Origin of the sequence: Pantoea septica (assembly GCF_002095575.1) — a bacterium.
Taxonomy (GTDB): Bacteria; Pseudomonadota; Gammaproteobacteria; order Enterobacterales; family Enterobacteriaceae; genus Pantoea; species Pantoea septica.
On the sequence record NZ_MLJJ01000028.1, the window covers coordinates 1 to 50,834 of the forward strand.

The 50,834-nt window shown below is 56.4% G+C and carries 40 protein-coding genes, 1 other RNA gene and 5 pseudogenes; 27 read left to right on the forward strand and 19 right to left on the reverse strand.

Annotated features, from left to right (window positions below; genetic code table 11):
* Window positions 1–171: 171 nt before the first annotated feature.
* Window positions 172–555: an autonomous glycyl radical cofactor GrcA gene (gene grcA / locus HA46_RS14900; protein ID WP_033791887.1), complete on the reverse strand. Its 384-nt coding sequence runs from the start codon at window positions 553–555 to the stop codon at window positions 172–174.
* Window positions 556–814: 259 nt separating this feature from the next.
* Here grcA and ung point away from each other — a divergent pair, with 259 nt between their 5' ends.
* A complete protein-coding gene (ung, locus tag HA46_RS14905) occupies window positions 815–1,498 on the forward strand; it encodes a uracil-DNA glycosylase (protein ID WP_084885139.1) in 684 nt (227 codons plus the stop codon).
* Between the two features lie 55 nt (window positions 1,499–1,553).
* On the opposite strand, the gene grpE is transcribed toward ung, so the two are convergent.
* Window positions 1,554–2,135: a nucleotide exchange factor GrpE gene (gene grpE, locus HA46_RS14910; protein ID WP_084885202.1), complete on the reverse strand. Its 582-nt coding sequence runs from the start codon at window positions 2,133–2,135 to the stop codon at window positions 1,554–1,556.
* Between the two features lie 123 nt (window positions 2,136–2,258).
* Between grpE and nadK the strand changes: the two genes are divergently transcribed.
* The 3 genes from nadK (at window position 2,259) to bamE (HA46_RS14925) (ending at window position 5,426) form a co-directional block, all read left to right on the forward strand.
* Window positions 2,259–3,137 carry an NAD(+) kinase gene (gene nadK, locus HA46_RS14915; RefSeq protein ID WP_033754042.1) on the forward strand — a complete coding sequence of 293 codons (879 nt, stop codon included), beginning with the start codon at window positions 2,259–2,261 and terminating at the stop codon, window positions 3,135–3,137.
* An 83-nt stretch (window positions 3,138–3,220) separates the two neighbouring features.
* Window positions 3,221–4,882 carry a DNA repair protein RecN gene (gene recN / locus HA46_RS14920; RefSeq protein ID WP_084885140.1) on the forward strand — a complete coding sequence of 554 codons (1,662 nt, stop codon included), beginning with the start codon at window positions 3,221–3,223 and terminating at the stop codon, window positions 4,880–4,882.
* A 196-nt stretch (window positions 4,883–5,078) separates the two neighbouring features.
* Window positions 5,079–5,426, forward strand: a complete 348-nt coding sequence (gene bamE / locus HA46_RS14925) for an outer membrane protein assembly factor BamE (RefSeq protein WP_033791890.1) — start codon at window positions 5,079–5,081, stop codon at window positions 5,424–5,426.
* A gap of 68 nt (window positions 5,427–5,494) precedes the next feature.
* Here bamE (HA46_RS14925) and HA46_RS14930 read toward each other — a convergent pair whose 3' ends face one another.
* Both HA46_RS14930 and HA46_RS14935 read right to left on the reverse strand, forming a co-directional pair.
* Window positions 5,495–5,788, reverse strand: a complete 294-nt coding sequence (locus HA46_RS14930; protein WP_033791891.1) for an RnfH family protein — start codon at window positions 5,786–5,788, stop codon at window positions 5,495–5,497.
* The gene (locus HA46_RS14935; protein WP_033754055.1) at window positions 5,781–6,215 is read right to left on the reverse strand and encodes a type II toxin-antitoxin system RatA family toxin; all 435 of its coding nucleotides are present in this window, start codon (window positions 6,213–6,215) and stop codon (window positions 5,781–5,783) included. The genes HA46_RS14930 and HA46_RS14935 overlap by 8 nt, the downstream gene beginning before the upstream one ends.
* A 159-nt stretch (window positions 6,216–6,374) precedes the next feature.
* Here HA46_RS14935 and smpB point away from each other — a divergent pair, with 159 nt between their 5' ends.
* The 8 genes and pseudogenes from smpB to HA46_RS14975 all read left to right on the forward strand — a co-directional run bounded on the left by smpB (window position 6,375) and on the right by HA46_RS14975 (window position 11,826).
* Window positions 6,375–6,857 (forward strand): SsrA-binding protein SmpB, encoded by a 483-nt coding sequence (smpB, locus tag HA46_RS14940; RefSeq protein ID WP_033754058.1) that lies wholly within the window; start codon window positions 6,375–6,377, stop codon window positions 6,855–6,857.
* Between the two features lie 44 nt (window positions 6,858–6,901).
* Window positions 6,902–7,265, forward strand: a transfer-messenger RNA (tmRNA) gene (gene ssrA, locus HA46_RS14945).
* 390 nt (window positions 7,266–7,655) lie between these two features.
* Window positions 7,656–8,504, forward strand: a complete 849-nt coding sequence (locus HA46_RS14950) for a YPO3983 family protein (protein ID WP_084885143.1) — start codon at window positions 7,656–7,658, stop codon at window positions 8,502–8,504.
* Window positions 8,488–8,955 carry a DUF943 family protein gene (locus HA46_RS14955; protein WP_084885145.1) on the forward strand — a complete coding sequence of 156 codons (468 nt, stop codon included), beginning with the start codon at window positions 8,488–8,490 and terminating at the stop codon, window positions 8,953–8,955. Before HA46_RS14950 ends, HA46_RS14955 begins: the two co-directional genes overlap by 17 nt.
* Window positions 8,956–9,426: 471 nt before the next feature.
* Window positions 9,427–9,600, forward strand: coding sequence for a hypothetical protein (locus HA46_RS21060; protein WP_158086844.1), 174 nt, complete (start codon window positions 9,427–9,429; stop codon window positions 9,598–9,600).
* A 134-nt stretch (window positions 9,601–9,734) separates the two neighbouring features.
* A pseudogene (locus tag HA46_RS14960) lies at window positions 9,735–10,582 on the forward strand (YPO3983 family protein).
* Entirely contained in the window at window positions 10,566–11,042 is a 477-nt protein-coding gene (locus HA46_RS14965; RefSeq protein WP_084885148.1) for a DUF943 family protein, read from the forward strand. The pseudogene HA46_RS14960 and the gene HA46_RS14965 overlap by 17 nt, the downstream one beginning before the upstream one ends.
* A gap of 526 nt (window positions 11,043–11,568) precedes the next feature.
* Window positions 11,569–11,826 (forward strand): DUF943 family protein, encoded by a 258-nt coding sequence (locus HA46_RS14975; RefSeq protein WP_280174260.1) that lies wholly within the window; start codon window positions 11,569–11,571, stop codon window positions 11,824–11,826.
* Between the two features lie 839 nt (window positions 11,827–12,665).
* On the opposite strand, the gene HA46_RS14980 is transcribed toward HA46_RS14975, so the two are convergent.
* From HA46_RS14980 to HA46_RS15000, 5 genes are all read right to left on the reverse strand, one after another.
* On the reverse strand, window positions 12,666–13,985 hold the full coding sequence (locus HA46_RS14980) for an amidase (RefSeq protein ID WP_084885204.1): 1,320 nt from the start codon (window positions 13,983–13,985) through the stop codon (window positions 12,666–12,668).
* A gap of 53 nt (window positions 13,986–14,038) precedes the next feature.
* Window positions 14,039–15,334, reverse strand: a complete 1,296-nt coding sequence (gene hisD / locus HA46_RS14985) for a histidinol dehydrogenase (protein WP_084885155.1) — start codon at window positions 15,332–15,334, stop codon at window positions 14,039–14,041.
* Entirely contained in the window at window positions 15,335–16,477 is a 1,143-nt protein-coding gene (locus HA46_RS14990) for a nuclear transport factor 2 family protein (protein ID WP_084885157.1), read from the reverse strand.
* 110 nt (window positions 16,478–16,587) lie between these two features.
* Window positions 16,588–17,559, reverse strand: a complete 972-nt coding sequence (locus tag HA46_RS14995; RefSeq protein ID WP_084885159.1) for a nuclear transport factor 2 family protein — start codon at window positions 17,557–17,559, stop codon at window positions 16,588–16,590.
* The gene (locus HA46_RS15000; RefSeq protein WP_084885161.1) at window positions 17,556–18,623 is read right to left on the reverse strand and encodes a LacI family DNA-binding transcriptional regulator; all 1,068 of its coding nucleotides are present in this window, start codon (window positions 18,621–18,623) and stop codon (window positions 17,556–17,558) included. The genes HA46_RS14995 and HA46_RS15000 overlap by 4 nt, the downstream gene beginning before the upstream one ends.
* 309 nt (window positions 18,624–18,932) lie before the next feature.
* Between HA46_RS15000 and HA46_RS15005 the strand changes: the two genes are divergently transcribed.
* The 6 genes from HA46_RS15005 to HA46_RS15030 all read left to right on the forward strand — a co-directional run bounded on the left by HA46_RS15005 (window position 18,933) and on the right by HA46_RS15030 (window position 25,048).
* Window positions 18,933–20,171 (forward strand): MFS transporter, encoded by a 1,239-nt coding sequence (locus HA46_RS15005; protein WP_084885163.1) that lies wholly within the window; start codon window positions 18,933–18,935, stop codon window positions 20,169–20,171.
* Between the two features lie 74 nt (window positions 20,172–20,245).
* Window positions 20,246–21,568, forward strand: coding sequence for a histidinol dehydrogenase (gene hisD / locus HA46_RS15010; RefSeq protein ID WP_084885165.1), 1,323 nt, complete (start codon window positions 20,246–20,248; stop codon window positions 21,566–21,568).
* 3 nt (window positions 21,569–21,571) lie between these two features.
* On the forward strand, window positions 21,572–22,336 hold the full coding sequence (locus tag HA46_RS15015; protein ID WP_084885167.1) for an SDR family NAD(P)-dependent oxidoreductase: 765 nt from the start codon (window positions 21,572–21,574) through the stop codon (window positions 22,334–22,336).
* An 8-nt stretch (window positions 22,337–22,344) separates the two neighbouring features.
* Entirely contained in the window at window positions 22,345–23,088 is a 744-nt protein-coding gene (locus tag HA46_RS15020) for an alpha/beta fold hydrolase (RefSeq protein WP_084885170.1), read from the forward strand.
* A complete protein-coding gene (locus HA46_RS15025) occupies window positions 23,070–23,861 on the forward strand; it encodes an HpcH/HpaI aldolase family protein (protein ID WP_084885172.1) in 792 nt (263 codons plus the stop codon). Before HA46_RS15020 ends, HA46_RS15025 begins: the two co-directional genes overlap by 19 nt.
* A gap of 11 nt (window positions 23,862–23,872) precedes the next feature.
* Window positions 23,873–25,048 (forward strand): cupin domain-containing protein, encoded by a 1,176-nt coding sequence (locus HA46_RS15030; RefSeq protein WP_084885174.1) that lies wholly within the window; start codon window positions 23,873–23,875, stop codon window positions 25,046–25,048.
* Between the two features lie 21 nt (window positions 25,049–25,069).
* On the opposite strand, the gene HA46_RS15035 is transcribed toward HA46_RS15030, so the two are convergent.
* Window positions 25,070–25,273, reverse strand: a complete 204-nt coding sequence (locus HA46_RS15035) for a hypothetical protein (protein ID WP_084885177.1) — start codon at window positions 25,271–25,273, stop codon at window positions 25,070–25,072.
* Window positions 25,274–25,858: 585 nt separating this feature from the next.
* Window positions 25,859–26,014, reverse strand: a pseudogene (locus HA46_RS21355) (IS4 family transposase); the annotation flags it as partial.
* 3 nt (window positions 26,015–26,017) lie between these two features.
* Between HA46_RS21355 and HA46_RS20900 the strand changes: the two are divergent.
* From HA46_RS20900 to HA46_RS15060, 5 genes and pseudogenes are all read left to right on the forward strand, one after another.
* Complete coding sequence (locus HA46_RS20900; protein ID WP_143807643.1) at window positions 26,018–26,257, forward strand: hypothetical protein; 240 nt, start codon at window positions 26,018–26,020, stop codon at window positions 26,255–26,257.
* Window positions 26,258–26,400: 143 nt separating this feature from the next.
* Window positions 26,401–27,246: pseudogene (locus tag HA46_RS15045) on the forward strand (YPO3983 family protein).
* Window positions 27,236–27,700 carry a DUF943 family protein gene (locus HA46_RS15050; RefSeq protein ID WP_084885179.1) on the forward strand — a complete coding sequence of 155 codons (465 nt, stop codon included), beginning with the start codon at window positions 27,236–27,238 and terminating at the stop codon, window positions 27,698–27,700. The pseudogene HA46_RS15045 and the gene HA46_RS15050 overlap by 11 nt, the downstream one beginning before the upstream one ends.
* Before the next feature lie 154 nt (window positions 27,701–27,854).
* Complete coding sequence (locus tag HA46_RS15055) at window positions 27,855–28,316, forward strand: DUF943 family protein (RefSeq protein WP_084885181.1); 462 nt, start codon at window positions 27,855–27,857, stop codon at window positions 28,314–28,316.
* Window positions 28,317–29,150: 834 nt separating this feature from the next.
* Entirely contained in the window at window positions 29,151–29,753 is a 603-nt protein-coding gene (locus HA46_RS15060) for a serine acetyltransferase (protein WP_084885183.1), read from the forward strand.
* 116 nt (window positions 29,754–29,869) lie between these two features.
* Here the strand turns inward: HA46_RS15060 and HA46_RS15065 are convergent.
* The 8 genes and pseudogenes from HA46_RS15065 to mgtA form a co-directional block, all read right to left on the reverse strand.
* Window positions 29,870–30,187, reverse strand: a pseudogene (locus HA46_RS15065) (VENN motif pre-toxin domain-containing protein); the annotation flags it as partial.
* A 188-nt stretch (window positions 30,188–30,375) separates the two neighbouring features.
* Window positions 30,376–30,606: pseudogene (bamE, locus tag HA46_RS15070) on the reverse strand (outer membrane protein assembly factor BamE domain-containing protein); the annotation flags it as partial.
* A 119-nt stretch (window positions 30,607–30,725) separates the two neighbouring features.
* Window positions 30,726–31,211 (reverse strand): hypothetical protein, encoded by a 486-nt coding sequence (locus HA46_RS20905; RefSeq protein ID WP_143807644.1) that lies wholly within the window; start codon window positions 31,209–31,211, stop codon window positions 30,726–30,728.
* 443 nt (window positions 31,212–31,654) lie between these two features.
* A complete protein-coding gene (locus HA46_RS15075) occupies window positions 31,655–41,233 on the reverse strand; it encodes a two-partner secretion domain-containing protein (protein WP_084885186.1) in 9,579 nt (3,192 codons plus the stop codon).
* Window positions 41,234–41,245: 12 nt separating this feature from the next.
* Complete coding sequence (locus HA46_RS15080) at window positions 41,246–41,773, reverse strand: toxin-activating lysine-acyltransferase (RefSeq protein ID WP_084885188.1); 528 nt, start codon at window positions 41,771–41,773, stop codon at window positions 41,246–41,248.
* A gap of 2 nt (window positions 41,774–41,775) precedes the next feature.
* Window positions 41,776–43,470, reverse strand: coding sequence for a ShlB/FhaC/HecB family hemolysin secretion/activation protein (locus HA46_RS15085; RefSeq protein WP_084885191.1), 1,695 nt, complete (start codon window positions 43,468–43,470; stop codon window positions 41,776–41,778).
* Between the two features lie 271 nt (window positions 43,471–43,741).
* Entirely contained in the window at window positions 43,742–43,828 is an 87-nt protein-coding gene (mgtU, locus tag HA46_RS21580) for a magnesium transporter protection protein MgtU (RefSeq protein ID WP_376746410.1), read from the reverse strand.
* A 10-nt stretch (window positions 43,829–43,838) separates the two neighbouring features.
* The gene (mgtA, locus tag HA46_RS15090) at window positions 43,839–46,535 is read right to left on the reverse strand and encodes a magnesium-translocating P-type ATPase (RefSeq protein ID WP_084885195.1); all 2,697 of its coding nucleotides are present in this window, start codon (window positions 46,533–46,535) and stop codon (window positions 43,839–43,841) included.
* 599 nt (window positions 46,536–47,134) lie between these two features.
* Here mgtA and HA46_RS15095 point away from each other — a divergent pair.
* From HA46_RS15095 to HA46_RS15110, 4 genes are all read left to right on the forward strand, one after another.
* Window positions 47,135–48,703 (forward strand): ABC transporter substrate-binding protein, encoded by a 1,569-nt coding sequence (locus HA46_RS15095; protein WP_033791899.1) that lies wholly within the window; start codon window positions 47,135–47,137, stop codon window positions 48,701–48,703.
* Entirely contained in the window at window positions 48,703–49,755 is a 1,053-nt protein-coding gene (locus tag HA46_RS15100) for an ABC transporter permease (RefSeq protein WP_084885197.1), read from the forward strand. Before HA46_RS15095 ends, HA46_RS15100 begins: the two co-directional genes overlap by 1 nt.
* The gene (locus HA46_RS15105) at window positions 49,752–50,609 is read left to right on the forward strand and encodes an ABC transporter permease (RefSeq protein WP_084885200.1); all 858 of its coding nucleotides are present in this window, start codon (window positions 49,752–49,754) and stop codon (window positions 50,607–50,609) included. Before HA46_RS15100 ends, HA46_RS15105 begins: the two co-directional genes overlap by 4 nt.
* Window positions 50,599–50,834: ATP-binding cassette domain-containing protein (locus HA46_RS15110; RefSeq protein WP_143807645.1), on the forward strand; the 236-nt coding region annotated here is incomplete at its 3' end. The genes HA46_RS15105 and HA46_RS15110, both read left to right, overlap by 11 nt.

Genomic DNA, 50,834 nt, shown 5'->3' on the forward strand with positions numbered 1-50,834 from the left:
GTTAAGCGGGTAAAAACGGCGCTTACCCCGTTCAGATATAGGTTAACAGCCAAAGCGCCGGGTTTGTTACTGCGCGGCCAGCGCCGGGAAAGTTAAATATTACCTATTTTCAATAACCTGCCATTAACAATACGATGGGTACTTTTTCTGCACGCGCCCAAAGTTGCCAGATTACAGGCTTTCGGTAAACGTACGGGTAATCACGTCACGCTGCTGTTCCGGCGTAAGCGCATTGAAGCGCACCGCATAGCCTGAAACGCGAATGGTCAGCTGCGGATATTTCTCCGGATGTTTAACCGCATCTTCCAGCGTTTCACGGCGCAGCACGTTAACATTCAGGTGCTGACCGCCTTCAATGCGTACCTGCGGTTTCATTTCCAGCGGCACTTCGCGCCAGGCGAATTCGCCCAGTTCGCTCACGGCGACAACCTGATCTTCTTCATAACCCGCTTTCGCGCACAGGCAGCGCGCTTCCGCTTTTTCGTCGTCGATCAGCCAGAAAGAGTTCATTAAATCAGGGTTGTTGGTTTGAGTAATTTGAATGCCAGTGATCATAACTAGTTCTCCAGAACATGGCGCTATCCTGCTCGGCGCGGTGAGTAAATCAAATTATCGCCCTGATATAACACTCGCTTCTTGCAGAGGTTTTGACCTCGGTCAATTTACACAGCCACGCTTTTCACTGCTAATTTCAATTAATTGATTCAGATAAATTTTTCCCTAAAAAATATTTTGTAAATTTCAAATATTTTTTATCTTCAACCTGATGCGGCGAACCGTTAAGCTACGGCATCGATCTATAAGGGAGCAGACCATGACGGACAAACTGACCTGGCACGACGTGCTGGCCGAAGAGAAAGAGAAGCCCTACTTTACCGAAACGCTGAAACTGGTGGCGAACGAACGGGCGGCTGGCGTGACGGTTTATCCGCCGCAGAAAGATGTCTTCAATGCGTTTCGCCTTACCGAGCTGGGCGACGTCAAGGTGGTGATTCTCGGTCAGGATCCCTATCACGGCCCGAATCAGGCGCACGGCCTGGCCTTCTCGGTGCTGCCCGGCGTGCCGGTGCCGCCCTCTTTACAGAATATGTATAAAGAGCTGGAGCAGGAATTTCCCGACTTTAAGCGCCCACAGCACGGCTTCCTCGAAAGCTGGGCGAAACAGGGCGTGATGCTGCTGAATACGGTGTTGACCGTGGAAGCGGGCAAAGCGCATTCCCATGCGCGCTTCGGCTGGGAAACCTTTACCGATAACGTTATTGCCGCGATTAACGAACATCGCGAAGGCGTGGTGTTTTTACTCTGGGGATCGCACGCGCAGAAGAAAGGCAGCATTATCAACCGGCAGCGCCACCATGTGTTACAGGCGCCCCATCCGTCGCCGCTTTCCGCCCATCGCGGCTACTTTGGCTGCGGCCATTTCGCGCAGGCCAACGACCTGCTGACGCAGGCGGGCGAGCAGCCCATCGACTGGATGCCGCAGCTGCCCGTCAGCTGAGCCGCAAATAAAAACGGCCGCATCACCGTGCGGCCGTCTGACGTGCGTTGACTGCTTAGCTTTTCGCTTTCGCGACCGCAACCATCGCCGGACGCAGCAGGCGACCGTTCAGGGTATAGCCGCGCTGCATCACCATCATCACATGGTTAGGCGCTACGTCGTCTGACTCCATCATTGACATCGCCTGATGGATTTCCGGGTTGAACGGCACGTTGGTGTCGCCGACCACTTCAACGCCGAATTTGCGCACGGCGCCCAGCAGCGATTTCAGGGTCAGTTCGATCCCTTCAATCATCGATGCCAGCCCCGGGTTCTCTTTGTCTGCGACTTCCAGCGCGCGCTCCAGGCTGTCGATAACCGGCAGCAGCTCGTTGGCGAATTTTTCCAGCGCGAATTTGTGCGCTTTCTCAACGTCAATTTCGGTGCGACGGCGGATATTTTCCACTTCCGCCTGCGCGCGCAGCTGAGCGTCGCGTACGCCGGTCTGCAACTGCGCCAGTTCAGCTTCCAGCTGCGCAATACGCTCATCACGCGGATCCACCTCTACTGCCGTCTCCGCTTCCTGAGGTTGCTGCTGATCCTGTTGAATTTCGTCTGAGACTTGCTCGTTTGGGGTGTTCTGTTCTTTACTACTCATGAATTTCTCCGCGTTTTGCACATTCATCTCGCCAGTCCGCTTATTATGGGGATCGGTTTGACGGTTTCAAGGGAACCCATCACATTGCCTTGCCGTTTTGGCTTATGAGGAAAGACCCACCAAATGAACAAACACTTTAACTGCATTGGTATTGTAGGCCATCCGCGTCACCCTACCGCTCTCACCACGCATGAGATGCTGTGGCGCTGGCTGACGTCCAAAGGTTATCAAGTGATTATTGAGAAGCAGATCGCGCAGGAGCTCAACCTTCAGGATGCCCAGACCGGCACGCTGGCGGAGATTGGACAGCAGGCGGACCTCGCCGTGGTGGTCGGCGGCGACGGCAATATGCTCGGCGCGGCGCGCGTGCTGGCGCGCTACGATATCAAAGTGATCGGCATTAACCGCGGCAACCTCGGGTTTCTCACCGACCTCGATCCCGATAACGCGCAGCAGCAGCTGGACGAGGTGCTGCAGGGGAATTATTTCGTCGAAAGCCGCTTTCTGCTTGAAGCGCGCGTCTGCAAAGATGAGTGCTCGCCGCGGCTCGGCCTGGCGATCAACGAGGTGGTGCTGCATCCTGGCAAAGTGGCGCATATGATCGAGTTCGAGGTCTATATCGACGAGGTGTTCGCCTTCTCGCAGCGTTCTGACGGCCTGATCATCTCTACGCCGACCGGCTCGACCGCCTACTCGCTATCGGCGGGCGGCCCGATTCTCACCCCTTCGCTCGACGCCATCGCGCTGGTGCCGATGTTCCCGCATACCCTCTCGGCGCGGCCGCTGGTGATCAACAGCAGCAGCACCATCCGGCTGCGCTTTTCGTCGCGTCGCAGCGATCTCGAAATCAGCTGCGACAGCCAGATCGCCTTGCCGATTCAGGAAGGAGAAGATGTGCTGATCCGCCGCAGCGAGAACCACCTGAACCTGATCCACCCTAAAAACTACAGCTATTTCAATACGCTAAGCTCAAAACTAGGCTGGTCGAAAAAATTGTTCTAATTTCAGCCCGCCCTCTTTACTGGATAAAAAACCAGTTTATACTGTACGAAAAACCATATCTGTTTTTCCATACAGGTGATTCTATGCTGGCACAGCTGACCATCAGTAATTTCGCTATCGTTCGTGAGCTCGACATTGATTTCCAACGCGGTATGACGGCGATTACCGGTGAAACCGGCGCGGGTAAGTCTATTGCCATCGACGCCCTCGGTCTGTGCCTTGGCGGTCGCGCTGAAGCGGACATGGTGCGTCAGGGCGCCGCGCGCGCCGACCTCTGCGCCCGCTTTAACCTTAAGTCCTCGCCCTCTGCGCAGCGCTGGCTGGAAGAAAATCAGCTGGATGACGGCAACGAGTGTCTGCTGCGCCGCGTCATCAGCGCCGACGGCCGCTCACGCGGCTTTATCAACGGTACCGCAGTGCCGCTGTCGCAGCTGCGCGATTTGGGCCAGCTGCTGATTCAGATCCACGGCCAGCATGCTCACCAGCTGCTGCTTAAAGCCGACCATCAGAAACACCTGCTTGACGCCTACGCCGGTCATGACGATCTGTTGCGCCAGATGCGCAGCGACTATCAGGCCTGGCATCAGAGCTGCCGCAATCTGGCGCAGCATCAGCAGCTGTCGCAGGAGCGCGAGGCGCGCCGTGAACTGCTGCAGTATCAGCTGAAAGAACTCAACGATTTCGCGCCGCAGGCGAACGAGTACGAGCAAATTGATGAGGAGTACAAGCGCCTCGCCAACAGCGGTCAGCTGCTCTCGACCAGCCAGCAGGCGCTGCAGCTGCTCGCCGACGGCGACGACAGCAACCTCAACAGCCTGCTCTACACCGCGCGTCAGATGGTGACCGAGGTCGTGACGCTGGACGACAAGCTGAGCGGCGTGCTCAATATGCTGGAAGAAGCGGCGATTCAGCTCAGCGAGGCAAGCGACGAGCTGCGCCACTACGTTGACCGGCTCGATCTCGATCCCAACCGTCTGTATGAGCTGGAACAGCGCATCTCGCGCTATATCGCGCTGGCGCGTAAGCACCATGTCGCGCCGGAAGGTCTGGCGGAGCTGCATCAGCAGCTGCTCACGGAAGCTGAGCTGCTTTCGCAGCAGGAGAGCGATCAGGAGAGCCTGCAAGAGTTAGTAAGCGAACACTATCAGGCCGCACTGCGCAGCGCTGAGCATCTGCATCAGCAGCGTCAGCAGTATGGCACCGAACTTGAGCAGCTGATTACGCAAAGTATGCACCAGCTCTCTATGCCGCACGGCCGTTTTACTATTGCGCTGGCGTTCAATCCCGACCACCTCACGGCGGATGGCGCAACGCGTATCGACTTCCAGGTGGCCACCAACCCCGGCCAGCCTCTGCAGCCGCTGGGTAAAGTAGCGTCCGGCGGCGAACTGTCGCGTATTGCGCTGGCAATCCAGGTGATTACCGCGAAGAAGATGGAAACCCCGGCGATGATCTTCGACGAAGTGGACGTCGGCATCAGCGGCCCGACCGCGGCCGTCGTCGGACGCCTGCTGCGCCAGCTGGGCGAATCGACCCAGGTCATGTGCGTTACCCACCTGCCGCAGGTGGCGGGCTGCGGCCATCAGCACTTCTTTGTCAGCAAAGAGACCGACGGCGCGATGACCGAGACCCATATGCAGGCGCTCGACAAGCGCGCGCGCCTGCAGGAGCTGGCGCGTCTGCTGGGCGGCAGTGAGGTTACACGTAATACTCTCGCTAACGCGAAAGAACTTTTAGCGGCGTAACGGCCGCACTTTCTTCCCGCTGCGTGGTCATATGCTTGCTCTGTCGATGTAGAGGTTCCCAATAGCGAAAAGGTTTATTATCATCGGCTACTTATGTCGCCTGAATAATAAAGCCTGCCGCAGGCAGAGTTCAGAATTTGATGGCAAAAAAACAGCCTGAGAAAAAGGCGTTTGGCCCCAGAAAAGGAATGTAGAGATGCGCTGTAAAACGCTGACTGCCGCGGCAGTGGTAATGTTGATGATGACCGCCGGATGCTCCACCCTTGAGCGCGTGGTTTACCGCCCAGATATCAACCAGGGCAACTACCTGGTCGCCAACGATGTGGCGAAAATCCACAACGGCATGACCCAGCAGCAGGTCGCCTATACGCTCGGTACGCCGATGATGCGCGATCCATTTGGCAGCAACGTCTGGTATTACGTGTTCCGTCAGGAGCCAGGCCATGAAAAGGTGAAGCAGCAGACGCTGACCCTGACCTTCGACAGCAACGGCATATTGACCAATATCGACAACAAGCCGAATCTGACTGCCTCGAAGGATTGATCGAACACGCAACAAAAAAGGCGCCGCTGGCGCCTTTCGCTTTTCTGGCTGGCCAGTGCTGACCGATATTACTTTTTCCCGCCGGCTGAACGCTCAGCACGTTGACGCCGCAGCTCTTTGGGATCGGCGATTAGCGGCCGATAGATCTCCACCCTGTCGCCTTCTTGCAGCGTATCGCCCAGCTTAACCGGGCGGCTAAAGACGCCCACTTTGTTTTGGCTGAGGTCGATATCGCGGCGCAGCTCCAGCAGGCCGGATGCGACGATCGCCTGCTCGACGGTGCTTCCCTCTTCCAGCGTGACGACGCGCTGATACTGTTTCTCCGGCAGCGCGTAAACCACCTCAACGGAGATATCAGGCACTGTAGACCTCTTTGGCGCGCTGAGTGAAGGCCTGCACCATGCTGTTGGCCAGCTCTTTAAAGATGCGGCCGAACGCCATTTCCACCAGCATATTGGTGAACTCAAAATCGAGGCTAAGCTCAACCTTGCAGGCGTCGTCGCCCAGCGAGATAAACTGCCACCCGCCGGTCAGCTTTCGGAACGGCCCGTCGACCAGCTGCATATGGATGCGCTGATTGTCGGTAAGCGTGTTGCGCGTAGTGAATGTCTTACTGATGCCCGCTTTTGAGACGTCTACCGAGGCCGTCATCTGATTTTCAGAGGATTCCAGCACGCGACTGCCGGTACAGCCCGGCAAAAACTGTGGATAGGCATCCACGTCGTTGACCAGTTGGTACATTTGCTCAGCGCTGAAGGGCACCAGCGCTGAACGACTAATCTGAGCCATAATGGTTCCTGTTCATCACAAAACCGCTGAATTGTAGCATTTCCAGCGATCAAACAAAAATTCCCCGCATTGAGAGGTGTGCTAGAATATCCCGTTTCCCGGTGCCCCGCTGGACAAGGGGTGCGATGGCCGCCTAAGTGATGTAAAATACGCCGCACTATGACAAAGAAAAAAGTACATAAACCCGGTTCTGCCACTATTGCCCTTAACAAACGCGCCCGTCATGAATACTTCATTGAAGAGGAATTCGAAGCGGGATTGTCGCTACAAGGATGGGAAGTCAAATCGCTCCGTGCGGGTAAAGCCAACATCAGCGACAGCTACATTCTGCTGCGCGATGGCGAAGCTTATCTGTTCGGCTCAACCTTCCAGCCGCTGGCCGTCGCTTCAACGCACGTTGTCTGCGATCCGACGCGCAACCGTAAGCTGCTGCTCAACCAGCGCGAACTCGACTCGCTCTATGGCCGCGTTAACCGCGAAGGCTATACCGTCGTCGCGCTGTCGCTTTACTGGAAGAACGCCTGGTGCAAACTGAAGATTGGCGTGGCGCGCGGTAAGAAAGAGCATGACAAGCGCGACGACATCAAAGAGCGCGAGTGGAAGCTCGATAAAGCGCGCATCATGAAAAATCGCAACCGCTAATCACTGGATAGTTTTGAAGTTTTTTGCTAGAGTAGTTGGTTCCTGGGGCTGATTCTGGATTCGACGGGATTTGCGAAACCCAAGGTGCATGCCGAGGTGCGGTAGGCCTCGCTAAAAAACCGCAAAAAAATAGTCGCAAACGACGAAAACTACGCACTAGCAGCTTAATAACCTGCTTAGAGCCCTCTCTCCCTAGCCTCCGCTCTTAGGACGGGGATCAAGAGAGGTCAAACCCAAAAGAGATCGCGTGGATGCCTTGCCTGGGGTTGAAGCGTTAAATCTAATCAGGATAGTCTGTCAGTGGCGTGTCTGTCCGCAGCTGCCAGGCGAATGTAAAGACTGACTAAGCATGTAGTACTGAGGATGTAGGAATTTCGGACGCGGGTTCAACTCCCGCCAGCTCCACCAAAATTCTCCATCGGTGATTACCAGAGTCATCCGATGAAGTCCTAAGAGCCCGCAAGGCGCAAGCCCTGCGGGCTTTTTTGTGCCTTGAATTTGTCCCGCGAAGTCTGATGCCAACTAATTAAATCCGAACCTTTTAGGCACTCTGTCAGGCACTCATAAAGCTTTATTGTTTTGAGCGAAAGGCATAGAGTAGGAGGTCCCCGGCAGCCTGAAAGATGCCCCCTGTCATTTTGATGATGCCTTGAGAGCGTAATGCACACACTGTGCTCCCCTGCCAGGAATCGGTAAAAATTATGGGCAAGAGCTGTACAATGTTTACACTTCATCCCACCAGCGCGTATTATTCCCTGTAAAGATTTCAATGGACCGTTATACAAGGAATGTATCACGATGGCCGCACTACAGTTTCCCTGCACCGTATTCAAAACTCAGAAATGGATGGACGACTATGGCGCTAAAGGTATGCGTTGTGGAGATTTAACTGAATCACAGTTAAAAACACAGTTTCATCTACTGGATGTCTCCACCAGAGTCAACCCTTACACATTGACGAAAATTACCCCGTTCAGCCAGCCGCAGTCGATGTTTCATGGCTCCCGTGGAGAAGGGGAAAAGATTTCCCGCCAGCAGTGCGCCAATATCTTGTTTGATGAATTCCGCGATTTATCGCGCCTGTTCTCGATTTATGGCCCTTACAAGCATCTGATCGAACAGATGATCACCCATATGCAGCATGGCAACGGTTCAGCATTCAGTAGTACGCATCTGGACAGGGCGCTGAAGGAACATATTCTTAATGACAGGACAAAAAACAGTACGCTTTTACGAATAGAAGGAACGCTTAAAAAACACATAATATGGGAAGACAATAATTACCCGAAAAAAGATAAAGATGAATTAATGATCGCAATATCTCGTGGAAAACTCCCTAAATTTGACCGCTTTCAGGATAATTTCAACGGTATGGGAATCACCGTGCATGATACCTGGGCAACGAACATCACCATAAAATCGTTACAGGTTGATAATGACCGCTACCGGGCGGTTATACATTACAAAGTCCAGGATCACTTTGGCCTTGATGTTGATGATTTTTCAAAACTCAAATTCAACCAGTTCCGCTTTTTCCGCATCTGGTTTGTGCTACAGCGATATAACCCGTTTGGTTTCAAGCCATTCATGACCAATATGGAAGCAACCGTAGAAATCACTGGGGGGCGCAATGACAGCAAAAAATAAAAAAATCTTGATTCTGTTTTTGCTGGCTGTTTGTCTTTTACTGAGTTACTGGATTTGGCTGTGTTTACGTCCTGTAGATATTGTCGCGGTTCATCAGGAAAACAACTATAGCGATGTTTTAGTTAGAAGCTTTCCACCGACAGATAAGGGGAAAATAGCCTGGTGGCTAAAAAATAAGGATATGTTGAAAGAAAAATATGATATTCCCAAACCATCATCTTCTGGATATTTTACTGTTGTTTTTTGGGATTTTGGCGATGGTTATAAAGAAGAAGGGAAATATGACAGGCTTTGTTTTAAGGATATGAAGCCACCAATAAATTGCATCGAAAAGGATGCTATTTTCTCTGTAGATAAAAGCCGGAATATGGGCATCATGTTCACCGTTTACGATGGTGATAATTATCGCTTAGACCAAAATGGTAATATTATAAAAGTCGCATCCTATTAGGTTTGCCCCTCGCGTAGTGACTGCAATAAAATCATTCTCCTGCCCGGCTTGCACTAGCCATGCATAAGTAGCCAGGTATGCCAGAGGCTATCTCGACGAAATCAGAAAGCGCAGGCAACCAGGCGCTATAAACCGTAGCAAAAAGTATGACGGAGCTATAAAACTAATGTGCGAGGTATGGGCTAATGACATTATCGAACGTCATAAAAGTGAAGGACGCAGCAAACTAACAAAAACCGCTTTATCCCGGCTCGTGGACGATAAATATCGCGCATTTATAGCCTCGTACCCAAAGGAAACACCTGAATTCCAGAAGCTACACCCACCGGGGAGAATTATTTTACCCGTTGGCGCAGAGTTAGCGCCAAACGGTTCGATCTACAACCGAGTTACGCCAGCGGCACCAGCGCAGGATATGACGTATGTCGGTCAGGTGCAGTTATAAGCAGCGGCCAGAATCCGATTACCGCCATGACCAGCAACGCTATCAGCAATTCATCCCGACAGGTTTCACAGCGTACAGAGGTACGGATCGACAATATAGAGATCCAGACGCAGGCCACCGATGCGAAAGGTATAGCGCAAGAGATCCCCGGAAGCCTGAAAGATGCCACATGGCATTTTGATGATGGATTATTAGCGTAAAGCGTCCACTCCCCCCTGCCCGAAATCCGCAAAAATTACGGGCAGAGGCTGTACAACGTTTACACTTCAACCCACCAGGGCGTATTATTCCCTGCAAAGACCTTCACGAACAATAACACAAGGAATGTGTCACGATGGCCGCACTACAGTTTCCCTGTACCATATTTACTACCCAAAATCGTATGGACGACTACAGCGCTAAAGATATGCGCTGTGGAGATTTATCAGAATCACAGTTAAAAACGCATTTTCATTTGCTGGATGTCTCTACCAGGACCAACCCTTATACCCTGACGAAAATTACGCCATTCACTCAGCCACAGTCAATGTTTCATGGCTCCCGTGGAGAAGGGGAAAAGATTTCGCGCCAGCAGTGCGCCAGTATCTTGTTTGATGAATTCCGCGATTTATCGCGCCTGTTCTCGATTTATGGGCCATACCGCCATCTGATCGAACAGATGATTACGCATATGCAAAATGGCAACGGTTCACCCTTTCGCAGTATGTACCTCGATTCAGCACTTAAAGATCATATTCTTAATGACAGAACCGAGAATAGTACGTTGTCAAAAATAAAAAATGCTTTGATCGAGAATATTGACTGGGCAAATAAACATTACCCGAAAAAAATAAAGATGAATTGCGAAAAGCTATTCTCAGTGGAAAACTCCCTAAGTTTGACAGATTCCAGGATAACTTTAACGGTATGGGTATCACCATTCATGATACCTGGGCAACACATATTACGTTAAAGTCCTTACAGATTAATAATGACCGCTACCAGGCAGTGGTGCATTACAAAGTTCAGGATCACTTTGGCCTTGATGTTGACGATATCTCAAAGTTTAAGTTTAACCAGTTCCGATTTTTCCGTATCTGGTTTATACTCCAGCGTTACAATCAGTTTGGTTTCAGACCATTTATGGCCAATATGGAAACCAATGTAGAGATTACCGGGGGTCGTAATGAAAGCAAAAACTAAGAAAATTATTTCTTTTATCACTCTGGCTGGCTGCGTATTGGCTGGTTATTGGCTTTGGCTATCACTACGTCCGGTGGAGATTGTCGCCGTTCATGACAATGGTAATCATAGCTATGTTTTAGTCAGGAATTTCCCGCCAACAGATAAAGGAAAAATTAAGTGGTGGCTTGAAAATAAATCTTTCCTGAAAGAGAAATATAATATCCCTAAACCATCATCCTCTGGTTCTTTTACTATTATTTTCTGGCTATTTGGTGAGGGATATAAAGAAACTGATGGTTATGACAGACTATGTTTTGATGATATGCCGCCACCACTAAAGTGTATTGATAAAGATGCTGTTTTCTCTGTCAGCAATAGCAAGAACTTGGGTGTAATATTCACAACATATGATGGAAAATATCAGCTACAAAAAAACGGCGATATAGTTAAGTTCACAGATGAATTCGAGTTTAAATAACACCCCCACCCAGAACAACTAAAGTGCAGAGCATAGGCTAATGACATTATCGAACGCCATAAAAGCGAAGGACGCAGCGAACAAACAAAAACCGCTTTATCCCGGCTCGTGGACGATAAATATCGCGCATTTATAGCCTCGTACCCAAAGGAAACACCTGAATTCCAGAAGCTACACCCACCAGGGAGAAGTATTTTACCCATTGGCGCAGAGTTAGCGCCAAACGGTCCGATCCACAATTGAGTTACGCCAGCGCCACCAGCGCAGGATATGACGCATGTCGATCAGGTGCAGTTACAGGCAGCGGCAAGCAATCCTATTACCCGTCATGACCAGCAACGCTATCAGCAATTCATCCCGACAGGTTTCACAGCGTACAGACGTGCGGATCGACAATATCGAGATTCAGAGGCAGGCCACCGATACAAAAGATATAGCGCAAGAGATCCCCGGAAGCCTGAAAGATGCCACATGGCATTTTGATGATGGATTACTAGCGTAAAGCGTCCACTCCCCCCTGTCCGGAATCCGCAAAAAATTACGGGCATGTGAGTCAGATGGATCTTTTACTGTCATTTTTTGGGATTTCGGAGATGGCTACAAAGAAACTGATGGATACGACAGGCTTTATTTTAAAGATATGAAACCTCAAAAAAACTGTATTGATAAAAACTCTCTCATGTCTGTTAAAAATGGTAAAAATACCGGTATGACTTTTTGGGCCGATAACGGAATATATCGAGTAAAAAAAAGTGGTGAGATGGTAAAAACCAGATATAAATAATTGCCCCCCTCGCGTAGAGACAATAATAAAATCATCACCGTTCCACGGCTTGCCCGACCTGGCGGAAGTAGCAAAGTGCAAAAGAAGCTATCCCTATAGGGATAAAAGCGGCAACGCCTTACCGCCTGCTTCAACACCTTTCAGTAAAATTACCCCCCTAAGATTTTGACTTGACGCTACCCGCTTCCAGGCGGACTCGCGCATACGCGTGTTTTGCCATGCCAAAAATGTTGAGAATTGGTGAGGTGCAAGGAGCACGTAGCAAAATGTACAATCTGTGCAATACCGGGGAAGGAGAGTTTCTATCTTGCCAATTTTCGGACGGCATCCGATTACGATGTGCAAAAACACGTAGCAAAACGTAGCCCCCGAACTTTTCCAGTACGATCCCACATAGCGCAAAATGCATTTTTACCCGACGAACGGCAAAGTATGGACAGGACAGCACTGCCCACCCTTTGTCCATGCTGTTGCCCACGTATGAACGCGCATGAAAAACGGTTATCCATATGTATAATATGATAGTTTTTTATTTTTAATATTATATATGGACAGTGGACAGGCTGGACACGTAAAAGCATAACAGCGGTATGTATTACTCTTAGCAAAGAGTAAATTAGCCCCTCCCCTGTAATGTGCAATTTTCCACCAAAACATTTTGGTAGTGCGTTTGGTAGTTAAATCCTGAAATCCTGAATTAATTTTTCTTTTAAATCAAGAAACTATAAGATAAACCCATCTCCTGTCAGCCCACAAAAACTCTCCATCGGTGATTACCAGAGTCATCCGATGAAGTCCTGAGAGCCCGCACGGCGCAAGCCCTGCGGGCTTTTTTGTGCCTATACCACGATACCTTCCCTGACAAAAGCCCCCTCGCAGGCCCTTGCCAGCGTCATCAACGCTGCCTCGTCCTCATTCACTGACAAAATCTCCATTCCCACCGGCAGGCCATTAAGGCTCATGCCACATGGCAGCGTTATCGCAGGCAGGCCACTGATGGCGGCAAGTTCCGGCGCACAGCCGGGCGGCATCTTCGCCAGGCTTTCGGGTAAACGTTGTACAGTGGGATACAAAAATCCGTCGATGCATTGTTCCTCTGCCACCCGGCACAAATTCTGCCGCAACAGGCGCTGGAAGTGCCGCCCCGCCAGCCAGTGCGGATTTTTCAGGGTGTTGTATCTCATCATTTGCCTGAGAAACGACGCGAACTCCGGCAGGAAGGCTCCGGACGCCACGATGTCCGCCAGCCCAGATGGCGCGCCCGGCTTCTTTTGAAGCCAGCCGTTAATCGCCACATGAAATTCATACAGGCTTAGGCAGGTCGCCTCTCTGACTTCATTCAGAAATGGTAAAGATAACTCTACCAGCGTCGACCCAGCCCGGCATAGCGTATGCAGCGCCCTCTGCCACACGGCTAATTGCGCTTCATCCTCACCCTGTAATGCAGTAATCACCCCAAAGCGAATGCCTTTCAAAGAACGCTCGGGAAGATGAACCAGGGGAAGATCGTGGATTATGGCATGCAGCAAGGCGGCATCTTCAACGCTATGAACCATTGGCCCAACGGTATCTTTGCTGAGCGAGAGCGGCGCAACGCCGTCCAGCTGTGAGCGTCGAAAGGCGGGCCGTAGCCCCACCAGCCCGGTATAGCTACAGGGAATACGGATTGAACCGCCTGTATCCGTGCCTATCGCGCCGTCGGCTATTCCGGCTGCAACCGCAGCGGCGCAGCCTCCGCTGGAGCCTCCGGCGGTAACCGACGGGCAAAGTGGGTTAGCCACATCCCCGCCTAGTGAACTTCGCGAGCGCACATCGAATGCAAACTCGGACATATTAGCTCGGGCAAGAACAATCACTCCAGCCCTGCGCAGTCGCTGTACGACCCGCGCATCCGATGTCGCCTTTAAGGAGGCCAGCGCGCGACAACCAAGGGTAACGGGCATCGGCACGCAGGCAATATTATCTTTGATAATCAACGGGACGCCATGCAAAGGACCGATAAGTTCACCGCGTCGACGCTGCTTCTGATACTCCTCAGCCAGGGTCATCGCCTCGGGGTTAACTCCGAGGATCGCGTTGAGCGCACGGTGATGCTGCATGACGTCAAGACGGCGGGCGATTTCCTCCGGGCAGTCGTCTGGCGGTATCAGGCGTTTCATAGTCTCAGATCCCTCATACTGAACACCGGGCAGGAGGCTGCCCGGCATAAAATTTAATCCCGCATACCTGTGACAATCGCGTCAATCTCCTGCGGGCGCAGACGAATTTCCGCCGCCCGTCGGTGCCCCTGCATCCCTTCGGTGCGGCTCTGGCGGATCGCCGGTTCTGCAATCGCCGGGATGCCCTGCTCATCTATCCACTGATGGGTACAGATTTTGATGTACGCCCCCACCCAAAGACCGCCGGTATAGCGGGCTGCCGCCATAGTCGGCAGCGTATGGTTGGTGCCGCAGCACTTGTCGGAAAACACCACGCTGGCATTCTGGCCAATAAACAGCGAGCCATAGTTGCGGATCTTCGCCGCCGTGGCGTGCGGATCGCGGGTATGTACCTGCAGGTGTTCGGTCGCCATATAGTCAGCAAAAGCAATTAGCTGATCCTCATCTTCACAGAGCACGATCTCGCCCTGTCGACGCCACGCCTCGCCCGCCGTAGCCGCCGTTGGCAGGCTGGCTAACTGACGTTCAACTTCTGCCAGGGTACGCTCGGCGATATCCCGACTGGTCGTCGCCAGGCCGACGCGCGTGTGCACGTCATGTTCTGCCTGAGCCAGCATATCGGCGGCCAGAATACGCGGATCGGCGCTGTCGTCGGCGAGGGTGAAAATCTCGCTTGGGCCAGCGAGGGCATCAATACCGACTTTACCAAACGCCTGACGTTTCGCTTCATTAACGAAGGCATTGCCCGGCCCGACGATTTTATCCACCGAGGGAATGCTTTCTGTTGCCCAGGCCATGGCCGCGATGGCCTGCGCGCCACCCACTTTAAAAATGCGATGCGCCCCCGCCAGATGGCAAACCGCAATCATCGACGGATGTGCCCCCGGGGGCAGGCAGGCAATAATCTGTTCGCAGCCAGCAACGGTCGCCGGAACGATCGACATCACCGGCGCGGAGAGGATTGGATAACGCCCACCCGGCACGTAGCAACCCACCGTCTGCACCGGGATAATCCGGTGCCCCAGATGCACGCCAGGCAGCGTCTCGACCTCTAGCGGCTGCAGGGTAGCCAGCTGCGCCTGTGCAAAGCGACGCACCTGATTAATGGCGAACTCGCTGTCGCGACGCGTCTGGGCATCCATCCCCTTCACCGCTTCGGCGATCTCCTGTTCGCTTACTTCAAACTGCGCCGGCACGACCTTATCAAACTGCTGCGAATACGCTCTGAGGGCCGCATCGCCTTCGCTTTTCACGCGTTCGATAATGGCGCTGACCTTCTCCGTTAGGGAACGATCGGCCTCTGCGTCCTGCCCCTGTGGGCGCTTAATCCAAATCACCTGTTCGAACATTTACGCGTCCTCCATCTGGCCGAGCTTAATTTGTGCCAGCAGCGCAAGATGGTCGTAAACCACCCACTCATCGACAATTTTTCCGTTAAGGATGTGGTAGTGCGACATGCCCATCACGAACAGCCGCTCCCCAGTTGGTTTACCCAGCTCGCCATAGCCCAGGTGATGCCCTTCGATAATCCAGCGAACCGCCACCTTAATGCCGCCTTCGTCACACGGGGTGGAACAGATATGCTGTGGCAGCCACGCGCCGTCGGGGATCATCCCCACCAGCGCCAGCGTCTGATGCGTTACCGCTGCGGTGCCGTACAGCTCTTTCATCAGCGGGCCGTGCCACTGGACGTTCGGCGCATACACTTCTTTGATTTTGCCGAACATCCGGCGGTTGTAGATCTCGTGTAGCCAGCGCAGGCACTGCTCTTCCGTATCGGTGTGAGCAATAGAAACATCACACTCCATCTCCGGCGGATATTGCCCCAGCATGCGGCCGTTTTCGCCGATATCCATGACGCGGAAGCCTTTATCAAACTGCTCTTTTGCCATATTAAACGCGATTTGATCGGTGTTCAGGCCGAGCTGTTTCATCAGCGACATGTTGTCGCTCACGACCCACTCCCGGTAAATTTTATTCTCGTGGATCATGCAATCCGCCACGGTGCGGGTTACGAAGGTACGGTTTGTCGGCTTGCCTAAATGGCTGTGCTGGGTATGCCGCCCGCTGCCCGTTACCAGGTGAGAGGTATAAAAACCATCCACATCATTCCCGTTCCAGATGACCTGGGTTGCCATTCCGCGACGCTCTGGGAAGGCAATTAAGCGCTGCAGCGTATCCTGGACCACCTGCTCGCGGTTATATAATGTTCCCAGCGCGTTATACAGCACACAGTTATGGGTATAATGGGAATAAATTAAGCCGACGTCACGCTCGTCCCATATTTTATGAGTACAGCGAACGATATAATCGACAATATCGGTATAGCAATCATCAAAGCCTCTTAATGATTGCACGCGCGGACGTTTCTCCGGTACCAGATCGACAAAATCACGGCGCTCAATCTGTAATACGGGCTCATCCTTCAGCGGTTTTACGCTGCCTTTTTCGGGTACGGCTGGTGCTTTATTTGTTGCTTCTGTAGAAGACATATAAACTCCACTCCTGCTCTATTTTCAGACAATAAGAACCCGCACCCGTAAGTGAGGGTGAATTTAATGCGAATATTATTTGAAGCCAGCATTAAGGGGCTGTCGCCCCGTTAATTAAATATTTGCGACCAAATCGCTAATTCATCTATTCCCAGATATTCACGAAAAATTAAACCGTCACGTAATTCAAGCTGGCTGATACCGGTGATAGAAACGGGTTTACGCGTTGGCGCGCCAAACTTGCCGTAGCCGTCATGCCAGGTTAACAACGACCACCGCAGGGATAGTCGAATCGGCTCATTGGGATCCTTACGCACAATCAGATGATGAAGCTGCGTTTCGCTGTCGGCAAAGGAGGCGCGGTAGCCGGAAAGCTGTGCGCCGATTTCCTGTTCACCGGTACAGAGGCAGTGACCCGGCGCGAAAAGTGTCGCCGCCGGATGATATAAACCGGGCACTACGCCGTAGTTACCGCCCGCCCACATCATCAGGTAGCGCTCAACAACACCGGCCAACGCCCCCTCCACGTCATCACCTTCAGGCCCGCCCGCCCAGCAGGCATCCAGCATCTCGGCAGAAACAGACTCCAGACCAAGCTGCTGGCGCATCGTCGCCAGGTTAAAGGCAAAGTCACGGATATCCAGCCCCAGCTGCGCCACAATGGCGGCGCGGTCCTGCAGCAGCCACTCCTGGCGCACGGCTCCGTCGACGCAGATACGGTCTGCCCATGTGCGTACCCAGACGTTTTTCCCGGTCGGCGGCCCGAAAAAGCCCTCTCCCTGATGCTGAATGCGGGCAACGGTACGCTGCGCCGCATAGTATTCGTCTCCCGAATTCTTGCTACACAGAATATCCTCCGTCAGCACTGAACGCTGCGGGAAGCTGTGCATGGCCTCGAGCGTGAGGCGCATAAACTGGGAAAGTTCATGCAGCTGTTTCTCCGGGGTAATGAAAACAACCGGCGTGGCGTAAAAATCGGCCAGCTGACCAATATCTTTCTGCTCCCACACCACGTGCGTCAGCGTCAAAATGAATTGCTGAATGGAGTCGAACTGAGGGCTGAAGCCCCGCAATCGGGTCATTTGAGCTCCTTAGACTGAAATAGCGATAGGCCATTGTCGATAACGCCACTACGTGGGCGGCGAGCTGAGTGGCGTATAACCAGCGTGCCGGGTATCGTAATCTGTTCAGGCTCAATGGTTCCGCTTTCAATTTGCTTCATGAGCAGCTCAACCGTGGCATCTACCATCGCCCCCACCGGCTGCGATGCGGACGTCAACGCGTAAGAAGGCCAGCCCGAAGCGCCGATATCATCGTAGCCGACAACGGAGAGCTCCTCAGGAATGCGCAAACCAAACTCATAGCGCGCCACGTCCATCACCGTCACGGCCATATGATCGTTGACAACGAAGACGGCATCCGGCGCTGGCGACGCTGAAAACAGGGCATAGGCCGCGCGGGTCGTTTGCTGAGCATCATAATTGCCGTATACCACCTGCACTTCGTTGATGCCGTGTTCTTCCAGCGTGGAGATAAACCCGCGTTGGCGGGCAATATTGACCGGGGAATCGGCCACGCCGCCCACGTAGGCAAAACGCTTATGCTCCCCCGCCAGCAAAAATTCAGCTATCTGACGTGCCGCCGCTTCGTTGTTACTGTTGACGCTGGAGGCTATTCCGCTCTCCTCGCTGCGGTTAAAGAGCACCACCGGGATCCCGGCTGCAAGGCACTCTTCGGACAACTCCAGCGACAACGTGACGGATGCCAGCACAATGCCGTCAACCCGGTACTGCATGATCTGGTCAAAAATACGGTCGACGTTGCCTTCGCGATCGCCGACAAACAGCAGTAGGTGATAGTTCAGCGTATCCAGTTTCTGCGCCAGCGCCTCCAGCGCCTGAGAGTAAAAGGGATTATCAAAGTAAGAAATCACCACGCCGATAATGCGCGAGCGTGCCGTGTTGAGCGATCGGGCTATCGCATTTGGGCGATAGCCCAGCTCGCGCGCCGCCTGCAGCACTTTTTCACGCGTCGTCGGTGAAATGCTGGCCCCCGGCGTGAACGTTCGCGACACCGCCGATTGCGATACTCCCGCCAGCTGCGCAACCTGTTGGGATGTGACTGCTGCAAATGTCTTACGTTTCATTTACCCCTGATTCCTTATCAACGTCTTACTCACTTATGCCCTGCTCCGGACATCTCAGCCAGTGGGTGTTTTTTATACTTACACCACTTTTGCATGCGTATGCAATACAAAAAATTAAAATCCTCACAACAAGATCGAGATCACTTTACAAACAAGAAACCTTTTCGTAACTTCAATTATTGAATACGTATGCAAAGAGTTTCATACCGTCAATGGTACCGGAGAGAACAGGAGCCGCCCAATGGATTGAACCGGTAAACGTCGTACCTGGCTGGTTATAACCCATTACTTTTTAAGAGGTTCAAAACCATGTTTCGAGCACTGTTACGCCGTCGGGAAGCCCGGCTCTTTTTCATCATCAGCATCCTGTTCTTTATCTGCATCCACAGTATTGATGCCTTTCTGGCGCCGATGATGATCAACCAGGGCATCGAGCCGCAAATCATGGGCATCATCATGGGCGCGTCCGGGCTGGCCACCCTCCTCATCCGTTTCCCGCTAGGCATTATTTCCGACGTGGTGAAAAGCCGCAGGATCTTTATCCAGATTGGCCTGCTGCTGCCGATTATCGCCTGGCCGATTGCCTGGCTCGAGCCAAACGCCATCACGCTGTATATGGCAAAAGCGGCCGACGGCGTCACGGCGGCGTCTTGGGTGCTGTACAATATTCTGTTCATGCGTTATTTCGATCGCAGCGAAGCCCCTGCCGCCGTCGCGCTGCTGGCGCTGGCCGGCCCCATCGGCGTGTTTCTCGGCAACTGCATTGGCGCGGTGCTGTTTCACTATTTCGCCAACAACATTTCATTTTTCGTCTCCTGTATCTCGGCGCTGATTGCGCTTATCCTTACCACCCGCATTCAGGACGTTCACGACCCGGTGCAGGCACCCACGCTGAAGGCATGCATAACTGGTGCCCGCCAGCAGCTGGCTGACCGCTCTATCTGGCTGGCCGGTATTCTGGCGACCATCGTGATTCTGGTGCCCTTTGCCACCCGCGATACGCTGACGCCGGTCTACGCCGAGCAGCTTGGCGCCCGGGCAGGCATCCTCGCCCTACTCGGTAACATTCATCTTCTGTTTTACGGGCTGGCCATCGCCCTGTGCAGCTCGGTGTTTTACCAGCGCCTTGGGCTGGTAAAAACGGCGGTGCTCGGTATCGTCCTTCAGGTAATCTCTACCTTCGGCATTCCCTTCACCAGCAACATCTATGTCATTTATCTGTGGCAGGCGCTGGCTGGATTCTCATTCGGGATGGCCTTTGCCGCGTTTATGTCGCTTAGCGTGGTGAATACCACCTCGGACGAACAATCCACGCGGATGGGATTATTCCAGACCATTTATTCCTGCGGCATGTTTGTCGGCCCTGTAATGATGGGCGTCATGATGCAACACATTAACCTGTCGTCCGGTTATCTATTAATTGCCGCCCTGTCCGTTATTGCCGCCATTGCTACGCCGCTGTCCGCTCGATGGATATATGCCCGCAAGGCGCAAAAATCCTCTCGCGTATTAAAAAACGGGGCTTACGCCGCCGCGCCGGATCAATAGCACATCTGTATTAAATACCCTGTCCCGGTTCGCCCGGAGGACAACTGACATCTTAAAAAGGTAAGGAGAAGCGTGTGTCCTGGAAATTAAAAAGCGGTAAATCCAACGAAGAGCGCCAGCAGGCCAACCAGCAAATAAGAGAAACGGTTGAGCACATACTCGCCGATATTGAAAAGCGTGGGAATAAAGCCATACGTGAATTATCCATTAAGTTCGATCGCTATGACCGGCAGGATTATCGCCTGACGCCCGCAGAAATCGATCGCTGTATTAAACAGCTAAGTCGACAGGATATTCAGGATATTGAATTTGCCCAACAGCAGGTGGCCAATTTTGCCCGGGCACAGAAAGCGTGCCTGCGGGATCTGGAAATTGAGACGCGTCCGGGCGTAATCCTCGGTCATAAAAATATCCCGATTAACGCCGTAGGGTGTTATGTGCCTGGCGGGAAATACCCGCTGCTGGCTTCAGCGCATATGTCGATCATCACGGCCAGTGTGGCGGGCTGTTCACGAATAATCAGCTGTGCGCCACCGTTTAACGGCGAACCTGCACCGGCGATTGTCGCGGCGCAAAAAATGGCGGGGGCAACAGAAATCTATGCCCTGGGCGGCATTCAGGCAATTGGGGCGATGGCGTTAGGTACCGACTCGCTTGCGCCGGTGGATATGCTGGTAGGGCCGGGTAATGCCTTCGTCGCGGAAGCCAAACGCCAGCTGTTTGGACGGGTGGGTATCGACCTGTTCGCCGGGCCGACGGAAACGCTGGTGATTGCGGATGACACCATTGATGCGGAAATATGCGCCACGGATCTGCTGGGCCAGGCCGAACACGGAATAACCACCCCCGCGATTCTGCTGACCAATTCGCTGATGCTTGCGAAAGAGACGCTGCGCGAAATCGAGCGCCTGCTGGAAAAACTCCCGACCGCCGAAATCGCTCGCCAGTCGTGGCAGGACTACGGTGAAATCATCGTGTGCGACAGCTACGACGAGATGCTGCTGGAAGCGGATCGCATTGCTTCCGAGCACGTGCAGGTGATGACAGACCGAGACGACTGGTTCCTGGCGAACCTGACTAACTACGGTGCGCTGTTCCTTGGTCCGCGCACCAACGTTGCCTATGGCGATAAGGTCATAGGAACCAACCACACGCTGCCTACGCAAAAAGCCGCGCGCTACACCGGCGGCCTGTGGGTTGGCAAATTTATGAAAACCTGCACCTTCCAAAAGGTCCTCAGCGACGAAGCCACCGCAGAAATCGGCAGCTACTGCTCCCGCCTGTCGCTGCTGGAAGGGTTCGCCGGACACGCTGAGCAGGCCAATATTCGCGTACGTCGTTACGGCCAGACGAATGTTCCCTACGCCACGCCAGCCCCGGTCAGGGAAAAGGTGTAACTCATGACGCTTGTGCAAACGCCTTCTTTCTCTTTACACGGCAAGCGCGCACTGGTTACCGGCGGGTCCAGAGGTATTGGCTTCGCCGCTGCGGTTGCCCTCGCCGAGGCGGGCGCAGAGGTATGGATTGCCGCCCGGGATCGTCAGGCGCTGACGCATGCCGCTAATCTGGCCGCAGAGCATCAGCTGTCACTCCACCCGGTGACGCTGGATATTACCGACGCCGACCAGACAGAGCGCATCCTTGCGACCCTGCCGGATATCGACATTCTGGTGAACAGCGCCGGACTGGCCCGCCACCAGCCGTTTCTGGAGGTAAATGAGGAAGATTTCGATGCGGTGATGGCGCTTAATCTGCGCGCTATCTTCTTTGTCAGCCAGCGCGTGGCGCGGCGCATGCGGGTAGGCGGTATTGCGGGGTCGATAATTCATATTTCATCGCAGATGGGGCACGTAGGCGGCCCTGCCCGGAGCGTGTACTGCGCCTCCAAGTTTGCGCTGGAGGGGTTAACCCGAACAATGGCGCTGGAGCTGGGCGATGCAGGGATCCGCGTTAACACACTATGTCCGACCTTCATCGAAACCGATCTGTCGCGCTCGTCGCTTGAAGATCCCGAATTCCGCGGCTACGTGCTGGATAACATCAAGCTGCCCCGCCTGGGCAGGCTTGAGGACATTATGGGGCCGGTGGTGTTCCTTGCCTCCGAGGCCGCAGGGATGATCACCGGCAGCGCACTGATGGTAGACGGCGGCTGGACGGCAACGTGAGGCTCACGATGAAACATGCTTTGCTGGATAACACCGATCTGCCGCTGGTGCTGCTCGGCGGTACGCTGTGTAACGCCCGGCTCTGGCAGCCCGTGATCGCGCGGCTAAACGTTACGGCGACAGTGTGCGTCACGTTAGCGGGGGCGGGATCCGCGCATCAGGCGTCGCAGCGGCTGCTGAACGTGCTGCCGCCACGCTTTTTGCTGGCCGGGTTTTCACTCGGCGCCATTGTCGCGCTACAAATGGCCGCCGACGCGCCGGAAAGGATCGACGGCCTGGCGCTCCTTTCTGCCAATCCCCTTGCCGATCCGCCGGAAAATGCCGCGACGCGCCGGGAAGCGGTACGCACCGCTCAGGCGCAAGGCATTACCGATTGGCTGATGTCGACTCTGTGGCCGCGCTACGTGGCGCCAGCACGCCTGAACGATCGCACTCTGCAGGAGGTCATCTGCCGGATGGCGCAGGCGTGCGGCATCGCAACCTTCGCGCAGCAAACGGAAATCGCCATTCACCGGCAGGACAACCGGCCGGCGCTCGCCGCCCTCACCTGCCCGATAGCGATCCTGAACGGCGCGCAGGACCTTATCTGCACGCCCCATCATCACCACTTACTGGCTGCCAGCGCCGGGAATGCGGCATGGCATACGGTGGAGGCCAGCGGGCATTTCGTTCCGCTGGAAGCGCCGGATGACGTCGCACCGCCGCTGCGCCAGTGGATTACGGAGTGCATACAGTGCGCAAAAACAGACTAAAGACCGCGTTTCGGGAAAACACACCCATCATTAACGGCTGGCTGGCGATCCCATCCAGCTACAGCGCGGAAATTATTGGCCATCAGGGCTACGACGCCGTGACCGTCGATCTCCAGCACGGCATGATTGATTTCGCCAGCGCGCTAACGATGCTTCAGGCGCTTTCGGCCACGCCAGTCGTCCCGCTGGTCCGCGTGGCCGATAACAACCCGGCGCAAATCATGCGCGTCCTGGATGCCGGAGCATACGGTGCGATCTGCCCGATGATCTCCAGCGCAGAGCAGGCTCGCCGCTTTGTCGCCGCCTGCCGCTATCCACCGCTGGGTGTGCGATCTTTTGGCCCGGCACGCGGGCTGCTCTACGGCGGCAACGACTACCCGCAGTACGCCAACGACGAAATCCTGACGCTGGCAATGATCGAAACCCGGGAAGGTTTGGCGAATCTTGACGCTATTCTCAATACCGACGGGCTGGACGGCGTGTTTATTGGTCCCAACGATCTCTCACTAACGCTGACGGGCAGTGCCAGCGCGGAATCCCAACACCCGGAGATGCTTGCTGCCATACATAAGGTGATTGAACGCTGTCACCAGCATCAAAAGATGGCCGGAATTTTCTGTACATCCGGGGCGGCGGCCGCAGAGCGTATTGCCCAGGGGTTCCATTTTGTCACGCCGGCAAACGATGTAATGCAGTTGGGTCGCGCCTCGCGTGAAGCCATCGCCCTCGCGCGCGGCAACGCCATCCCCGCAACCGGCGCATCCGGTTATTAAAAGGAGAACACATGAAAACCATCCATCTTACTAAAAGCCAGGCCAGAAGCCGGTTAATCGCCCCTGACGATATGGTCTCCTGCAATCTTGCCTTTATTGACTGTAGGCTACCGGGCTCAAATCTGAAGCAAAACTATTCGTTCATCGGCCCCGGCGTTACACAGTCCACGGAGCAGATCGTAAATATCCCCGAGCCGCACGGTTTCAACATTGGCGCAGCGGCGATGCCAAAAGGGGTAACTAATAACCTGCATCTTCACTTCACGGCGGAGGTGTTTCTGATCTACGAAGGCACATGGCGTTTTCGCTGGGGTGCGCAAGGCGAACATGAGGCAGAATTCAGCGCCCCCGCAATCCTCTCCATTCCGACCTGGATATTCCGGGGATTCACCAACGTGAGTAAAGAGGATACCAGCGGCATGGTGTTCACCGTTTTAGGGGGCGACAACACGGGTGGAATCATCTGGCACCCGTCGGTGCTGGCGGCGGCAGGCGAGTACGGAATGTATTTGAGCAAAGATAACATGCTGATTACGCAGGAGGCAGGCGACCCGCCACCTGACCCTTCAACGCTGCTGACGCCGCTGTCAGAGGAGTACATGGCCGGGCTACGTGATTACAGCGTTGAAGAGATGCGCAGGCGCGCGGTGACCGGCGATGAGCGTTGCTGGTCATCACGGGGGCTGCTGGACTCGGTGCTGCCGGGACACGGCGGCGAGATCGCGCCGGTCATCGGTTTTGGCATTTCACAGGACAGAGACGCTTCTCCGGCTATTACCGATCCACACGGTTTTTCCGTCGAGTGGCTGCGGCTCGCTGACGGTTGCATCGTAGGGCGACATTTATGCCCCGATATTCAGGTGATTATGGTCTTTAAGGGACAGCTGGAAGTCACATGGAACGAGGCGGGTGAAGAGGTCAGCATCATCGCCCCTGAACGTTCGGTGATATCCATTCCGGCAGAGAGCTGGCGACGCTACCGTGCGGTGGGTGGTAACACCGAATTTATCCTCACCACCCGAGGCGACGGCCGTAAACGTCTTTACTGGGATGAGGAGGTTCTGCTGCAGGCAAAAGCGCATAACCGCTGCCTCGATCCGGATGGCTACGTCGCCGATGCCGATATCTTGCCCGTTACGGCACGTCGGGCGGGGGCAACACTGGAAAAGTGGCAAGCGAACGCCTGACATTACGCCGCCATCAATATCTCAGATGGCGTCGTTGAGCGTCATGCCTGGCATGTATACCGCCTGAAAGAAAAGAGCGCCCATCATGAGGGCATTCTCTTTTACGCTTTGGCGAGCGCGCCGGATGAACCAGCCCGATTCCGGTGCCATGCTCAGATAGAAAACCTGATTGAAGTCGGGTGTCTTGGGCTGCTGTTGCACTCCGGTGCTGTGCTCGCAGGACAAAGAAGGACGCCTGCCAGAAGACAGGAAATAAATTAATAAACAATAAGTTGAATTATATTTAGGGGTTGCTCACAGACTCTGCCGGGCCGGATAATTTATTTTGCAGATCAATTTTTATCAATCGATCGGTTTAATCGATCATATTTTTCACTCCGCTTCACACGCCACCCGTAGTCCTGATGGAACCACAATACGCACCTCGGATATTCGGTTACTGAACTCGTCGAGGTTTAGTCAACCGTTTTGAGAATGTGATCGCACAGTGACATCCAAATTTCACAGCAAATCAGTTTGAGCAGGCGTTGGTGGATCTTGCACAAAAGCCTGGGTATACCGCCGAACGATTTGACGACAGAGGGCAATGGCCTGATATACCTCGGGTGCTTCCTCAGAAAGCAGGATTTATCATTGAGGCTAAGAGCAGGAAGCTAAAGAAGAACCTTCTGACAAAAGAAAATCACGGGCAACTTTCTGTTATTTCGCAATGGTTCAATCAAACTTATCCAGCTTGAGAGCTGCGCGTATTTCGGTTCATCCTACGAACAAGACAACCAGGTCTGCTTCGACAACTGATATCTACACCTTTAGCGCCTGGTTACCCAGCAGACGGTCTGCCCTTTTGATTTTATTTTTGACCTGAGTGCCACCCGGCATAAATCGTCCGTTGCTCGTCAATGAAAGAGATGCCCCAGTAGTGGCATCAAGCAATGCATTTTGACGGTATGTGTGGAACTGTATCAGAGAATGGTGGAAAAACTTCTGGCATACTTAAAAGGCAGGCACAGAGGCGATCTCATTGAGTTTGTTGCACAATTAGTAGATCACGAAATTCTATGCCTGTCTTTTTTCACCCGCACATTTCTGGGGATTCATCAGCCCCATTGGGGGAATACGGATCACTACCGGATTAAAGATAATTTCCTTTCCTGTGCGGTAGAAATTCATCGTTCAAGTTTGAGCAATGGACAAACCATCGACCATTAACCCGCCACCAGCCCACACCCATAATCAGTTAAATCCGCAAAATATTACGGGCAAGCGCTGGACAAGGTTTACACTTCAACCCACTAGCACGTATTATTCCCTGCGAAGACCGCAACGGACGATAGCACAAGGAATGTGTCACGATGGCCGCACTACAGTTTCCCTGTACCATATTTACTACCCAAAATCGTATGGACGACTACAGCGCTAAAGATATGCGCTGTGGGGATTTATCAGAATCACAGTTAAAAACGCATTTTCATTTGCTGGATGTCTCTACCAGGACCAACCCTTATACTCTGACGAAAATTACGCCATTCACTCAGCCACAGTCAATGTTTCATGGCTCCCATGGAGAAGGGGAAAAGATTACCCGACAGCAATGCGCCAGTATCTTGTTTGATGAATTCCGCGATTTATCGCGCCTGTTCTCGATTTATGGCCCATACAAATACCTGATCGAAAAGATGATCACCCATATGCAGTACGATAATGGCAAACCGTTCACTAGTATGCACCTGAACAGTGCTTTGAAGGAGCAAATTCTCAGAGATAATTCGACAGAGAACAGTACGCGATTGCGGTTAGAGAAAGCATTTAATACGTTCATTTACTGGGATAATAAAAATTATCCCACCAAAAATAAAGATGAACTACGCAAAGCAATAGCATTCGGAAAACTCCCCAAATCCGACAGATTTCAGGATAATTATAACGACATGGGAATTACTGTACACGACACCTGGGCAACGCATATCACCATAAAATCGCTACAGGTTGATAATGAGCGTTACCGGGCGGTGGTGCATTACAAAATCCAGGATCACTTTGGCCTTGATGTTGACGATGTTTCAAAACTCAAGTTCAACCAGTTCCGCTTTTTTCGTATCTGATTTGTGTTACAGCGATATGACCAGTTTGGTTTTAAGCCGTTCATGACAAATATTGAAGCCACAATTGAAATCACCGGGGGACGCAATGAAAGCTAACCTCAAAAAAATTCTACTTGCGCTATCGTTCCCCGTTAGCTTGCTGCTAGCATGTGTACTCTGGCTGTCGCTGCGAACGGTAGAAATTGTTGCCGTTCATAAAGACGGTAACTATAGCTCAATTTTAGTAAAAAACTTTCCGATTACGGACAAGGGGAAAATCAACTGGTGGCTGAAAAATAAGGATATGCTTATAAAAGAATATGACGTTCCCGCTCCAGATAATGATGGCTTTTTCGAAGTCATTTTCTGGAATTTTGGCGAGGGTTATAAAGAAACCGATGGCTATGACAATTTATGTTTTAACGATATGAAGCCGCCGATAAATTGCATAGAGAAAGATAAGGTTTTCACTGTATGGAATGACAGGAGTAAACATATATTTTTTGGCGTTCATGATGGATTCTATCGTACAAAGGAAAATGGTGAAATGGTAAAAATTAAAGATGAATAAACTTGCACCCCTCGCGTAGTGAATGCAATAAAATCATACCCCTGCCCGGCTTGCACCAACCATGCATAAGTAGCCAGGTATGCCAGAGGCTAGTTTGGTTTTAAGCCCTTTATGACCAATATGGAAGCCACTATAGAAATTACCGGGAGCCGTAATGATAGCAAAAATTAAGAAAACGCTTTATGCCCTGTTATTGGTTGCCGTGGTGATTTTCGGTTATTGTCTTTGGTTATCGTTGCGTCCAGTAGAAATTATTGCAGTACATCAAGATGGCAATTATAGTGATGTCCTGGTAAAAAACTTCCCGCTCACTGATAGAAAAAAAACAAGCTGGTGGCTGAAAAACAAGGACATGTTGAAGGAAAAATATAATATCCCGCAACCTAAAAAAGACGGTAATTTTACTGTGATTTTCTGGCTATTCGGTGATGGTTACAAAGAAACTGATGGCTATGATAGGTTATGCTTTGAGGATATGCCGCCACCGAAAAATTGCATTGATAAAAATAGAGTTTTTTCAGCAAATCACAGCAGAAACATGGGGGTATCGTTTATTGTCATTGGGGGAATTTATCGTTTGAAGGAAAACGGAGATATCGTAAGGGTTAAGCTCTGAATAAAACTCGTTTTTCTTGCGTAGTTGCCCCCACCCTGCCCGTAATGTAGAAAAATTCCGTCGAGGCTATCTCGACGGAGAGAAAAGCGGCAACGCCTTACCGCCTGCCTCAACTCCTTTCAGTAAAATTACACACCTATAATTTTGGACCTGATGTTAACCCACTTCCAGGCGGACTCGCGCATACGCGTGTTTTGCCATGCCAAAATGTTGAGAGTTGTTGAGGTGCAAGGAGCACGTAGCAAAATGTACAATCCGTGCAATACCGGGGAAGGTGAGTTTCTATCTTGCCAATTTTCGGACGGCATCCGATTACGATGTGCAAAAACACGTAGCAAAACGTAGCCCCCGAACTTTTCCAGCACGATCCCACATAGCGAAAAAACGCAGTTTTACCCGGTAAACAGTGAAGTATGGACAGCTGGTAGTGATAACCTGGAAAGTTAAATTGCTTTATATTATGAATTAGTCCACTACCTGATGAGTTCAATTCCCGCCAGCCAAAATTCTTTAAAGATGATTACCAGAGTCATCTGTAGAAGTCCTGGAAGCCCGCGCGGCGCAAGCCCTGCGGGCTTTTTTGTGTCTGTAGCTCTTCATGCATAGCTATTTCTCTGCCCCAGGTTTTACTTCTAATCACCTCGCAGGTGCGTTTTTCATCACCATTCAGATTGAAACAGTCCCCTCAGGGAGTGAACTCAAGTCCTTATCCATAGCGCTTCCACAATGACAATCAACACCTCGTTAAATGTCGTCTTCAGACAAGCAGCTAACGTATAATGCTCAAAATCCTTACCCTTTTAACAAAAAATAAGACTTCACAATGGTATGCTGATGAAAGCTCAAACGGACAAAAGCCTTCTGCTACTAAAGGAATGTTTGCAGAAAGAAGTGATGATGAACGCTAAGTCGTTCTCCTGGCCAAGAGTCATTCACAAAGCCATCAAATGCCCCAGGCGACGCTACTATTTCTGGTGGCGAATCGCCTCCTACTGGTATCAGAACAAAACAGGCTTCTTGAAGCAGGCCGCGCTGCGAATCAACCGGAAGCTGACTTTAAAATACGGAACAGAGATTGAACTCGGCGCGAGGATAATGCCCGGCCTTGTAATTTCGCATCATCAAGGGATCGTCATTAACGGCTCTGCCGTGATTGGGCATTCGTTTCGTATCAGGCAGAACACCACGATTGGAATAACAGGCAGTAATCCTTCTAAACTGCCGATTTCAATCAGAATAGGCAATAACGTTAGCATTGGTGCTAATAGCTGCATTATCGCTGACCAGATTATTATTGGAGATAACGTGGTGATTGGGGCTATGTCATTTATTAATAAAGACCTGCCTGATAATAGTAATGTGATAACGGAGAAGACGCTGAGGATTACTGTTAGAGAAACAGAACCGCAGGATTTAAAGAGTGTAAGTGATAGTTAGGTTGGTTCATCCGAAAAGCTCTGGTGGTAGGGCGCTGTCGGTTCAGTAATGCTTCTGAGCGGCTTTACAGCAGTCCATCGCCGTCAGCATCGCGTTGTACTTCGCCCACTCTTCTTCGACGCGCCTTCGCCCGTCACGCCGCCCGCCAGCCCGGCCGCCAGCGTACCCAGCGCGCTTATCGTCTGGCGCTGCTCTTCCGTCAGGTCCTTGCGGTCCACGCCCGGATACATCTGCTGCGCAATATACTCGCCCATCGCCGCGCCCGAGGCGCCCGCCAGCGCACTGTTGCCCGCCGCGTAAGCCGTTACCGCGCCCACCACTGCGTGGGCCATCAGGTTCGCCTCGACGTTCACCACCTCTTTGCCGTTCGCATCCTTCGTGGTGGTTATGTCGTGGATGACCTCCGCCAGGTAAGGCGCCGCCGCCTGCGCCAGAACGCCGCACGTCAGGCCCTATACCGCCGCCAGCTGCGCGATATTGACGGACTGCGTCGCCTGCTCCACACTCCCGAGACACCTCCTTTGTTAGCCTTAACGCCACACTCTTTAAGATGAAGCATGTGAGTAGTCATTTCCAGGCTGAAGTTTCTGGATAAGACTATTTTACCTAACATTAGAAAAGCTTATTTTCTGCTATAATAAACTTTCTCAACAATATTATTGCTATTAAACTTTAAACCAAGCACAACTTTCTCATCTAAAAAAACAGGAAAGAGAAAATAAACCCTCCTGTCTTTTATATCAGAAAAATAAACCCAGTTATCACCTTCATTATAGTCCAGAGGTGTAGTTGGTCGGCCAATTAATATTAAGACATCTCTTTTTGTAGATTGCCCAACCACAATCTTTTTTTGATTTGCTTTTCTGAAAAACTTGACACTGCCCCTTCTTTTGTCCGATCAATATCCCCAGCACAAGCAGTTAACATCAAAAAAAATGAAACATGCCAATACTTTCCTGGGAGTTATAAAAATCACTTCAATCTTTCCACCGGTTCTTCGACATAGACATCGTTTACCTTATCGTATTTCATACGCGAACCATATAAAATACAATAACCAGAACGATCAGAGAAATTTATCCTGAATTCGTATATTTCATTTGCTTGTGGAAGGAAAGCATAAGAAATGCCACACCTGGCAAAGTAATAACCTATGCTTGTTGGAATTCCCGCATGCAACTTCGTCTCAAAATAAGTTTCTTTATATCTATCAGGAAAGCTTTGATATTTTGGCAACCCAATATCAGTACTTGATTTAAATACCACAACTTTACTATTGTCTACATTAGCCTCTTTCTCACCATTTTGTGAAATGGTAAACCCAACGGGATTTCCTATCAGCCTTATTTTTGCAATATTTTTATCGTTATCTGATGGTGGTATATAGGGTACTTGCCCCCACCTACCTGCACAACCGGTTAAAATTAAAGAAAAAGCGATTACTGCTGCAAACTTCATAAAACCTCCATTTTATAATAAAAACCCATTATTTTTATGCGATTACTAAACAACACTTATAATACAGCGTAATATGCTAAATTTTTTTACATTGTACTCGTGGATTAACAGAATAGCTTCCCAGATTTATATTAATCTTCTTGGTATGCACACATCCCCCTGTCTGCCCTGCTGTTCATTAGCCAGATTCTTCGCCACATTTGCAATGGCCGTAATTAATTAAAGTCCTAACGAATATCAAAAAACCAAAACACAAATCCTGTCGGAACACCCAGTAAGCTAATCTTTAATACTATGGCTATTTCATTCATTCCGAAAGGGAATGGCTGATTAAAATCCCGAAGTAACCAACCTCGCAAAAGATAAGAAAACGCCCCAATAAAAACCAAAGCTATACATGTATAAAGGCACAAAAAAACAACACTCCTATTGATTTGCGATGTTCATTTTTCTTCATTTTTACCTCCAGATAAGGTTTTATTCAAAACATCTCCGGTTGCACCTGAAACATAAGTATCCCCTAAATTTCCCATTATTGATGGTATTTGACTTTGCGGTACTGGTTTAGTTATTGTCCATACGCCTGTGGGCACCCATTCATACTGTTTCGAGGTAGGGTTAAATATTTTATCCATTGGCACTTTGATAACGTTACCTGCCGCATAACCAGCTGATGCACCAGCCTTGCTCAGCAGTGCTGCCATAAAAGGATCGTCACCGCTGATTTCAGCCTGATAATACCCACCTGCCGCGTTCCACGCCATTGTGGGGTTATAACCTTTGCCTGCCGTGATGGCACCAATGAGGCTTGTACCAATCATGTCTGATAATTTTACTTCACCCGTTGTTCCGTATTGGATACCTGCCCCCAACCCGGCCCCCACACCTACCGCAATAAGCTGCTCTTTAGTATTATTAACGGCGTTAGTCAATATTGCTCTCCCTCCCATGACTATGGTTGGCCAGGAAGTCGGATCCATAACCACAGCCATAACACGATCTCCTGAACTGATATTATCCTTAAGGAATTTAAGGTCTGCTCCATTAAGATAATTCACTAGTGCTGCTGCAGACGGATCTTTCAGTTTTTCGCTTAGACGAAACTGGCTGGGGTTTTCATCCCGGGCGACATTGGTATCGGCCTGTATCAACTCCTCCCATGTCACACAAGTAATGCCCCCGCCAGTACAGGTAGCTTTAAGCTCTTGACTGTTTTTGTTACTAATTTCAATGTATTTCTCCGCAGCCTTACTACAGTCGCCGCCTGTCTTTTTACAGTCCAGCATTTCTTTCTCAAGCTGACGAGCCTCATCTTCATGCAATTGATTATTCTCAACCGCATTCCTCCCCGCCTGCGCCCCGGCCACCACATCCGCCGTGCCGTCTCCGGCCACGCCGCCCGCCAGACCCTGCACCGCCGCCGTCGCCGCCTGCATGCCTTTTTGCAGCGCGCTTCCTGTTCCGAACGGCGCCATCGCCGTGTTGTACGCCTCCTCCGCTATCTGGTCGGCGGTTGGGTTCAGATTGCCTTTCCCGGCCAGCGCCTCTTTTGCTGCCTGAAGCGCAGCCGGGTCACGCTTCGCCTTCTCGCCCGCTATCTGCCCCTCCGTCCGGGCGATATCCGCCGCCTGGTTGCCGATTTCCCCAATCAGCTGCGCCTCCTGCAGCCGGTTCTGCTCACGCTCCTTGTCGAATATCGGCGAGAGCGTCTGGTTGGCGTGCTCCACGTCCCGGCTCAGCCCGCTCACGTCCTGCGTCTGATTATCCCGGTCGCGGATAACTATCGCGCCCTCGCTCACCGCCGCCTTCGTCGTTGAGCTGTCGCTGCCGCTGTGGTTCGCCCCTACCAGCAGCCCGTTCGCCATGTTCCCGGCAAACTGACCGGCGATGCTGCCGCCCGTGCTGATGCCCGCGCTCTGGTGCTCCACCTTATAGTCCGCGTGGTTCTCGATGTCGCTGAACCCCAGCGTCCCCGTCTCCAGCCGGTTTTTATCCGCCGCCGCGGTGGAGCCGATTACCGCCCCGTCCAGCTGCGTGTGCGCCCCGACGCTGACGTCAAAGCCGCCCCTGCCCGCGAAGATGCCGGTCTGCTCCTCCACGCTCTGCCAGGTGCTGTGCATCCTGTCGCGCGAGGCGTTGACGCTGGCCGAGCCGGTCATTGAGCCGAAGGTAAAGCTGCCGCCCGCGCTGGCGCTCTGCTGCTTCGAGTCGTAGCGGTCGCTGTCCTGCTCGCTTGCCAGCGTCAGGTTGCGGCCCACCTCCGCCTTCACCTTCTCGCCGCTCACCTGCGCGCCCTGAAGAGTGGTGTCGCGCCCGCTCGCCATCGTTACCTGGCTGCCCGCGCTCACCTGAGTCTCGGTGTGGGTGACGCCGCTGCCCTGCTCGCTGCCTTTGCCCTTGTTGACGCTGGCGGAGACGCTGATGCCCATGCCGCCCTGGCCCGCGCCGATGCCCACGCCAAGGCTGCCGCCGTGGCTCTCGTTTTTCCCCTCCAGCGAGGAGGTATTCGCGGCCGACAGCAGGTTCAGGTCCCGGTTGGCCGACAGCAGCACATCCTTGCCGGCCTGCAGCTGGCTGCCCTGCACCGTCAGGTCGCCGTCGGCGCCTTTCACGCCGCTGCCGCGCGCCACCACGCTCAAATTGTCCCCCGCCGTCAGGTTGCTGCCCTGGGCGGTGCGCTGCTCGCTGCGCTGCATGGAGGTAGAGGACTGGCTGCCGTAAGAGAGGCTGACCCCGATGGCGTTGTTGTTCTCCGGGCTGTCGCCCTGCGCCGCCGCCAGGCGCGCGGCCTGCGTCGCCTGCACGCCGCTGAGCGCGGCTTTGGTGCCCTGTAGCGCCGCCAGCCGTCCGCTGTCGGCGGACTTCGCCTCCTGCACCGTCTGCGCCGCCGTATTGAGCGCGCTGCCCACCGTGCCGGAGAGCGCCAGCGTCAGGCCGGAGGTTTTCTGCTCCACCTTGTGGGTCTGGCTGCTCTGGTTCTCCGCCGCGGTGACGCTGACGTCGCGCCCGTCCAGCGTCAGATTTTTGCCGGCGATAAGTTCGGAGCCGTTCACGTCCAGACGGTTGCCCGCCTCCAGCGTCACGTTGCCGTTCACGCTGCCGACGGTGCTGCCCTGGTTCGTCACATCCTGCGCCGTGTCGGTGGTTTTCAGGCTCTGCGTGCCGTAACTGAAACCGATGCCGCCGGTGCCCGACAGCCCGCTCTTTTTCTCCTGCGCCAGATGCTGTTCGCTGTTGCGCTCCGTCGCGCCCGCCACGCTGAGGTCGTTGCCCGCCTGCAGCGCGACGTCGCGCGTGCCCGCGATCTGGCTGCCCTGCACGCGCAGGTCGTTGCCTGCCGCAACCGTGACGCTGTCGCCGCTCAGCGCGCTGCCCTGCGCCGTCTGGCGCGCAATCTGATCGCGCGTGGTGGTGGTGCTCTTCGACAGCCAGCCGCTGCTGCCGGTCACCTTATGCCGCTCGTCCAGATCCTGGGTGTTCTCACCATTCGTCAGCGTAACATCCTGTCCGGCGGTCAGCGCCAGCGCGAGGTCGGCCGACAGGGTGGCGGCGCGCGCCTTAAGATCGTTGCCTGCCAGCAGCGAGACGTCGCCTTTGCCCACCACTTCGCTGCCGATCTCCTGCGTATTGCCCTGCTTCAGACTGTTGTCGCCGTCCCAGACGATATCGTCGCGGCTTGCGGTGGTGACGGTATTAAGGCTGAGGTCGCGGCCCGCATGAAGCACCGTCTGGCTCGACTTGCCGCTGTTGACCACCTGCGCCGCCGTCAGGTTGATATCGCGTCCCGCCTGCAGGATCAGCCTGCCGCCGTCGCCCTGCACGTACATGCCCGCCACGCTGTCGACGGTGGTGCGCGCAAAGCTGTTGTCGCCGCTGCGGCTCTCAACGCTGCGCGTGGTGCTGATGGCGTTGATATCCCGTCCGGCGCTGGCCAGCAGCGCGTCGGTGCCCTGGATCACGCCGCCGATGTTGTTGATATCGGTGCGGGCGGCGAGATCGACGCTGGCGCCCTTGATGGTGCCCGCCAGGTTAGTGATGTTGTCGGCGCTCAGCTTCACCACTTCGCGTCCGGCCAGCGTGCCGCTGTTGAACAGGCCGCCGCCCAGGTTCAGGTTGAGGTTGCGGCCCGCAATCAGCGCGCCGCTGCCGTCGACATCGCCAGGCTGAACGCGCGCGTAAACCTGCGGCACCAGCACCGTCTGGGTGGAACCATCCGGCAGCCTGACCTGCGCGTTCACCAGCCAGACGATATCTTTGGTCAGCAGCGCCATCTGCTGCGGCGTCAGCGCCACGCCGAGCGTCAGGTGGTATTCCTGACTGAAGTCGATGGCGTTGTTCATCAGCGCCTTGTACTGATCTTCGTCGTTGCTGTAGCCGTCCAGATAGCGCTGCCCCGTCAGGTTGATCACCTGTTCCCGGATCAGACGCTGCTCGTAGTAGCCGTCGCCCAGGCGCTTCAGGACGTTGTCGCTGTTCTGCGTCAGCCTCTCCTGCATATAGTCGCTGCTCAGCCACTGCTTCTCCTGGGTAAAGCGCGGATCGGTCTCCACCAGGTATTTGCCGCCGGGCGACGGATTGGTTTTGAACAGGCTGTTGTCCGGCAGGCGCGTATCCGGCCCGACGATGCGCATCACGCGCGCCGCTTCGCCCTGCTGCGGCGCGAGGCTGCTGGCGACTTCGAAACGCTGCCCCGGCTTCAGGGCGGCGGCGGCGATAGCGGGCAGCGCGCCGGTATCGACCGCCTGCCAGTCAGGCGCAAGCGCGCTGCCCGCCACGGCGGCGCTGACGCCGCCGCTATGGCCGATCGCCGCGTCGGTGCCCTGCGCGCTCTGCGGCGCCAGCGAGACTGGCGTGCCGCTAATGTCGCCGTGATCGACCAGCTGGCCTGGCTTCAGCGCAATCGTCTCAATCACCTCCGGCGGCGTATAGGCTGACTGTTTTTTGCCCTGGCTGTCGCCGCCTTTATGGCGGATGCGGTAGTAGCTGGTGACTTTACCGTCGTCGTTGGTGATGCGCTGGCCCGCCACTTCGACGTTATCAAGCTCGCCCGCATTCATCGTCAGCGTGTTGCCCGCTATGATTTGGCTCTTATCGTTGAACACCTTATCGGCGTTCACCGTCATATTGCCGCCCGCGACGATCTTCGCCGGATCGCTTTCGGCGATCTGCGTCTCCTGCACCGTGCGGGTGTAGTCATACTGGGTAAAACGGTCGTGGTTGCTGCCGGTTTTGCCGGGCGTGTTAAGGTTCCGCAGCGAGTCGGCGGAGTTGCGATCGACAAACACGCCTGGCTCGCCCGCTTTCCAGCGCACAGTGTCGCCCGAATGCTGATACTCGGTGATCGCCTCAGTGGAAACGGTCGCCAGCTCGGTGCTGAAATGGTCGTTGACGTTATTGATCTGCCCGGCGTCGATCTGCATATCGCCCGCCGACTCGATGGTGGCGCTGTGGTTGTTAAGGGTGTCGGCCTTGCCGGTCGCCAGCCCGCTGCCGTCCAGCTGCCCGCCCAGCGCCATATCCCCCGCGCTGTAGATCAGGCCGTGATCGCGGTTGTTCAGCGTTTGGACGCCGATATCGACCCGCTCGCGCCCCGCCAGCGTGGCGGCGGTGCCGTTTTCCGCCAGGTTATTGAAGGTGCCGGCCTGCACGCCGACCGTATCGCCGTAAATCCGGCCGCTGCCGATGTTGGTTAAGGTGCCGGCTTTGAGTAGCGTCTGCTTGCCGTCGATCAGGCCGTAGTTGGTGAGCTGCCCGTTAAGGGTCAGCCAGTCCTGCCCGGCATTGATCTCGCCGCTGGCGGCGTTCAGCAGATTGCTGGCGCGCAGATCCAGCTTGCCGCCCGCCAGCAGTTTGCCGCTGTTGACGACGTCGCCCGGCGTGGTGAAGTTGAAGCTGCCGTTGGCGATCATCTCGCCGCTGTTGTTCAGGCTCTGCTGGCTGACCAGCGTGATATCGCCGCGGGAGAGGATCTGGCCATCGCCCCCGATGCGATCGGCACGGATCGTCAGCGATCGGCCCGCCTTGACGCCGCCCGCGCTGTTGGTCAGCGCCAGGCCGTCGCCCTGCAGCAAAAGATCCTCTCCGGCAGAGAGTTCGCCCTGGCTGTTGTCGACGCTGCCCCGGCTGTTGATGGCCAGCTGCCGGTCGGCCAGCAGCGTGCCGCGCTGGTTGGCGATGCTGTCGCTGGTGACGTTGAGGTTTGCCGCTTCGATGCCCTGCTGCGCGCCCTGGGTATCCTGATTATCGAGCTGCAGCGCGTTGATCACGGCGGTCGCGCCGCTGCGGATAAGGCCAGCGGCGTTATCAATAACGCCCTGCGCACTCGACAGCAGCAGATCGCCGACGCTCTGGATTTGCCCGCCGCGGTTATCCAGATGCGCGGTGGTGAGGCTGGCCGCCTGCTCGCTCACCACGCGCCCGCCATTGCGGTTATCCAGCTCGCCGCTTTGCAGGCTGAGGTCGCCCTTCGCGCCCAACGTGCCGCCCTGATTGTCGATATCACCGCCTTGCAGGCTGAGATCGCCCAGGCTGTAGAGGGTACCGTTCTGGTTGTCGACGCCCTGGCCGTGGCTGTCGACGAGCACGCTACCGCCCTGCAGCAGGCCTGCCCGGTTATTCAGCGCCGATGCGGTATCGAGGCGCAGCGCGTTTAGCATTGATGTGGTGTTGAGGCGCAGCGCGTCCTGCGGCGATGCGATATCGAGGCGAAGCTGATCCTGCGCCACCAGCGTGCCAGCTGCATTATTCAGGCTGCCCGCCGCCAGCTGCAAGGCTTTTCCGCTCAGGGCCAGCCCCTGCGCGTTCTCCATCCGCCCGGCGCGGATCAGCATCTCGCCCTGGCTGGTCAGCCCGCCTTTCTCGCCGCTGTTCTGGTTGAGCAGCGTATCTACGCCGATATCGAGACCATCGCCGCTCTGGATAAGGCCGCCGTCGCTGTTGTCGAGCGTGCCGCCGCGCAGCGTCAGCGCCTGCTGCGCCGCCAGCTGCCCGCCGCGGTTATCCAGCGCGTCGACGCTCAGGCTACCTGTGTCGCCGCTCGCCAGCACGCCCTGACCGTTAAGCAGCTCGCCGGCCGTGACGCGCAGCGCCTTGCCCGCGCCGATGGTGCCGCCCTGGTTATTGAGCCGCTGCGCCGCCTCCAGCGTTAGCCCCTGGCCCGCCTTGATGGCGCCGCTCTGGTTGCTGACGCTCGCCGCAGCGGCGGAAAGCGCCGCCTGCGAGGCGAGCGTGCCGCGCTGGTTATCCAGCTGCGCGCCGTCTAGCTGGAGATCGCCCTGGCTGGCGATAAAGCCCTGCTGGTTGTCGATCGCCCCGGCGTTAAGCGTAAGCGCGCCCAGGCTGCTGATGCCGCCTTTGCTGCCGCTGTCGCGGTTGCTCAGCGCATAGCCGTGCGTGTCGATACGGGCGTCACCGCCCGACTGCAACAGGCCCGCGTCGTTGGTCAGCGCGCCGTCGCTCTCAATCCGCAGCTGCTGTTTGCCCACCAGCGTGCCGCCGCTGTTGTTCAGCGCCTGCGTGGTTAGCTGGGTAGCGCCGCCGCCCGCCAGCATCCCCTGGCGGTTATCCAGCTCGCCGCTGCGCAGCGTCAGCGCGCCGGCACTCAGGATGCCGCCGCTGTCGCCGCTCAGCTGATTGCTCAGGCGCGCGCCGTGCGTGTCGAGCAGCAGATCGCCGCCCGCCTGCAGCAGCCCGCCGTCGTTGTTGAGCGCGCCGCTGTCACTGCGCAGCGCGCCTGTCGCGGCGATGACGCCGTGCTGGTTATCCAGCGCGCGCTGGCCCAGCCCCAGCTGAAGGTTATCGCCCAGCAGCGTGCCCTGCTGGTTATCCAGACCGTCGGCGCTGAGGGTCAGATCGCCCTTCGCCTCAATACGGCCCGCCTGATTCGCCAGCGCCTGCTGCGTGGCGAGGCTGGCGGCGCCGGTTGCCGCCGACGCGCGGCCCTGGCGGTTGTCCAGCCGGTCGGCGTTCAGCCTGAGATCGCGGCTGGCCGCCAGTTCGCCCTGCCGGTTGTCGACCGCGCCGCTGACCTGCGCCGTCAGGCTGCCCTGCTGTGCGGCGACAATGGCGCCGGAGCGATTATCCAGCGCCGCGGCCTTGAGGTCGATATTGCCGTTGCCCGCCAGCTGGCCGCCCTGGTTATTCAGAGCGCCGCGCGTATGCAGCCGCATCTCGCCGCTGCCGCTCTGCACCAGCTGGCCCTGCTGGTTCGACAGGCTGTCGACATCGGCGTCGATCTGCTGCGCGGAGGTGGTCCCCTTGTCGAGGTCGAACTCGCCGCCGCGCAGGCTGAGCTGACCGTTGGAAAGCAGCCTGCCGCCGCCGCCCTGCAGTCTACGCGCGTCGATGGCCAGCGCGCCGCTGCCGGCATGGGCGATCTCGCCGGACTGGTTATCGAGCGTATCGGCGTTCAGGGTCAGGCTGCCGCTGTTGCTGGCGATGCGTCCGCCGCGGTTATTCAGGCTGCCCGGCAGCGCGATGGCGAGGTCGTCGCCGCCGGTTTGCGTAATCTGGCCCTGCTGGCTGGAGAGATCGTGCGCCTGCAGATCGAGCTTGCTGGCGGTCAGCGCGCCGCCGTCGTTATCCAGCATTTTGCCGGTGCGGGCAGCGAGCTGCTGCTGCGCAACGAGCGTGCCGCCGCGCGTAGCGATGTCGCCGTTGCGCGCCTCGAGGGTGATGTTTTTCCCCTGCGTGCGGCTGCCGCTGAGATCCAGACGCTGGCCGCGCGCGGTCAGGCTGCCCCCCGCCAGGTTCTCGCCCTGCGCGCTCAGCGCGCCATCGGCCGCAAGCGTCAGATCGCCTGTCTCACCGAGCCTGCCGTCATCCTGCACGCCTGCGGCAAGGATGCCCGACGTCGCGCTGTTGAGACGAGCGGCCTGCAGGGTAACGTTGTTGCGCGCGGCGACGGAGCCGCTGTTTCGCACCTCCGCTGCGCTGGCGACCGTGGCGCTGCCGCCGGCGAAGAGCGCGCCGCTGTTGCTCAGGTCCTCTCTGGCGGCGACCTGCAGATCGTCGCTGCTGCGTATGCTGCCGCTGTTTTCGATGCGGCCGTCGGCGGTGATGGTTACCGCGCCGGCCTGGGCGCCGATGTTGCCCGCGTTGCGCACGCCGACGCCCGCTTCGGTGCCGATCAGGCGAATTTTTCCGGCATACATGCCGCCGAGGCTGGAGACGTCCAGCGATACCTGCGGACGCGAAGCGGCATCGTCGCCCTGTTTCGCGACCTGCTGATGCGCCGCATCCACCTGGTTGCGCCCGGTAGAGACTTTGAGATCTTTAGCCCAGACGCTGGCGTTGATTTTCACCGAGCGGGCGATAATGTCGGTGTAGTCCTGGCGCGAGCTGTCCATGCCCGCGCCTTCGACCGCCACCTCGCCGCGCTCGACGTTAAAACCGGTGAGGTTGCCGTTATTCATCTGCGCCTGGCCGGTGGTGAGCGTGGCGCGGTTGGCATTGATAAATCCGCAGCCGTTGCAGGTGATGCCGGACGGGTTAGCGATCACCACCTGCGCTTTTTGTCCCGCCACTTCGACAAAGCCGTTCAGGCGGCTGGGATCGCGCGAGTTAACCTCGTTGAGGATCACTTTGGCCTCGCCGCGGGCGAGCCAGGGGTTGCCGCTCACCATGCCGCCCAGTTCGGTCTGCACGTTTTTGTGGGAGTTGTTGAGGATGGCGCCCTGCTGCCCGACGTCGAACTGGCTATAGCTGTTGCGCGACACCCCGCCGGCGGAAGGGGTCTGAATATTGATCTGCGGCGTGCCGTTGGCGCTGTTGATAATGGTCGGCTGCTGACCGCCCGGCGCCTGCGGGTCGGCGACGATGGCGGCGCTGGCGGGCTGGATGACGCCCATCGCCAGCCAGAGGCTGAAGCTCAGCGCGCCAACCCGGCCGATGAGTCGGCTGAGCGTGCGGCCCAGGCCCGATACGCGTGCGCCGCCTGCGCGGCCCGAACCGGCAATATCGGCCACCACCATCAGCATGCCGCGCGCTTTGTTGAAAATAATGCGGTAGAGGTTTCTGTTCATCTAATGTCCCTATCAGATTTGCGGTAACGCCACGGCGAGCGGATGCTCCTGCCGCCACGCTTTTGCCGCCTCGCGGCTGACGCTGGCGCCATGAAAATTCAGCACGCGCTTGCCGCGCTGTTCGCCGCGATGATCTAACGCCCGCCAGCAGGCGTAAGGAAAGAGGTCGCGGCGCACCAGACGGCTCATCGCCGCGGTATGACCAAACGGCGCGATCCAGTCGCAGCACCACATGCGCTCGCCGCTGTTCCAGTCTTCGGGCGGGAAATGGATCGCAGGCAGCCTGAGATAGCGCGCCTCGGCCTCTTCGTTCAGCCAGGCCCAGCTAAAGAAAAAAACCGGCTCGCCCGCTTCGGCGACCAGCACGTACTGCTGCCTTTTGACGATCGGCAGCAGCAGCGTCGGCAGGGCGTGCAGCGGCGCGTCGCGATGCAGCGGCGAGTGCATCCAGAGCCAGACCGCGGCGCCCAGCACTTCCGCTTCGCTCTCTTCGCCGCCGAGGATCAGCGGCGATTTAATCTCATAGTTCCCTGCGCGCATGCTCAGTAGCTCCAGTTGAGGTTGAAGCCGAGCGTGACGTTGCTGGTGCGCAGGCCGTCCGGTTTAGAGAGCGGCGTGCCGATAAACAGGTCATAACCGGTGTTGAACGCCTGCCCGCGCAGCCCCGCCACCCCGCCCGCCAGGTGCTGGCCGGTGAGCAGTTCGCTGCCTGCGCCGCCCACCTCGCCGTAGTCCGCGCCAAGATAAAGCTCCTGCGCGGGCAGCGGCGTGCTCCAGGCGATGTCGTTGCGCAGATACCAGCCGCGGCTGGCGTTGAGCGCGCGCTCGCCGTCGAAGCCGCGCACCGTCCAGCGGTTGCCGATGGAGAACTGCTCCTGCGGCGTGAGCGGCGTGCTGCTCATCTGGCGCAGATACTGCATGCTGTAACGAAAACGCTGATCGCCGATGCGGAACGGCAGGTTGAACTGGGCGTTAAGCTGCACGATTTTGCTCAGCGCGGTCGCCTCGCCGAAATACTCCTCCGGCGCGGGCTGGGCGCCGAACCAGCGCGTGCCGCGCTGATAGCTGACGCCCGCGTCCAGCGTCGCCTGGCGGATATAGTGGCGGTGCTGCAGGCCGATACGCCAGGCGGCGGTCTGTCGCCGCTGCACCTGCACCTCGGTGTCGTTGATATAGTTGCGGGTTTCGCGCGTCAGCACGTCATAGGTCAGCGACGTTTTCTGCGAGCCGCTGCGGTGCAGCACGCGGCTGAGCTGCAGATCGAGGCTTTTGCTTTTTCCGCTATAGCGGTAGTCCTGGTTCGTGCCGGCGACCGTCTGGTGATAGTCGTAATCGCTGCCCGTTACGGAGAACATCCAGTAGCCGAAGGGCACCGAGTAGTGGCCGGTGAAGTTTTTGCTGCCCTTGCCGCCCTGGCCTTGCAGATCGTGCGTGGCAGAGAGGTAAAAGAGATCGCTCAGCGCAAGGGGATTGTCGAGCGACAGCGTGACGCCGCCCAGGTAGCGGCCGGTGCTGCGGGTGCCGGAGTCGTCCAGCGACAGGCCGACGCGCCACATTTTTTGCTGCTTCCAGCGCACCTGGATATCGCTTTCGCCCGGCTGTTCGCCGGGCACCACCGACATATCGGCCTCCACGGTCGGCAGCCGCTGCAGGTTTTCCAGCCCCTGCTCGATATCGCGTAAATCCAGCAGGTTGCCGGCGTGCGCGGGAAAAGCGCTGTAGAGCCAGAGATGGCGATCGCTCTCCGGCGTCAGCTCTGCCTCCTGCACGTAGCCGGGCAGGATCACCAGCCGCAGCGTCCCGCTGTTGAGATCCTGCGAAGGCGCCAGCACGCGCGTGGTGACATAGCCGTGATCCACCAGCCGGTTTTGCAGGGCGCTCATCAGCAGGTTAATGCCCTGCGCGCCCAGGCATTTTTCCTGCGCCTGGCTGGCGATGCGGCGCAGGGGCAGCCAGTGCGGCAGCGCCTGCTGCCCCTGCAGCTCGACACGCGCGATAAGAAAACAGGGTTTTTCAACGGGAAAGTCGATGCGTCCGAAGCTGGAAGCGGGCGGCGAAAGCCGCACGTCGGGCGCCTTCGGTTCGATTTGCTGCTCCAGCGCCTGCTGGCGCTGTTGCTGCTGGCGGATCTGTTCGTTAGCGTCAGGAAACGCGTCGGCGGCAGCGGCCTGCGCGGTTAAAAAAGCGCCAGCCAGCAGAGAAAAAGAGAGCGGAATAGATTTGTGCCGAAGATGCATCAGACAGTCCCTGTCGCGTAAAGTAATCGTAAATTATGTTAATTTAAGTAAAACTGGCTGCGTATTATCCATATATTCAGGTTACCGACAACTCTCTTCTGATGAATTTTCAGGCGGATTGTTTAATGGATTTTACAATTTTGTATAGAGATGGGCGGCCAGAGCGGCATCGCTGGAAGAGAAGAGCCAGGCGGAAAATTAATACCAAAAATATCTATAGCCCGGCTGAAGTAGCAGAAAAACGGCGGCGAGTCGCCTCGCCGCCCGCGTGTTAGCGCACTATCACCGTCAGCAGAATCAGCGCGATGGCGATAATCGCGACGCCGATAAATGCCCGGTCGAGCCCTCTTCTTTTCATGTTCGCCCTCCTAGAACCACTGACCGAAACGGCGGATATAGATCCGCTTCATGCCCTGCGCCACCAGGCAATAGCCGAACAGCGTCGCCGCCAGCCAGGGGAAATAGGCGAGCGGCAGCGGCACCAGGCCGACCATCGCGCCGAGCGGCGAAAAGGGAATAGCGATGCCGAGCGCCATAATGGCGAAGGTGGTCAGCAGCACCGGCAGCGCCGCGCGGCTCTGAATAAAGGGGATCTTCTGCGTGCGCAGCATATGCACCACCAGCGTCTGCGACAGCAATCCTTCAACGAACCAGCCGGACTGGAACAGCGACTGCGCGCCCGCGTGATCCGCGCCGAAGACGTACCACATCAGCGCGAAGGTGGTGATATCGAACAGCGACGAGGTCGGCCCCATCCACAGCATAAAGCGTCGGATATTGCCGGCATCCCATTTGCGCGGCTTGCGCAGGAACTCCGCGTCCATTTTGTCCCAGGGCAGCGCCAGCTGAGAGATGTCGTACATCAGGTTCTGCAGCAGCAGGTGAATCGACAGCATCGGCAGAAACGGAATAAAGGCGCTGGCGATCAACACGGAAAAGACGTTGCCGTAGTTAGAGCTGGCGGTCATGTTCAGGTACTTGATGATATTGCCGAAGGTTTCGCGCCCTTTCAGCACGCCCGCTTCCAGCACGCGCAGATCTTTCTCCAGCAGAATAATGTCGGAGGACTCTTTGGCGATATCCGCCGCGCTGTCGACCGAAATACCCACGTCGGCGTCGCGCAGCGCCGGGGCGTCGTTGATGCCGTCGCCGAGGAAGCCGACCGTATGGCCGTTCTGCTGGAACAGCCGCACCAGACGCGCTTTCTGCGGCGGCGTCAGCCTGGCGAACAGGCTGCTGCGCTCGGCGGCCTGCGCCAGCTCGATGTCGCTCATCGCCTCGATCTCATCGCCGGTCAGCATGCCGCTGGCGTCCAGACCAACCTCGCGGCAGATGCGCGCGGTGATCGTCGGGTTATCGCCGGTCAGCACCTTGACCGCCACGCCGCTGGCACGCAGCGCCTTAATCGCTTCGCCCGCGCTCGCCTTCGGCGGATCGAGGAAGGTCAGCATCCCTTCTAGCGTCAGCTCGCGCTCTTCCGCCTGCGTCAGCGGCTGCGCGATATCCCCTTCGCGCGTCGCCACCAGCAGCACGCGGAATCCCTGCTGGTTATAGGTTTCGGCCAGCTTTTGCAGCGCCGCCCGCCGCGCCGCGCAGAGCGGCACGCATTCGCCGTTGACGCGTACGCGGGTTGATGCGGCGAGCATCTCCTCGACGGCGCCCTTGCACACCATCAGCGATTCGCCCTGCTGCAGATCTTCCAGCAGCACCGACAGGCGACGCCGCGCGAAATCGAAAGGCAGCTCATCCAGTTTATGGTAGCGGCTGCGCTGCGCCTCGCTGATGCGTCGCGCGCCCGCGCGCACCACCGCCCGATCCATCGGGTTTTTGCCGCCCGTCTGGCTGCTGCTGTTCAGCCAGCCGAGCAGCAGTACGCGTCCATCCTCTTCGCCGTCGCAGTTGAGGACGTGCGACAGCTGGATCTCATCCTGCGTCAGCGTGCCGGTTTTATCGGTGCAGAGCAGATCCATCGCCCCGAGGTTCTGGATGGCGTTAAGGCGTTTAACGATCACCTTGCGGCGCGCCATCGCCATCGCCCCTTTCGCCAGGTTCGAGCTGACGATCATCGGCAGCATCTCCGGCGTCAGCCCCACGGCGACGGCCAGCGCGAACAGCGCGGCGTCGGTCCAGTCGCCTTTGCTGAAGCCGTTAATCAGCAGCACCACCGGCACCATAATCAGCATAAAGCGGATCAGCAGCATGCTGACGCCGTTGACGCCGCGGTCGAACGCGGTCTGGGCGCGGCTGCCGACCAGCGACTTCGCCAGCGAGCCGAAGTAAGTCTGACTGCCGGTCGCCACCGCCACCGCGCAGGCGCTGCCGCCAGAGACGCTGACGCCCATCAGGCAGATGTTGTCCTGTTCCAGCAGGCTTTTGCCCGCCGACCGTCCGCCGCTGCTTTTCGCCGCCACCTCGGCGCTGAGATCGACTTTCTCCACCGGCAGCGACTCGCCCGTCAGCACCGCCTGGCTTACGCAGAGATCGCGCGAGCGGATCAGACGCACGTCGGCAGGCACCAGATCCCCCGCGCTGAGCAGCACGATATCGCCAGGCACCAGCTCGCGCATGGCGATCTCCTGCGGCGCGCCGTCGCGCATCACGGTCGCCGTGGTGCGCACCAGCGATTTCAGCGCCTGCGCGGCGCGGTTGGTGCGAAACTCCTGCCAGAAACGCAGCAGCGCGCTCAGCGTCACCATGGTGCAGATGATGATCACGCCGGTAAGATCGCCCTCATCCCCGGCGCGCAGCGGCAGCCAGTAGTCGGTGACAAAGCTCACCGCCGCCAGCGCCAGCAGCACGTAGATAAAGGGGTTATGAAAGGCCATCAGCAGCTGCAGCAGCGCGGGCGGCGCTTTCTCCTGCGCCACTTCGTTAGGGCCGAACTGCGACAGACGGCGTTCCGCTTCCTGCTGGCTCAGCCCGTCCGCCTGACTCTGCAAGTGGGCCAGCGTCGCCTCGACCGTGCGGTCAGCTTCCTGCTCGACTAAATAATGTTTTGCGCCGCTTTGCGCGGCACGACGGCTATTTTTTGTCAGCGTCTGGCTTTCCAGTTTTAATTCAGACATGGTGAATTCTCCCTGCAACAGGCAAAGCAATCCCGGCACGCGAATTAAAGCGTGCGTAAATAAAGAAAATATTAAAGGGGATGCGTAGCGTGACGGGCGAATAAGCCGCAGGCGCGAACCGCTCGCCGCACGGATCTGTCGACGCGGTGAGCAGGCGCAGGGCGCAGCCGGTCAGCTACGCGAGCGAGGTGGAGGAAAAAGTGCGTGAATGAAAAACGGCATAACGATCGCCCTACAATAAATAGCGTTTCCAGGAAGCAATCGTTATTAAACAGGATCGCTGCCCGCCGGATGGCAAGCAGCATGGAAATTCAGCTTGCCGGTGTCAGTAACCAAATCGAATGACTGTCCAAGTGAATTCTCCAGTAGAAAGTTGCCGCTATTATAAGCGCGGCGAAAAAAGGATAAAGATAAATTAAGACTAAATTGGCTTCGTTGAGGTTCTGTTTCTCTATACTGAGTTAACGCCGCTTTGCGTCTCTTATAACCAGAGCGCCACCCTTATAACTTTTACGCATAAGTTTAGCCAATAATAGACTATTCTTCCCTTAATCCCTCTCGTACACTCGCGTGACTACTTTATAAGGCAAGGAATTACCATGAAAAAAACCGCTGCTTCCCTGTTGGCGCTTTCGCTGACAGCCGCCTTTGCCGCGCAGGCCGCCACGCCGAAAGATACGCTGGTGATCGCTCAGTCTATCGACGACGCCGACAGCTTCGATCCCGCCAAAGGATTCGAGCTGACCAGCGTGCAGGCCTTTACCAATATCTATCAGCGCCTGGTCCAGTCCGATCCGCAAAACCCGACGGATCTGAAACCAACGCTCGCCACCAGCTGGCAGCCGGGCAGCGACAACCGCAGCCTGACCTTCGAACTGCGCAAAGATGCGAAATTCTCCAGCGGCAATCCGCTGCGTCCGGAAGATGTTATCTTCTCGCTGGGCCGCGTGGTGAAGCTTAACCTCGATCCCTCTTTTATCCTGACGCAGCTCGGCTGGACCAAAGAGAACGTCGACACCTTCCTGAAGAAAGTCGACGACAACCACGTGCAGATCAGCTGGACCGCCAACGTCAGCCCGACCTACGTGCTGAGCCTGCTCTCCGCGCCGGTCTCCTCTATCGTCGATGAAAAAACCGTGATGGCGAACGCGAAGAACGGCGATCTGGGCAACGGCTGGCTGGCGACGAATTCGGCGGGCAGCGGCCCCTATCAGATCCGCAAAGTGGTGCTGCATCAGGTGGTGTTGCTGAGCGCTAACCCGACCTCGCCGGCCGGCGCGCCGAAGCTGAAAAACGTGCTGATTAAAAACGTGCCGGAGCCGGCGGCGCGCCGTCTGCTGCTGGAGCAGGGCGACGCGGATATCGCGCGTAACCTCGGCGCCGATCAGATCGCCGCGCTGAAAGGCAAGACGGGCGTGAAGACCGAAGCCTACCCGATGGCGTCGCTCTACTACATTCAGTTCAACGTCGGCGGCAACGAGACCCTGAAGAATCCGGCGCTGTGGGAAGCGGCGCGCTACCTGTTCGACTATAAAGGCATCGCCAACGACCTGCTGAAAGGCCAGTTCGACGTGCATCAGACCTTCCTGCCGAAAGGCTTCCTCGGCGCGGTCAACGATACCCCTTACAGCTACGATCCTGAAAAGGCGAAGGCGATTCTGCAGAAGGCGGGCCTGACCAACGTCAGCTTCGATCTCTCTACCAGCAATCAGCCGCCCTACCTCGATATCGCGCAGGCGCTGCAGGGCAGCTTCGCCAAAGGCGGCGTGAAGATCAACGTGCAGCCGGGCCTGAGCTCGGAAGTCTCCACCAGCGTGAAGGCGCATAAGTATCAGGCGACGCTGAACGCCTGGGGCGCGGACTACTTCGATCCCAACACCAACGCCGCCTCTTTCGCCTATAACCCGGAAGACGGCAGCAAAACCATCGCTTACCGCTCCGACTGGCATATTCCCGAGCTGAACAAGCAGGTGCTGGCGGCGACCGCGGAAAGCGATCCGCAGAAGCGCGTGGCCCTCTACAAAGCGATGCAGGAATCGGTGCTGAAAAACTCGCCGTACGTGATCGGCCTGCAGGCGCGCAACCTGGTCGCGCTGCGCGACAACCTGAAAGGCTACGTGCAGGGCATCAACCCCGACATGGTCTACTACTCGCAGGTCAGCAAATAATGGCGCAGTCAGCCTCGGAGGCCGGGTTCGCTCGGCAGCTCTGGCCGCGCCTGTCGCGGCTGGTCACCAGCCTGCTGTCGCTGCTGGTGACGCTGCTTGGGCTGCTGGCCTTTACCTTTATGCTCTCCCACCTTTCGCCGGTGGATCCGGTGCAGCAGATCGCCGGCGATCACGCCAGCGAAGCGACCTACGCGCAGGTGCGCCACGAGCTGGGGCTGGATCAGCCGGTGCTGGTGCAGTTCTGGCGCTACCTCGAACATCTGGCGCGCGGCGATCTCGGTCTTTCCCATCTGACGAATCAGCCGGTGGCGAACGATCTGATGCAGACTTTTCCCGCCACCATCGAGCTGGCGACCTGCTCGATGATCTTCGCCGCCCTGTTCGGCGTCAGCCTGGCGCTGCTCGCCGCCTGGAAGCCCGGCAGCGTAATCGACAACGTGGCGCGCTTCGTCTCTCTGCTCGGCTACTCGGTGCCGGTGTTCTGGCTCGGCCTGCTCGGCCTGCTGCTGTTTTACGCCGTGCTGCACTGGTCGGCCGGCCCGGGACGGCTCGACGATCTCTACGTCTATACGCTGGAGCCGAAAACCGGCTTCGTGCTGATCGACAGCTGGCTCTCCGGCGATCCGGAGATGTTCCGCAACGCCATCGCCCACCTCTGGCTGCCGGTGGTGATCCTCGGCCTGCTGGCGATGGCCGGCATTACCCGTCTGCTGCGCGCCGCGCTGCTGGAAGAGAGCAGCAAAGAGTACGTGACGCTGGCGCGCGCCAAAGGCGCGGGTCGCGGCCGTATCCTGCTGCGCCATATTTTTCCCAACGTGCTGGGCACGCTGGTGACGGTGATCGCCCTCTCCTACGCCACGCTGCTGGAGGGCTCGGTGCTGACCGAGACCGTCTTCGCCTGGCCGGGCGTCGGACGCTATATGACCAATGCGCTCTTCTCGGCCGACGTACCGGCCATCCTCGGCTCTACGCTGCTGATCGGCGCCTGCTTCATACTGCTTAACGCCCTGGCGGACGCCCTAACCTGGTTAACCGATCCGAGAACCCGATGACGCAACAACTCTCTGAACTCGAAACCGTGCGGCCGCGCCGCCGTCGCCGTCGCGTCACCTCGCTGACCATCGGCCTGACGCTGGTGGCGGTGCTGGTGCTGACCGCCCTGCTCGCGCCGCTGCTGGCGCCTGTCGATCCCAATCTGCAGACCATTTCGGCGCGCCTGCTGCCGCCGTCGGCGCAGCACTGGTTCGGCACCGACGGCTTCGGCCGCGATCTGCTCTCCCGCGTGATCTACGGCGCGCGCCCGACGCTATTGCTGGTGTCGCTGATCCTGGTGCTGACCATCCCGGTCGGCCTGCTGGTCGGCATTACCGCCGGTTACGTTGGCGGCTGGACGGAGCGCGTGCTGATGCGCATTACCGATATCTTTCTTTCGCTGCCGAATCTGGTGATCGCGCTGGCGCTGGTGGCGATGCTTGGTCCCGGCCTGATGAACGGCGCGCTGGCGCTGGCGCTCACCAGCTGGCCGCCCTTCGCCCGCCAGGCGCGCGCCGAAACCCTGGCGCTGCGCCGTAGCGACTATCTGGCCGCCGCGCGTATGCAGGGCATCACCGGGCTGCGCCTGATGTTCGGCCATATTCTGCCGCTCTGCCTGCCCACCGCCGTGGTGCGCGCCGCGCTCAGCCTCGGCGGTATTATTCTCTCCGCCGCCGGCCTCGGCTTCCTCGGTATGGGCGTGCAGCCGCCGACCGCCGAATGGGGTTCGATGGTGGCGGAAGGCAGCAAAGTGATTTTCGACCAGTGGTGGGTCGCCGCCGCCCCCGGCGCGGCGATTCTGTTCGCCAGCCTGGCCTTTAACCTGACAGGCGACGGCCTGCGCGACCGACTGGATACCCGCCATGCCAAATGATCTGTTACTTCACGCCGAGTCGCTGAGCATCCGCAGCGACGACGCGCTGCTGGTGGACGACATCAGCTTCCGCATCGGCCGCGAGCGCGTGGCGCTGGTGGGCGAATCAGGCTCCGGCAAATCGCTGACCGCGCGCTCGCTGATGGGGCTGCTCTCCCCTGCGCTGCACCTGCACGCCCAGAAACTGGAGGTGGCCGGGCACGACGCGCTGCGGCTGAGCGAAAA

Coding starts and splice junctions, on each gene's coding strand:
- HA46_RS15060 (WP_084885183.1), top strand. CDS start 29,151: ATGAAAGCTCAAACGGACAAAAGCCTTCTGCTACTAAAGGAATGTTTG.
- recN (WP_084885140.1), top strand. CDS start 3,221: ATGCTGGCACAGCTGACCATCAGTAATTTCGCTATCGTTCGTGAGCTC.
- HA46_RS20900 (WP_143807643.1), top strand. CDS start 26,018: ATGGTGGAAAAACTTCTGGCATACTTAAAAGGCAGGCACAGAGGCGAT.
- HA46_RS15095 (WP_033791899.1), top strand. CDS start 47,135: ATGAAAAAAACCGCTGCTTCCCTGTTGGCGCTTTCGCTGACAGCCGCC.
- bamE (WP_033791890.1), top strand. CDS start 5,079: ATGCGCTGTAAAACGCTGACTGCCGCGGCAGTGGTAATGTTGATGATG.
- mgtU (WP_376746410.1), bottom strand. CDS start 43,828: ATGAAAAGAAGAGGGCTCGACCGGGCATTTATCGGCGTCGCGATTATC.
- mgtA (WP_084885195.1), bottom strand. CDS start 46,535: ATGTCTGAATTAAAACTGGAAAGCCAGACGCTGACAAAAAATAGCCGT.
- HA46_RS15080 (WP_084885188.1), bottom strand. CDS start 41,773: ATGCGCGCAGGGAACTATGAGATTAAATCGCCGCTGATCCTCGGCGGC.
- HA46_RS15015 (WP_084885167.1), top strand. CDS start 21,572: ATGACGCTTGTGCAAACGCCTTCTTTCTCTTTACACGGCAAGCGCGCA.
- nadK (WP_033754042.1), top strand. CDS start 2,259: ATGAACAAACACTTTAACTGCATTGGTATTGTAGGCCATCCGCGTCAC.
- HA46_RS14995 (WP_084885159.1), bottom strand. CDS start 17,559: ATGACCCGATTGCGGGGCTTCAGCCCTCAGTTCGACTCCATTCAGCAA.
- HA46_RS15030 (WP_084885174.1), top strand. CDS start 23,873: ATGAAAACCATCCATCTTACTAAAAGCCAGGCCAGAAGCCGGTTAATC.
- HA46_RS15100 (WP_084885197.1), top strand. CDS start 48,703: ATGGCGCAGTCAGCCTCGGAGGCCGGGTTCGCTCGGCAGCTCTGGCCG.
- HA46_RS15085 (WP_084885191.1), bottom strand. CDS start 43,470: ATGCATCTTCGGCACAAATCTATTCCGCTCTCTTTTTCTCTGCTGGCT.
- HA46_RS14990 (WP_084885157.1), bottom strand. CDS start 16,477: ATGTCTTCTACAGAAGCAACAAATAAAGCACCAGCCGTACCCGAAAAA.
- grpE (WP_084885202.1), bottom strand. CDS start 2,135: ATGAGTAGTAAAGAACAGAACACCCCAAACGAGCAAGTCTCAGACGAA.
- grcA (WP_033791887.1), bottom strand. CDS start 555: ATGATCACTGGCATTCAAATTACTCAAACCAACAACCCTGATTTAATG.
- HA46_RS20905 (WP_143807644.1), bottom strand. CDS start 31,211: ATGAAGTTTGCAGCAGTAATCGCTTTTTCTTTAATTTTAACCGGTTGT.
- HA46_RS15075 (WP_084885186.1), bottom strand. CDS start 41,233: ATGAACAGAAACCTCTACCGCATTATTTTCAACAAAGCGCGCGGCATG.
- HA46_RS15105 (WP_084885200.1), top strand. CDS start 49,752: ATGACGCAACAACTCTCTGAACTCGAAACCGTGCGGCCGCGCCGCCGT.
- HA46_RS14965 (WP_084885148.1), top strand. CDS start 10,566: ATGAAAGCAAAAACTAAGAAAATTATTTCTTTTATCACTCTGGCTGGC.
- HA46_RS15050 (WP_084885179.1), top strand. CDS start 27,236: ATGAAAGCTAACCTCAAAAAAATTCTACTTGCGCTATCGTTCCCCGTT.
- HA46_RS15000 (WP_084885161.1), bottom strand. CDS start 18,623: ATGAAACGTAAGACATTTGCAGCAGTCACATCCCAACAGGTTGCGCAG.
- HA46_RS21060 (WP_158086844.1), top strand. CDS start 9,427: ATGACCAGCAACGCTATCAGCAATTCATCCCGACAGGTTTCACAGCGT.
- HA46_RS15020 (WP_084885170.1), top strand. CDS start 22,345: ATGAAACATGCTTTGCTGGATAACACCGATCTGCCGCTGGTGCTGCTC.
- HA46_RS14980 (WP_084885204.1), bottom strand. CDS start 13,985: ATGAAACGCCTGATACCGCCAGACGACTGCCCGGAGGAAATCGCCCGC.
- HA46_RS14950 (WP_084885143.1), top strand. CDS start 7,656: ATGGCCGCACTACAGTTTCCCTGCACCGTATTCAAAACTCAGAAATGG.
- HA46_RS14935 (WP_033754055.1), bottom strand. CDS start 6,215: ATGGCTCAGATTAGTCGTTCAGCGCTGGTGCCCTTCAGCGCTGAGCAA.
- HA46_RS14955 (WP_084885145.1), top strand. CDS start 8,488: ATGACAGCAAAAAATAAAAAAATCTTGATTCTGTTTTTGCTGGCTGTT.
- HA46_RS15055 (WP_084885181.1), top strand. CDS start 27,855: ATGATAGCAAAAATTAAGAAAACGCTTTATGCCCTGTTATTGGTTGCC.
- smpB (WP_033754058.1), top strand. CDS start 6,375: ATGACAAAGAAAAAAGTACATAAACCCGGTTCTGCCACTATTGCCCTT.
- ung (WP_084885139.1), top strand. CDS start 815: ATGACGGACAAACTGACCTGGCACGACGTGCTGGCCGAAGAGAAAGAG.
- HA46_RS15005 (WP_084885163.1), top strand. CDS start 18,933: ATGTTTCGAGCACTGTTACGCCGTCGGGAAGCCCGGCTCTTTTTCATC.
- hisD (WP_084885155.1), bottom strand. CDS start 15,334: ATGTTCGAACAGGTGATTTGGATTAAGCGCCCACAGGGGCAGGACGCA.